56 protein-coding genes and 4 pseudogenes (1 of these 60 running past the window's edge) are annotated in these 55,910 nt (G+C 62.0%); 27 read left to right on the plus strand and 33 right to left on the minus strand.

Translation table 11 applies throughout. The features are described 5' to 3' along the window. Window positions 1-384 (plus strand): zinc-binding dehydrogenase (locus EH240_RS21920; RefSeq protein WP_148101150.1); only part of this gene is annotated, 384 nt, incomplete at its 5' end. Window positions 385-963: 579 nt separating this feature from the next. Here EH240_RS21920 and EH240_RS40125 read toward each other — a convergent pair. Both EH240_RS40125 and EH240_RS38085 read right to left on the minus strand, forming a co-directional pair. Beyond that, window positions 964-1,035: an excalibur calcium-binding domain-containing protein gene (locus EH240_RS40125; protein WP_167484110.1), complete on the minus strand. Its 72-nt coding sequence runs from the start codon at window positions 1,033-1,035 to the stop codon at window positions 964-966. Window positions 1,036-1,188: 153 nt separating this feature from the next. Further along, window positions 1,189-1,524, minus strand: a complete 336-nt coding sequence (locus EH240_RS38085; RefSeq protein WP_206075310.1) for a hypothetical protein — start codon at window positions 1,522-1,524, stop codon at window positions 1,189-1,191. 1,041 nt (window positions 1,525-2,565) lie between these two features. Here EH240_RS38085 and EH240_RS21935 point away from each other — a divergent pair. From EH240_RS21935 to EH240_RS39140, 3 genes are all read left to right on the plus strand, one after another. After that, window positions 2,566-2,910 carry a hypothetical protein gene (locus EH240_RS21935; protein WP_125002511.1) on the plus strand — a complete coding sequence of 115 codons (345 nt, stop codon included), beginning with the start codon at window positions 2,566-2,568 and terminating at the stop codon, window positions 2,908-2,910. A gap of 37 nt (window positions 2,911-2,947) precedes the next feature. Then, window positions 2,948-3,268: a hypothetical protein gene (locus EH240_RS38525; protein WP_206075311.1), complete on the plus strand. Its 321-nt coding sequence runs from the start codon at window positions 2,948-2,950 to the stop codon at window positions 3,266-3,268. 225 nt (window positions 3,269-3,493) lie between these two features. Beyond that, window positions 3,494-3,994 carry a hypothetical protein gene (locus EH240_RS39140; RefSeq protein ID WP_245436278.1) on the plus strand — a complete coding sequence of 167 codons (501 nt, stop codon included), beginning with the start codon at window positions 3,494-3,496 and terminating at the stop codon, window positions 3,992-3,994. A 241-nt stretch (window positions 3,995-4,235) separates the two neighbouring features. Here the strand turns inward: EH240_RS39140 and EH240_RS38095 are convergent, their stop codons facing one another. After that, window positions 4,236-4,583 carry a GNAT family N-acetyltransferase gene (locus EH240_RS38095; protein ID WP_167484106.1) on the minus strand — a complete coding sequence of 116 codons (348 nt, stop codon included), beginning with the start codon at window positions 4,581-4,583 and terminating at the stop codon, window positions 4,236-4,238. A gap of 444 nt (window positions 4,584-5,027) precedes the next feature. Between EH240_RS38095 and EH240_RS39145 the strand changes: the two are divergent. Next, a pseudogene (locus tag EH240_RS39145) lies at window positions 5,028-5,291 on the plus strand (site-specific integrase); the annotation flags it as partial. 228 nt (window positions 5,292-5,519) lie between these two features. Here the strand turns inward: EH240_RS39145 and EH240_RS21960 are convergent. The 4 genes from EH240_RS21960 to EH240_RS21975 form a co-directional block, all read right to left on the minus strand. After that, window positions 5,520-7,034, minus strand: a complete 1,515-nt coding sequence (locus EH240_RS21960; protein ID WP_125002517.1) for an amino acid permease — start codon at window positions 7,032-7,034, stop codon at window positions 5,520-5,522. Window positions 7,035-7,134: 100 nt separating this feature from the next. Further along, window positions 7,135-7,479: a hypothetical protein gene (locus tag EH240_RS21965; RefSeq protein WP_206075312.1), complete on the minus strand. Its 345-nt coding sequence runs from the start codon at window positions 7,477-7,479 to the stop codon at window positions 7,135-7,137. Between the two features lie 400 nt (window positions 7,480-7,879). After that, on the minus strand, window positions 7,880-9,196 hold the full coding sequence (locus EH240_RS21970) for a chloride channel protein (RefSeq protein WP_125002519.1): 1,317 nt from the start codon (window positions 9,194-9,196) through the stop codon (window positions 7,880-7,882). Window positions 9,197-9,448: 252 nt separating this feature from the next. Continuing rightward, the gene (locus tag EH240_RS21975) at window positions 9,449-10,174 is read right to left on the minus strand and encodes a helix-turn-helix domain-containing protein (protein ID WP_167484107.1); all 726 of its coding nucleotides are present in this window, start codon (window positions 10,172-10,174) and stop codon (window positions 9,449-9,451) included. Here EH240_RS21975 and EH240_RS38530 point away from each other — a divergent pair. From EH240_RS38530 to EH240_RS22005, 5 genes are all read left to right on the plus strand, one after another. After that, entirely contained in the window at window positions 10,119-10,253 is a 135-nt protein-coding gene (locus EH240_RS38530) for a DUF680 domain-containing protein (RefSeq protein ID WP_245436280.1), read from the plus strand. The genes EH240_RS21975 and EH240_RS38530 overlap by 56 nt on opposite strands. A 495-nt stretch (window positions 10,254-10,748) precedes the next feature. Continuing rightward, the gene (locus EH240_RS21990; RefSeq protein WP_125002525.1) at window positions 10,749-11,213 is read left to right on the plus strand and encodes an EF-hand domain-containing protein; all 465 of its coding nucleotides are present in this window, start codon (window positions 10,749-10,751) and stop codon (window positions 11,211-11,213) included. 217 nt (window positions 11,214-11,430) lie between these two features. Continuing rightward, complete coding sequence (locus EH240_RS21995; RefSeq protein ID WP_125002527.1) at window positions 11,431-11,784, plus strand: DsrE/DsrF/TusD sulfur relay family protein; 354 nt, start codon at window positions 11,431-11,433, stop codon at window positions 11,782-11,784. Window positions 11,785-11,788: 4 nt separating this feature from the next. Next, on the plus strand, window positions 11,789-12,934 hold the full coding sequence (locus tag EH240_RS22000) for a cysteine desulfurase family protein (RefSeq protein WP_125002529.1): 1,146 nt from the start codon (window positions 11,789-11,791) through the stop codon (window positions 12,932-12,934). Between the two features lie 78 nt (window positions 12,935-13,012). Then, the gene (locus tag EH240_RS22005; protein WP_125002531.1) at window positions 13,013-13,198 is read left to right on the plus strand and encodes a hypothetical protein; all 186 of its coding nucleotides are present in this window, start codon (window positions 13,013-13,015) and stop codon (window positions 13,196-13,198) included. Between the two features lie 91 nt (window positions 13,199-13,289). Here EH240_RS22005 and EH240_RS22010 read toward each other — a convergent pair whose 3' ends face one another. After that, window positions 13,290-13,880 carry a TetR/AcrR family transcriptional regulator gene (locus tag EH240_RS22010; protein WP_125002533.1) on the minus strand — a complete coding sequence of 197 codons (591 nt, stop codon included), beginning with the start codon at window positions 13,878-13,880 and terminating at the stop codon, window positions 13,290-13,292. 160 nt (window positions 13,881-14,040) lie between these two features. On the opposite strand from EH240_RS22010, the pseudogene EH240_RS22015 reads away from it, so the two are divergent. Continuing rightward, window positions 14,041-14,482: pseudogene (locus EH240_RS22015) on the plus strand (tetratricopeptide repeat protein); the annotation flags it as partial. A gap of 239 nt (window positions 14,483-14,721) precedes the next feature. Here EH240_RS22015 and EH240_RS22020 read toward each other — a convergent pair. The 4 genes from EH240_RS22020 to EH240_RS22035 form a co-directional block, all read right to left on the minus strand. Further along, entirely contained in the window at window positions 14,722-18,192 is a 3,471-nt protein-coding gene (locus tag EH240_RS22020; RefSeq protein ID WP_125002535.1) for an ATP-binding protein, read from the minus strand. After that, window positions 18,189-19,448: a metallophosphoesterase family protein gene (locus EH240_RS22025; RefSeq protein ID WP_125002537.1), complete on the minus strand. Its 1,260-nt coding sequence runs from the start codon at window positions 19,446-19,448 to the stop codon at window positions 18,189-18,191. Before EH240_RS22025 ends, EH240_RS22020 begins: the two co-directional genes overlap by 4 nt. A 440-nt stretch (window positions 19,449-19,888) precedes the next feature. Then, on the minus strand, window positions 19,889-20,653 hold the full coding sequence (locus EH240_RS22030) for a nucleotidyl transferase AbiEii/AbiGii toxin family protein (RefSeq protein ID WP_245436284.1): 765 nt from the start codon (window positions 20,651-20,653) through the stop codon (window positions 19,889-19,891). After that, window positions 20,646-21,275 carry a DUF6088 family protein gene (locus tag EH240_RS22035; RefSeq protein WP_425374823.1) on the minus strand — a complete coding sequence of 210 codons (630 nt, stop codon included), beginning with the start codon at window positions 21,273-21,275 and terminating at the stop codon, window positions 20,646-20,648. Before EH240_RS22035 ends, EH240_RS22030 begins: the two co-directional genes overlap by 8 nt. Before the next feature lie 356 nt (window positions 21,276-21,631). Between EH240_RS22035 and EH240_RS22040 the strand changes: the two genes are divergently transcribed. The 5 genes from EH240_RS22040 to EH240_RS22060 all read left to right on the plus strand — a co-directional run bounded on the left by EH240_RS22040 (window position 21,632) and on the right by EH240_RS22060 (window position 26,376). Beyond that, entirely contained in the window at window positions 21,632-22,903 is a 1,272-nt protein-coding gene (locus EH240_RS22040) for an amino acid ABC transporter substrate-binding protein (protein ID WP_125002539.1), read from the plus strand. Window positions 22,904-23,052: 149 nt separating this feature from the next. Next, on the plus strand, window positions 23,053-23,925 hold the full coding sequence (locus EH240_RS22045) for a branched-chain amino acid ABC transporter permease (RefSeq protein WP_125002541.1): 873 nt from the start codon (window positions 23,053-23,055) through the stop codon (window positions 23,923-23,925). 8 nt (window positions 23,926-23,933) lie between these two features. Beyond that, window positions 23,934-24,920 (plus strand): branched-chain amino acid ABC transporter permease, encoded by a 987-nt coding sequence (locus tag EH240_RS22050; RefSeq protein WP_125002543.1) that lies wholly within the window; start codon window positions 23,934-23,936, stop codon window positions 24,918-24,920. A 2-nt stretch (window positions 24,921-24,922) separates the two neighbouring features. Beyond that, the gene (locus EH240_RS22055) at window positions 24,923-25,663 is read left to right on the plus strand and encodes an ABC transporter ATP-binding protein (protein ID WP_125002654.1); all 741 of its coding nucleotides are present in this window, start codon (window positions 24,923-24,925) and stop codon (window positions 25,661-25,663) included. Beyond that, a complete protein-coding gene (locus EH240_RS22060) occupies window positions 25,660-26,376 on the plus strand; it encodes an ABC transporter ATP-binding protein (RefSeq protein ID WP_125002545.1) in 717 nt (238 codons plus the stop codon). The genes EH240_RS22055 and EH240_RS22060 overlap by 4 nt, the downstream gene beginning before the upstream one ends. A gap of 174 nt (window positions 26,377-26,550) precedes the next feature. Here EH240_RS22060 and EH240_RS39150 read toward each other — a convergent pair whose 3' ends face one another. From EH240_RS39150 to EH240_RS22100, 8 genes are all read right to left on the minus strand, one after another. Continuing rightward, complete coding sequence (locus EH240_RS39150) at window positions 26,551-26,718, minus strand: DUF1007 family protein (protein ID WP_245436286.1); 168 nt, start codon at window positions 26,716-26,718, stop codon at window positions 26,551-26,553. Between the two features lie 135 nt (window positions 26,719-26,853). After that, on the minus strand, window positions 26,854-27,828 hold the full coding sequence (locus EH240_RS22070) for an ABC transporter ATP-binding protein (protein ID WP_125002549.1): 975 nt from the start codon (window positions 27,826-27,828) through the stop codon (window positions 26,854-26,856). Then, entirely contained in the window at window positions 27,825-28,832 is a 1,008-nt protein-coding gene (locus tag EH240_RS22075; RefSeq protein ID WP_125002551.1) for an ABC transporter ATP-binding protein, read from the minus strand. The genes EH240_RS22070 and EH240_RS22075 overlap by 4 nt, the downstream gene beginning before the upstream one ends. Before the next feature lie 2 nt (window positions 28,833-28,834). Continuing rightward, the gene (locus EH240_RS22080; protein WP_125002553.1) at window positions 28,835-29,752 is read right to left on the minus strand and encodes a dihydrodipicolinate synthase family protein; all 918 of its coding nucleotides are present in this window, start codon (window positions 29,750-29,752) and stop codon (window positions 28,835-28,837) included. A gap of 11 nt (window positions 29,753-29,763) precedes the next feature. Further along, on the minus strand, window positions 29,764-30,654 hold the full coding sequence (locus EH240_RS22085; RefSeq protein ID WP_125002555.1) for an ABC transporter permease: 891 nt from the start codon (window positions 30,652-30,654) through the stop codon (window positions 29,764-29,766). Further along, the gene (locus EH240_RS22090; RefSeq protein WP_125002656.1) at window positions 30,654-31,613 is read right to left on the minus strand and encodes an ABC transporter permease; all 960 of its coding nucleotides are present in this window, start codon (window positions 31,611-31,613) and stop codon (window positions 30,654-30,656) included. The genes EH240_RS22085 and EH240_RS22090 overlap by 1 nt, the downstream gene beginning before the upstream one ends. 79 nt (window positions 31,614-31,692) lie before the next feature. After that, window positions 31,693-33,267 carry an ABC transporter substrate-binding protein gene (locus tag EH240_RS22095; protein WP_125002557.1) on the minus strand — a complete coding sequence of 525 codons (1,575 nt, stop codon included), beginning with the start codon at window positions 33,265-33,267 and terminating at the stop codon, window positions 31,693-31,695. A gap of 21 nt (window positions 33,268-33,288) precedes the next feature. After that, window positions 33,289-34,002 (minus strand): FadR/GntR family transcriptional regulator, encoded by a 714-nt coding sequence (locus EH240_RS22100; protein WP_125002559.1) that lies wholly within the window; start codon window positions 34,000-34,002, stop codon window positions 33,289-33,291. A 120-nt stretch (window positions 34,003-34,122) separates the two neighbouring features. Between EH240_RS22100 and EH240_RS22105 the strand changes: the two genes are divergently transcribed. From EH240_RS22105 to EH240_RS22120, 4 genes are read left to right on the plus strand one after another with little or no spacing between them, the layout of a single operon-like run. After that, window positions 34,123-35,094 carry a Gfo/Idh/MocA family protein gene (locus EH240_RS22105; protein WP_125002561.1) on the plus strand — a complete coding sequence of 324 codons (972 nt, stop codon included), beginning with the start codon at window positions 34,123-34,125 and terminating at the stop codon, window positions 35,092-35,094. Continuing rightward, window positions 35,091-36,086 carry a Gfo/Idh/MocA family protein gene (locus tag EH240_RS22110; protein WP_125002563.1) on the plus strand — a complete coding sequence of 332 codons (996 nt, stop codon included), beginning with the start codon at window positions 35,091-35,093 and terminating at the stop codon, window positions 36,084-36,086. Before EH240_RS22105 ends, EH240_RS22110 begins: the two co-directional genes overlap by 4 nt. After that, on the plus strand, window positions 36,076-36,825 hold the full coding sequence (locus tag EH240_RS22115) for a hypothetical protein (RefSeq protein WP_125002565.1): 750 nt from the start codon (window positions 36,076-36,078) through the stop codon (window positions 36,823-36,825). The genes EH240_RS22110 and EH240_RS22115 overlap by 11 nt, the downstream gene beginning before the upstream one ends. A gap of 7 nt (window positions 36,826-36,832) precedes the next feature. Continuing rightward, complete coding sequence (locus EH240_RS22120) at window positions 36,833-37,771, plus strand: dihydrodipicolinate synthase family protein (RefSeq protein WP_125002567.1); 939 nt, start codon at window positions 36,833-36,835, stop codon at window positions 37,769-37,771. Here the strand turns inward: EH240_RS22120 and EH240_RS39155 are convergent. Continuing rightward, the gene (locus EH240_RS39155) at window positions 37,768-37,983 is read right to left on the minus strand and encodes a hypothetical protein (RefSeq protein ID WP_425374824.1); all 216 of its coding nucleotides are present in this window, start codon (window positions 37,981-37,983) and stop codon (window positions 37,768-37,770) included. The two genes, EH240_RS22120 and EH240_RS39155, sit on opposite strands and share 4 nt — an antisense overlap. Window positions 37,984-38,612: 629 nt before the next feature. Between EH240_RS39155 and EH240_RS22135 the strand changes: the two are divergent. Together EH240_RS22135 and EH240_RS22140 are read left to right on the plus strand one after the other, a co-directional pair. Continuing rightward, window positions 38,613-39,038 (plus strand): annotated as a pseudogene (locus EH240_RS22135) (site-specific integrase); the annotation flags it as partial. 74 nt (window positions 39,039-39,112) lie between these two features. Continuing rightward, window positions 39,113-40,165 carry an ATP-binding protein gene (locus EH240_RS22140; protein WP_125002569.1) on the plus strand — a complete coding sequence of 351 codons (1,053 nt, stop codon included), beginning with the start codon at window positions 39,113-39,115 and terminating at the stop codon, window positions 40,163-40,165. Between the two features lie 826 nt (window positions 40,166-40,991). Here the strand turns inward: EH240_RS22140 and EH240_RS22145 are convergent. From EH240_RS22145 to EH240_RS22165, 5 genes are all read right to left on the minus strand, one after another. Further along, window positions 40,992-41,246 carry an SEL1-like repeat protein gene (locus tag EH240_RS22145; protein WP_125002571.1) on the minus strand — a complete coding sequence of 85 codons (255 nt, stop codon included), beginning with the start codon at window positions 41,244-41,246 and terminating at the stop codon, window positions 40,992-40,994. A 10-nt stretch (window positions 41,247-41,256) separates the two neighbouring features. Beyond that, a complete protein-coding gene (locus EH240_RS22150) occupies window positions 41,257-41,442 on the minus strand; it encodes a hypothetical protein (RefSeq protein ID WP_125002574.1) in 186 nt (61 codons plus the stop codon). A gap of 262 nt (window positions 41,443-41,704) precedes the next feature. Then, entirely contained in the window at window positions 41,705-42,763 is a 1,059-nt protein-coding gene (locus EH240_RS22155; RefSeq protein WP_125002576.1) for a lipocalin-like domain-containing protein, read from the minus strand. Continuing rightward, window positions 42,753-45,161, minus strand: coding sequence for an ABC transporter permease (locus tag EH240_RS22160; protein ID WP_206075315.1), 2,409 nt, complete (start codon window positions 45,159-45,161; stop codon window positions 42,753-42,755). The genes EH240_RS22155 and EH240_RS22160 overlap by 11 nt, the downstream gene beginning before the upstream one ends. Further along, window positions 45,161-45,817 carry an ABC transporter ATP-binding protein gene (locus tag EH240_RS22165; RefSeq protein ID WP_125002578.1) on the minus strand — a complete coding sequence of 219 codons (657 nt, stop codon included), beginning with the start codon at window positions 45,815-45,817 and terminating at the stop codon, window positions 45,161-45,163. The genes EH240_RS22160 and EH240_RS22165 overlap by 1 nt, the downstream gene beginning before the upstream one ends. 447 nt (window positions 45,818-46,264) lie before the next feature. On the opposite strand from EH240_RS22165, the gene EH240_RS22170 reads away from it, so the two are divergent. After that, on the plus strand, window positions 46,265-46,531 hold the full coding sequence (locus EH240_RS22170; protein ID WP_023680946.1) for a hypothetical protein: 267 nt from the start codon (window positions 46,265-46,267) through the stop codon (window positions 46,529-46,531). Between the two features lie 184 nt (window positions 46,532-46,715). On the opposite strand, the gene EH240_RS22175 is transcribed toward EH240_RS22170, so the two are convergent. The 4 genes from EH240_RS22175 to EH240_RS22185 all read right to left on the minus strand — a co-directional run bounded on the left by EH240_RS22175 (window position 46,716) and on the right by EH240_RS22185 (window position 49,238). Continuing rightward, entirely contained in the window at window positions 46,716-47,327 is a 612-nt protein-coding gene (locus EH240_RS22175) for an RES family NAD+ phosphorylase (RefSeq protein ID WP_342634106.1), read from the minus strand. Further along, the gene (locus EH240_RS22180) at window positions 47,324-47,950 is read right to left on the minus strand and encodes an XRE family transcriptional regulator (RefSeq protein WP_245436288.1); all 627 of its coding nucleotides are present in this window, start codon (window positions 47,948-47,950) and stop codon (window positions 47,324-47,326) included. The genes EH240_RS22175 and EH240_RS22180 overlap by 4 nt, the downstream gene beginning before the upstream one ends. 108 nt (window positions 47,951-48,058) lie before the next feature. Continuing rightward, entirely contained in the window at window positions 48,059-48,250 is a 192-nt protein-coding gene (locus tag EH240_RS39915; protein ID WP_342634103.1) for a helix-turn-helix domain-containing protein, read from the minus strand. A gap of 70 nt (window positions 48,251-48,320) precedes the next feature. Beyond that, window positions 48,321-49,238 (minus strand): RHE_PE00001 family protein, encoded by a 918-nt coding sequence (locus EH240_RS22185; protein ID WP_342634104.1) that lies wholly within the window; start codon window positions 49,236-49,238, stop codon window positions 48,321-48,323. 214 nt (window positions 49,239-49,452) lie between these two features. Between EH240_RS22185 and EH240_RS22190 the strand changes: the two genes are divergently transcribed. From EH240_RS22190 to EH240_RS22205, 4 genes are all read left to right on the plus strand, one after another. Beyond that, window positions 49,453-49,695 (plus strand): type II toxin-antitoxin system Phd/YefM family antitoxin, encoded by a 243-nt coding sequence (locus EH240_RS22190; protein ID WP_125002582.1) that lies wholly within the window; start codon window positions 49,453-49,455, stop codon window positions 49,693-49,695. After that, window positions 49,695-50,111, plus strand: a complete 417-nt coding sequence (locus tag EH240_RS22195) for a type II toxin-antitoxin system VapC family toxin (protein WP_125002583.1) — start codon at window positions 49,695-49,697, stop codon at window positions 50,109-50,111. Before EH240_RS22190 ends, EH240_RS22195 begins: the two co-directional genes overlap by 1 nt. Further along, on the plus strand, window positions 50,101-51,270 hold the full coding sequence (locus EH240_RS22200; RefSeq protein WP_125002585.1) for a site-specific integrase: 1,170 nt from the start codon (window positions 50,101-50,103) through the stop codon (window positions 51,268-51,270). The genes EH240_RS22195 and EH240_RS22200 overlap by 11 nt, the downstream gene beginning before the upstream one ends. A 237-nt stretch (window positions 51,271-51,507) precedes the next feature. Then, window positions 51,508-51,708, plus strand: a complete 201-nt coding sequence (locus EH240_RS22205) for a DUF6494 family protein (protein ID WP_125002587.1) — start codon at window positions 51,508-51,510, stop codon at window positions 51,706-51,708. Window positions 51,709-52,045: 337 nt separating this feature from the next. Here EH240_RS22205 and EH240_RS22210 read toward each other — a convergent pair whose 3' ends face one another. The 3 genes and pseudogenes from EH240_RS22210 to EH240_RS22220 all read right to left on the minus strand — a co-directional run. Next, on the minus strand, window positions 52,046-54,046 hold the full coding sequence (locus EH240_RS22210; protein WP_125002660.1) for a glycosyltransferase: 2,001 nt from the start codon (window positions 54,044-54,046) through the stop codon (window positions 52,046-52,048). Then, window positions 54,028-55,257 carry an HlyD family secretion protein gene (locus tag EH240_RS22215; RefSeq protein WP_125002588.1) on the minus strand — a complete coding sequence of 410 codons (1,230 nt, stop codon included), beginning with the start codon at window positions 55,255-55,257 and terminating at the stop codon, window positions 54,028-54,030. The genes EH240_RS22210 and EH240_RS22215 overlap by 19 nt, the downstream gene beginning before the upstream one ends. Window positions 55,258-55,730: 473 nt before the next feature. Beyond that, window positions 55,731-55,910, minus strand: a pseudogene (locus EH240_RS22220) (plasmid maintenance toxin (PemK-like)) (it continues 251 nt past the right edge of the window).

Consider the following 55,910-nt stretch of genomic DNA (forward strand, 5'->3'; position numbering starts at 1 on the left):
CATCTTTCCGGCGGCGACGCCGAACTCCAGGCACTCGCCGCCGGCGGGTCGCTCGATGTGGCATTCGAGATTTCCGGCACCGCGGCCGGCCTTGCCGCGGCGATCGCCACCGTCCGACGCGGCGGCACTGTGGTCCAGGTGGGTAATCTTCCCGGCGGCCAGATGCCGGTGCCAGCCAATGCGGTGATGGCCAAGGAGCTCGACCTCAAAGGCACCTTCCGCTTTGGCACGGAGTTCGGCCGCGCCGTCGATCTCATCGTTGCGGGGAAGGTGGACGTACTGAAGCTGGTAACCGCGGAGCGCGCGCTTTCTGCCGCCCCCGATGCCTTCCGCCTTGCCGCCGACCGTTCGCAGAGTGTCAAAGTCGTACTGACAACAGGATAGCTCTCAGGCGGCGAGAATGCGCGGCTGAGGAAACCTCGGGTCTCGTTGCAGATAGACAATCTGCTCCACAGCATGGGGTGAAAGCGGAATTCTTATGCTCGTTCTGCGGTGTGCGCTCTTTGACCCATAACGGCCGAACAGGGCACGGCCGCGTCAGGTTCGTACCAAGAAGCGGGCTTTCCGGGCTGCGACACGCATGCCTTTCAACGCGGTAGCCGTTTGCCTGCGCTCTGCGCCGGCATTAAACAGCCCACATTCCGGGCCGCCCCAGTGCCGGCACGCGCCAAGGGACTGACAATTGCTCGAGGAGCTGGAGCAATGCAATGAGCACGAGCCCGCTATGCTGGGGGCGAGACGCTTCAGCGTCTGGATGCCGAGCGCCAAAGCTTGGTCTGTGTCCGTCTTGGCAAAGTTCGACATGTCGGTCAAGAACGCGCCAAACGCGGACTTGATTACGCGTTTTGAGCGACCGACCCAGGTACGCAAGGGCTGCCACATGGAGACGGGAACAGGCATGCGTTCGCTATAGGGGATCTGCGCCTCCGCCGCGGATATCGCAACCAGAATATTGTTCTGGTTTCAGCACAGCGTCTCGCACGCGACGCCGTCGCCGTCCCGATCGAGCTTCCGGCCCCACGAGCAGTTGTGCAGATATCACTGTGCTTCGTCTCACGAGCTAATCTGAGAACAGTAGCGGCGCGGCGCGCACGAATAACTGCCGCTCTGCGCCACCGGCTTACGGCTAACGACGCTGAGAGGCGGGCTCGACGGCACCGCGCCGTCGGCATGGCGACGCGCGCGACTCTAACGGTGCTTGGAAGTTGCCGACCCACAGGCCGACCTTCGCCGCTTCCGCCTTCGCCTGCTGCGGAAGCTGTCCACATCGACGAAGCTCGCCGGACGAACAGCGCTCATGCGTGTGGCGGCGGTGGAAAACCGCAGCGCCTCGTCGGCAAGAACCTCGTCCATCAGGCCCTGCAATGGCGCAATGGCCTTTCCGCGAATTGGCATGCCATCCGCGAAGACAAAGAGCGCGCCGCCTTTTGATGCGGACACATTGGTGATCTGCTCGAGAACAGCGGGCCACTTTTCCGCTATAAACGCAGATTCATAAAGCGCATCGACAATTTCTGTGAGCATTCGCACCCATCTTGCGTAGCCTATTTGTTGTGCTTCAAATGCGTACGCTAGGGCGTGTCTTCAGTTAGGGGATCCTTGGCCTTCAGCTCGCGAATGGTCTCCGCCAGATCGTTCGTGTCGATCTCGTAGAGCACCAGATATCGATAGGGCGTCGCCGCGCTTTGCTCGGGGCTCAGTCGGAAGCGCTGGGCCGAAACCAGTCCCGGTAGCCTTAAAATGTCATGCAGGTGGCGATCATACCAGGATTAAACTCTGCACTGCATCGCGTCCCTCGACACATCAGCCAACCTGTATGTTCATCTCCGCAATCAGTCGCTCGCGACCGGCCAGGGAGTTCAGCACCACGGCTCGGTGTCGCCGAAGCGCTGTCGCAGCTCGATTGGAGCGACGTCATCGTTGCAAGCTTCGCGCCTTATACGCGCAGCATCAAGCAGCGCCAACGAACCCGGCGTGCGCTCGCCAGCAGCCTGGTCGTGCCCTCAGCGAAGCGCCATCCAGCTGTCTCGATCGTTTACGCGGCCTGCATTTTCAGGTGGTCGCTCGGTAATGTTCATCAGCGGCGCCCTGGTGCTGATCGCCGGCGCAGCCGCCAGCCAACGCTTGCGATCATTCTGTCGAGAATCGTGCTGGTTTACGGCAGAGCGATGATCCGTCCGCATGACTGCGGGCGCCCCTGCACCCGAAGTAGTGGTGGCTGGGCTGGTACCTGAACTGCTGCCGCCGTCATCCGCAGTGCACGGAACGCTTCTCGCCGTTATCTACAGGACGCTGGTTGACGCGAGCGGCTTTGACGCTGCGCAACTCTTCACGCAGCCGGGAACACTGTTCCTTCTATGTCGGTCAGCAGCGCGGTGTCCCGATGCAATTTACGGCTGTACCAAGGTCCGATCCGATCCCGGCGCGATAGACGTTCCTGGATTGCGGGCGCGAAATGGGCGTCAAGGTCATCGCGGAGCCGGGCAAGAGCATGGCGGGGTTGGCCGGCATCGCCGGATGGACGTGGGTGGTGGTCGTCGGGCTCAGTTGACAGGGCACGGATAAATGAAAATCGTCAGTGAGCAATTGGTCAATAAGGGGGGTGGGAGTATATTTGGCCAGAATACGCAACAAGAGTTAGCTATGACTAAAGAACCTTATGCTAAAAAATTGCTTCCCGATGAGAATCCAAGAGATTTCGCTCGGAAGGAAGCCAAGGAAAGGATGACGGGAGAAGACTGGAGCGAAAAGCATGATGCTTTCGAGCAGCACCTCGCAATCATAATGGACAAGGCTACCGACGACATCGCCGCCATCCTAAGCGCTGGCGACAAGTTTGTGATCGACATCCGCATAGCGGTCTGGATGTGCTTCGCGGTGCTGTGCGTGATCGCTTGGCGCGTCTGGTGATCAGCGCCAGGCGCTGCTAGCCATCTCGTCCCGGACCATGTTGCCACATATTTGTGCGCAAGTTCATGCCTCGAAAGCCTGCGTCCTGGCGCTCAATAAGTCGGCTTCCAAGGCGGCGCTGTTTTCCGGCAGCTCGGTCACCAAGCTGAAAGGCTGCTCTGTCATGTCGGATTCCACCGCCGCGGACGCCATCAAGCTTCAGGGTTCGGCAGGTTTCGACGCCGATTGCCTGATATCGGCGGGTGGCATGTCGCTGAGCAACCCGGTTACGACTGTCTGCGCGAAACCGATCATCAAGGCCGTGCCCGCTGCCGATCCCTTTGCCGACCTGCCGGCGCCGGCGGCCAGCAACCCCTAAAAACACCAAGCAAGCGACCTTGAGCCCCGGCACATATTGCAACGGGCTCAGCCTCAGCGGCAACGTCACCCTTGCGCCTGGCGTCTATGTCATCCAGAGCGGGGACTTCAAAGTTAACTCGACCGCCGTTATTTCCGGGAACGGCCTCACCATCTCCTTACCCGCTTTTTCGACACACAGCCATTCAAGTCCGCGGAAGCCTTTTCCCAGGCGCACACTCCGGACGTGCCGCCGATCGAATATCTTCCGATTCAACCCGTACCGGCTTTGACCGACTATTACGCCCAAGCCGGCCTCCCGGCAGAATATGCCGGTGCCCCGACTACCGGAATGACTGATTCCGAAAAGAGAATGTCATCACCGGTTAACGGCGCTGAGGTGATGCCGACTGCCGCTGCGATCGCGAAAGCAACAAAGGAGCCCGCAACTCGCACCGTGAATCGCAAAGCCAGCCTGCCGCAACCGAAACGCGCTGAGGCGTCGAGTGGCGGATTTGGAAACGAAGCGGAGGTGACAGCGGACGTAGCGGCTATCGACGCGCGGATTAAGATAGCCGAAGAAAGCCTGAAGCCCAGCGCTGAACGCCTCAAGGAGACGGTTTCTCAGAAAGTCGAAAAGCTCGGCCAAGCATCGCCCACGAAACGGCGGAACTATCTCGACATTTTCGCGACGACGGTTCCCGATCCCATCGAACTCGGCCTGGAGGTCGCCGACGCCCAAGCATAAAATGCCAGTTTGGGTTTTTATGCGTTGCTGTCGAAATTCACAGGTGAAGTGTATCGCTCAGAACAGAAGAAAAGTGCCGTGCCAGCGGCGGAGGGAACGTCGCAGGAGAGTGCACTCGCCGTTCGTCGCGGTGGTGTCGGCTTCGCGAGACCTTCATACCAACGCAAGGTAGGGAGGTCGGCGGCCCAGCCATGATTGACGGACCAAACGTTGGAACTGCAGCCTGCACGACATGCGGCGTTTAAGTGTGTCGCGACGGATCCCGACGCATCATCCAGATGTGCACGCTGCTGCCTGGAACATCCGCCTCTCCAACGACCCGAAAGCCACGGCGTTGGTAGTAGAGCGCGTTTTCTAGTGTCGGCGCTTCAAGGTAGCAGGGGATCCCATCGCGGTCGGCGGCATCGAAAACTGGCTGCATCAAGAGTTCGCCGATGCCTTGGCGCTGCCACTCCGGGTCAACACCAAGCATCGCAAGGTACCAATGAGGGTCTGGTGCATATCGGGGGTGGAAGGCGTCCAAGCACTCGGCCAGTTGCTTGAACCGCATCCAGGGCTCGGCGCCGATCTGACCCGGGATGCCCGACATCCCAGTCGCCGAAAAGTCCTCTTCGGATGGCGGAGACGCCCCGGGCGGAAACCAAAGTGCCACGCCCCGCACCGGCTCCCAAGTACAGTAGGGAGTCCCGGTCCGCACAACGAACTGCACCAGGGTGCGTGCCATTGTCGGCGCGAGCTGCTCACGTGCCACGCGGTCGGGCAGTACGAACAGAAGGCCTGGATCAGCGGCGAATGACCTGACCAACACATCCGCTGCTGGGTCCAGCAGCGAAATTGGAAGTCGTACCACATCAAGCGAGCGCACTTCGGCATTTCCTCTTCGACCAGTGTCCACTAGTGCATGTGACACTACGCAACTAGTGCCTCATGTCCAGCTGTCTCGAACGTCCGCCTCGCGCCGTGTTCGGGACGTTCAGATTGCGATCGGCCGTGCCTGAAAGCTGCAGGCAAGAAGGTTGGCGCGAAATGAGCGCTGAAGCCTCGCCAGATACGTGCCATCCGGTTCTTCCTCGATCGAGAAGTTCGCTTGCGTGATCTGGCGTTCTTGACCTCGCGATCGATAGCAAGCTGCGCGGTTGCGACCTTGTGAAGATCAAGATCGGCAGCCTGGTTGCTAGTCCGGACATTCGAACGCGTGCGATCGTGGGCAGCAGAAGACGGGCGCCCCGTTCAATTCGAACTGATGGCCGACGCCCGAGCGAGCTTGTTGGTGTGGCTCGAGCTACGTGGCGGAACGAATCCGGCCGTCCAACGATAGCCCCGCTGTAGGCCAGCCGCATGAGAGGCGAGAATAATTTGGACAAGACAGAGCACGCAAGTCGCTACAATCATCACCTCCAGTTCGAAGCTCATTCGCTCATTCAACCTCACACCTCGCTGTTAGTCACTCGAATTGCCAGAGCGCGCCGATTAAAGCGTCGCTCCTGCTCTTCAGTGCCTTCGATGCTGATAAGGTCAGTCAAGTCTATATCGAGGCAGTGCCTTCACGCTGCTTGACGGCGAATTCCTCCTCCGGCGAATAGACCAGCGTTCTGCGGCCATAGGCACCGAAATAGACGATCGCCAGTGCATACCAGGCCGCCACCCCGATGATGCCCTGGCGGTAGAGCGGATCTGTGAGTTGGAAGGCGATCGTGATCAACGCGATGATTACCGTCAGCCACGCGCCGGGCACGCCGAAGGGGCTCCTGTAGGGGCGTTCAATGTTCGGGAAACGACGGCGCAGTTGCAGAAACGTCAGCCCCTGCAGAAGATACGAGAACATAGCGCCAAAAACGGCCATGTTCAGGAGCGTGCCGCCGATGTAAGTGCCGGCGGCTCCGCCGCCTTGGGTGAACCAGATCACCACCATCACCAGAAAACCCAGCAGTGATCCCGCGGCAAGCGCCACGTTGGGCGTCTTGTGCTCGCCGTGCGTTACCGAGAGGAAATGCGGGAAATAGCCGGCGCGGCTCAGCGAATATATCTGACGTCCGTATGCGAAAATGATTGCGTGAAAGCTCGCTACAAGTCCGGCGACTGCGAACAGTGCGAGTACCTTCGCCCAGCCCGCTCCGTAGATGACCCTGAAGCCATCAAGGATAGGCTCACCCGACGTTCCGTAGGCAAAGGATCCGTCGGGCAGGGCCGGGTTGATGATCAGGATCAGGAAACCCGTTGCCAGGAGCGTGAACATGCCGAGCATGATGCCTTTGGGCATATCACGCTTGGGATCTACCGATTCTTCGGAGGCAAGTGGCAATTGCTCAATGGCGAGGAACAGCCACACCGCAAAAGGCATCGCCGCGAAAATCCCCCTGAGGCCGAACGGCAGGAATGGCCCGTGCCCGTCCGGCAGCGCGATTGCCGCCCCATCCGGTCCGGCTCCGACATTCATGGCATTCTTGGCGAAGTCGAATTGTCCCGATGCCAGCGCGCTGACGAAGAAGAAGACCAGGATGGCCAGAGCGATGAGCGTGACGACAACGGTAACCCCAAACGAAAGAGCGACACCACGCACGTTCAGCCCGACAAAGATCAGGTAGCCGACAAGCCACCAGACCGGCTGCCATGCGTCCGGGGTGCCTGTGATGGCCGTCATGTAGGTGCCTATGAAATAGACCACGACCGCCGGGGTGAGAACATATTCAATGTTTTCCGCAATGCCGGTGATGAAGCCGCCCCACGGACCGAACGCCGTGCGCGCAAAGGAATAAGCGCCGCCGGTATGTGGCAGCGCCGGGCTCATCTCGGCGATAGAGTAGGTCAGGCCGAGATACATGACGGCGATCAGCACCGTCCCGACGAACATGCCGCCCCAGCCGCCGACGGCGAAGCCGAGGTTCCAACCTGAAAAGTCGCCCGAGATGACGGCGCCGACGCCAAGTGCCCACAACGAGAAGACGCCGGCGTGGCGCTTCAGCACGCGCTTTTCAAAGTATTCGGAACCGGGAATGTGATAGGAGACACCCCCTTCGTGTTTCTTAGGTTCCCCAGCCATCGTTTGTCCCTCTCTGTTGATTTAAGGTTGTTCCAAATGCAAGGCGATCTGCTAAAACGATCCCGTCACCGCCCCCCATATCCATTCGACACCGGGAGTCTCATTGGTTGGACCACCAGCTGTGAAGAGTTGACGCTAAGCTTGCAGATTTACGGTCCCTTCTCTTGAGTCGAAGCAACGCGTCTTCCGATCTATAGATCAATCCTGGCTCGACGATCCATTCACCAGGGGAGAGCGATTCGACATCGTAACGTCCGTCAGGAAGGCGTGCTGCAAGCCCAACATAGCGATAGCGAGTGCCGGAGGAATCTGTGACTGAGCCAAAGATTGGTCGGTCTGCGAGGTAGCCGACGATCGCGCTTTCAGCACCAGATTGCGAAACCGCGGGGCCAGCAATCCTGAGCGTGTAGTATTCGATCGGAACGCTTCTCGTGCCGAGGCGCATCAGCTTATTCCTCGTTAAAGGAACGCATTTCGCAGTATGCTCGCACGGGCTCAATAAATCCATCCGTGTGATGATCCGCGCAGGTAATGCACCTGTTCAAATCGCCAGCTAAAGCCGGATTTTGCGTTTCAAACGGGGTTGTCGTTTGCGTGTTGGTTGCGGAAGGGACGCAGCGCCGCTGGCCAGCATCCAACCGAAGTGCCAGTGCGATCGTCAGTCCTGCCGAGCTTGAGCTGAAGGCTGTTTGAGGCGAAGTCGGCGGATCAACCAAGGCATTGTCAGACCCTGTGCGAAGAGCGAAAAGGCGACAACCGCGAAGGCACAGCCAAGAGACCGTGAGGCAATGGGAGTGAGGAACAACGCCTCGCGAGCACCAAGGAGGCGATCCAATTACACGCGCTCAGAACTTGGCAATCTGCGCCCGGCGCCGCCGGATGGCGTCGGCGATGAAAACGCGCGACAGCGCGTGGTATAGCGGTTCGTGGGAAATCATCCGTGCCGTGCCGTAACCCAGCATCGACGCGCACATAAGGGCGATGACATTGTCGTGGTTGCCCGTCATCTCGAGGATGATGACGAAAGCTGTCATCGGCGCTTGCACGACCCCGGCGAAATAACCGGCCATGCCGAGCAGCGCGGCAGCCCCTGTGCTCGCACTGAAGAGCAGGCCGAGTGAACTGCCGATGCCGGCGCCTACCGCCAGGGACGGCGCGAAGATGCCGCCGGGAATGCCTGATATCATTGACAGCAGCCCGGCTAGGAACTTTTCGGCAAAGAAGAACCAGGGCAGCGGCGTGCCTTCCACGGCGCTACGCGCCTGCACATAACCGGTGCCAAATGTCAGCCCGCTGGAGACGACGCCGATCGCCGCTACCGCCAGCCCGCAGATGGCGGCTACCAGCAGCGCGCGCCGCAACGGCTGCTGCGCGTTCCAGCGCCGGATTCGCCGTGTGGCTTTAAGCGCCAGCAACGAGAACAGCGCGCCGAAGCCGCCACCGATGACGCCGCAGCCAAGCACCAGCGGCCAGTCGGCGGCAAATGAGATCGTCTCCTTCGAGACACCGAAATAGGTGTAGTTGCCGAGCAGCCCGAGCGAGGCGAGACCCGCCAGGATCACCGCCGTCAGCACCAACCCGTTGGTGCGCGCCTCATAGGTGCGGCCCATCTCCTCGATGGCGAAGACGATGCCGGCGAGCGGTGTGTTGAAGGCAGCCGCGATACCGGCGGCCGAACCGGCGAGGATCAGACCGCGCGCCTGCGCCATGCCGCCCCAGCGCGCAACCTGCAGCATCAGCGAGGCGCCGACCTGCACGGTCGGGCCCTCGCGGCCGATCGAGGCGCCGCAGAACAGGCCAGCGACGGTAAGTGCAATCTTGCCCACCACCAGCCGCAGCGAAAGAATATGGCTGCGGTCTTCATCATCGCGCAAATGCCGGGCGGCAATCGCCTGCGGAATGCCGCTGCCTTGCGCGCCCGGAAAGAAGGCATGGGCCAGCCACGCGCAGAGCACGAAACCAAGCGGCGTGACAGCGAGCGGCAGGAAACTCCGCCAACCGCCATCATTGCCGATGATTATGTGAAACAGGCCTTGCGCCTTGTCAGCCAGCACCGCGAACAGGACGCTGATCAGGCCTATGCCGATGGCGCCGGCCCAGAACACCAGGCGCGGCTGCCAGACACGCCGCGAACCCCACATCGCGCGCGAACGACGGATCATTCGGTATTTTGCCAGGTTCACTGAGAAATCCTATTGAGGAACAATCCTCACTAGCATGCATTAAAATGCCGGGCACCACTCCAGGCATGTCCTGAGGCTCAGATTAGAGGAGTGATCGAACACTCCACTGATCCCTTGCCTTGAAGGCGGCTCCCGCTAGTCTTTTTCAACATGATCAACCAAACCGTGCTGATTTCCGGCGCTGGGATTGCAGGGCACGCAGCCTGAGGCGTGAACACTTGCCATTTTTGCCTACTGAACGACGACAGCGGGCGACCTTTGGGCGTCCAGCAAAGCCGAACGCCCCTTACGCCAAGTGCCAGGTGGAACGCCGACGAACTTTTTGAAAGCGCGATTGAAGGCGGCCTCCGACTCATAGCCGACCTCAGCACCAGCTTGCGCGATGCTCACATCGGGCCGTTCGAGCAGGCGTCCCGCCAGCTGCAGACGCCACCGAGCAAGATAGTGCATCGGCGAAATTTCGACATAGTGGGTAAACCGGCCCGCAAAAGCAGTGCGCGAGAGCCCTACGTCGCGGGCGAGACGGTCCAATGTCCATTCTTCCTTGGGGCGTGCGTGAATGAGTCGGAGCGCCTCGCCGACGTGCGGATCGCGAAGGCCTGACAGCCATCCGCGCGAATCGTCTGGAAGGGTTTCAATATGACGGCGGATGACTTCGACAAACATCAATTCGCTCAGCTTGGCGAGGACCGTTTCGCCGGCCAAGTGAAAGAGATCGATGACCCAACGCTCGCCTTGGCGGTGCCCCAGTTGGGCCTCGCTCTGCTCGACGGCGATCTGGAAGCCGAGCGGATCGATCACCGCCAGGACATCGCCGCGCCGGACTTCCTTGTTGAAGTCGGCATCGAGTTCCTTGATCTGGCCGGAAATCTGCGAGCTTACGGAAACCAGCGCGACAGGGGTGACCGCGCCGCCTGCTGGCAAGGTTGACACCACCATCACGGGTTCGATCCGCAAGCCGGTCGTCCACTATGGGGTGAAGATCACGCCCAATGCCGACCAGCCCGAACCAGGCCAGGGCATATGGGGCCACTAAGCGAACCAATTATCGCCAGCAATCCATATCAAGAAGCGGCGGCTTGTCCGCCGCTTCTTCTGTGGCGCCTAATCGCCAGTGGCAGGCACTCGGCGGCCAGGTCCGCAAGAGCGGCGCGGGCACCTGATCGTGTTCTGGAAGATCGCCGATCGGCAAGCAGAGGCGGACGCCGAGGACGGCGACCAGGATGGCGATGAGCCTGCCCGGTGCATGTTCGCCCGGGGCTACACGGTCTTCACGGCTACACGCCGCCCGAGATGCCCGTGATGCGCGATCTCGGTGTTTCGCGTGTGCCTGTCGGGCTAGACCCGTCCTCGAAGCGGGCACGATGACGGTGACAGATCGAGGCTCGAGCGGCAGGACAGTTGATCTCGCGCAAATACGCCACGCTGCCGTCGCCCTATATTGGAATTCCACCGCGACTGGCGGTGTGCCGGCTTCCCGCGTCGAATACACGCCGCGCTCACGGAAGTCGAAAGAGGCAAGGAGGATGTTATGATTTCGACTGCGATGCCACGCGCAACTGCGCTCGCCGCCATCGTTGCCATCGGCGCGACGAGCGGCGCCATTGCCCAAATGGCGGCCTCCGACCCGCATCATGCCCATACGCAGATCACACAGACGACACCACCCGCCGAGCCTGAGGATACGATGGGACAAGACCAGGGCGCACAGCCCGGTCAAGGCGGCATGATGCCTCCGGGAACGATGGGCCAGTGCATGATGGGGCAAGGAATGATGGGAGGTATGATGCAGCCCAGGATGACGAGCGGCATGCCGATGATGGCCATGCATGGCCACATGATGAAGATCATGTTCGCCATCGTCGATGCGAACGGGGACGGTGGAATTTCTTTCGAGGAATTGACGACCGTCGAAAAGCGGATCTTCGACAAAGTGGACGTCAATAAGGACGGCAAAGTGACGCCCGAGGAGGTGCAGACATTCATGCGAGAGTAGCCGGGTAAGCCGATCGGCTGCACGCATAACGGCCGTCCAGTTCTGTCCAGTTCTGCCTGATGATGGAGATCGCCAACGCAAAGGGCCCAACACTGATTTGCACTACGGCGAGTGCCGCCTTGACCCTCGTGCCCAGTGCGGTGTTGGCGCAGGCAGCTCGGATGCCGAAAGGTACGAGAAGGGTATGAATGGGGACCTCATATGATAAAGGACATCCATGCAGATCCTGCTGATCCTGAATGACCCGCCATACGGCACAGAGCGCTGCTACAACGGAGTGCGCCTCGCTCTCACCCTCACCAAGAGCGAGCCAACGACCACTGTTACGGTGTTCCTCATGGCCGATGCGGTGGCGGCTGCGAAGGCCGGCCAGAAAACCCCCAACGGCTACTACAATGTCGAGCGCATGCTGAAGGGGGTCGTTGCCGGCAAGGGCCAGATCTTGCTGTGCGGCACTTGCATGGACGCACGCGGCCTGACTGACGCCGACATCGCGGCTGGCGCAAAGCGCAGTACAATGAACGAACTCGCGGCCGCTACCATCGCCGCAGACAAGGTGCTGGTGTTCTGATCCGATGGCTCAGATCTATCTCGACTACAACGCCAGCACGCCGATCGATCCGGCGGTGACAGCGGCAATGCGCCCGTTCCTCGACGAAGCCTTTGGCAATCCGTCCAGCGGCCATTGGGCGAGCACGCCGGCAAAGGCCGCACTGGAGCTGGCCCGCGGCCAAGTGGCGGCGCTGCTCCGTTCGGCGTCCGACGAGATCGTGTTCACCAGCGGCGGCAGCGAGGCCAACAACCTTGCCATCAAGGGCACGTTCTTTGCGCTCCGGGACAAGGGCGAGCACATTATCACAACCGCCGTCGAGCACCCCGCCGTTCTCGGTCCCTGCCGCTTCTTGGAGCGGTTTGGTGCAACGGTGACCTATCTGCCCGTCGATCGGACGGGCCGGGTCGATCCCGAAGACGTGCGCCGCGCCATCACCCCGCGCACCGTCCTCATCAGCGTCATGCACGCCAACAACGAGGTGGGCACGATCCTGCCGATCGAGGAGATCAGCGCCATTGCCCGGGAGCACGGCATCTGCGTTCATACGGATGCCGCGCAATCTGTCGGTAAGATTCCCACCAGGGTCGATGCGCTCGGCGTCGATCTGCTCACGATTGCCGGTCATAAGCTCTACGCGCCGAAGGGTGTGGGTGCCCTCTATATCCGCCACGGTGTCGAGCTGGAGCCCCTGATCCACGGCGCCGGCCATGAGCAAGGCCGGCGCGCCGGCACCGAAAGCGCACTGCTGGCTGTCGGCCTCGGCGCGGCCTGCATCCTGGCGCAGGACCTCGCGCCAATGGAACGCGTCCAGGCTCTGCGGGATCGCTTCTGGCACGCCCTGCAGGGTCGTTTCGGCGATCGCGTCGTGTTGAACGGCCACCTTGAGCATCGCTTGCCCAATACCCTCAACGTTTCGTTTGTCGGCATGGTCGGTGCCGATGTGCTGGTAGCACTCGACGGGGTCGCGGCATCGACCGGCTCGGCGTGCCATTCGGGTCGCGTCGAACTCTCGCCCGTGCTTGCCGCAATGGGCGTGCCGGAGAAGGTCGGTATGGGTGCTGTGCGCTTCAGTCTCGGCAGGGCAACCACCGAGGCGGAAATCGATACCGTCGTCGATCGGCTTGAGGCAAGCTTGACCGGTACGTTTCGCTCAACAAGACATCGTTGACAACGGCAAGCTGGGGCGCTTGACCTTCCGCCTACTGGAAGCCGTAAGCTGCGTCGCGAGTTGTTGGAGATTCTTCCGATGGCACGTCGCTCCGACAAGGTGGAAAGGGTCACTCTTCAGCTGTTCAAGCTGGCATACAGGCAGAACAGGCTGGATGTCGCCGAGCATCTTCTGCGCGCGCTTGAGACCTTGGAAAGGCATCCCGAAATTCAGGAATCCACACACGTTGCAGGTGCGCCGTGGTGGAGGCCTACGGCGAACTGAACCGCCGACACTGAAGCCCCGCAGCGCGGGCTTCGACATTTTCGGATATAGTGTCGGGCATGGCCAGCTCCGACGAGCACGGCTCATTTGGTCACCGTCCCTGCCAATCCTCAGCCAGCGCCACTGCCGATCTCGCGATACTGCGCAGTCGGTCGCCATCGCCACCTGCCCGTGCCAGCACCCTCAAGGCGATCACCGCTGACAGCATCAGCCTTGCCGTCGCCCGGGCATCTTGCTCATGTTGAGGGCGGGTCCCGGCACAAAGCCGCTCGAGCGCGCGATGGAACCCGTCCTCGATTTCGCGAAGGCTTGCCTGGATCACCGCAGCAAGCTCGGAATCCCACGGCGCAATCTCCATCGCCGAATTGACGAGGAGGCAGCCGCGGCGATCCTTGAGCGAAGCCTCGACGAGATCGTCGAAAAAGGCACGGATTCCGCGGATCGGGTCGCCGCTGGCATCGAGCTCAGCGATGCGCCGCCTTGCGTAAGTGTCCAGGTAGGAGTCCAGGCAGTGCCGGAACAGGGAACGCTTGTCGCCGAAGGCGTTGTAGAGGCTGGCGCCGGTGATCGACATCGCGCTCGCGAGATCCCGAACGGAGGTCGCCTCGTAGCCGCGACGCCAGAACTGATCCATTGCAGCGGCCAGCACTGACGGCTGATCAAAAGTTCGTGGTCGCGCCATTCAGCATCCTCCCAAAAACCTGTTCGGCACCTTCGCCCCTTGAAAAGCCCGTCGAACCGTTTCTATCGATCGATCTAAAATGAAAACACCCTGTCCACGAAGGATGTGCACGATGACTGCTTCCTTTCCTCACCTTATTCCGCGCCAGCCTGTCCCCGTGGCCATCCACGAAGCCGAGCTTGCGATCTCCCTCGCACCAAATCTTGCTGAGGGGCACGAAAGCCTCGGCAATGCGCTGCACTATTCGGGGAGGTCCGAGGAGGCGCTTGCCTGTTTCGATCGGGGAATTGCCTTGAACCCGTATTATCCGGATATATTCCTCCACTTCCAGGCACAAGCGACGTTCCAATTGGGCAGGTACGAAGAGGCAATCAGGATCCTCAAGCGGCGACTTGTTCGTAACCCTGATACCGACATCTCACGCGTGCTGCTGGCGGCAAGCTACGGCCATCTGGGGCGCTGCGAAGAAGCCCGGCATGAGTGGCAGGAATTATTCCGCGTCAACCCTGATTATTCTCTGGAACACCGCCGCAAAGTGTTGCCCTACCCCAGACGATTTCGAGCTAGTGGTGGACGGGCTTCGCAAGGCCGGCCTGGTGTAATTACTGAACCGGGCGAGTGTGCGGTCTCGAACGTTCTGCGCGACCTGCAGAAAGGTCGCCAACAATGTCTGATTTCAGGCAGTGGCAACAGTCACCTCATTGGCCGATATCGGGCGCAAAAATGTCTGATTTCAGGCAGTGGCAACAGTCACCTCATTGGCCGATATCGGGCGCAAACCGGTCGTTGACAACGCGGCTTGCCTCGCGAGAACGGGCCAACGACAACAACGCTGCGTAAATCACCCAAGCTTATGGATCGCGACGTCGGGAATGACCGCCTTGGCGATTTCGCACAGGTGCTGGTGATGCGTCAGGTAAATCACCTGGCCCACGCCGGCCATCTCACCGAACAGGCGGAAAACTTCCTCCGACCTGAGATGGTCGAAGGTTTCCATGATGTCGTCGGCGATGAACGGTACAGCGGGCCTGAGCTTGGCAAACTCATAATATCCGGCCAGACGTAGAGCCAGATAGAGCTGGAAACGCGCGCCTTTCGACAGAGCGTCTGCGATCTTCGATTGGCCATCCCGCTGCGTCGCTATGAGGACCTCGCCGCCCTTTACCGGCTGGGTCGTCAAGCCTGTGTACTGGCCTCGCGTGATCAGTGCGAAGGCGTCGGATGCCTCGCTCATCATTCCAGAGCGGTGACGTTCGCGATAGACCCGAAGCGCGCTTGCCGCCGACATCACCCCAAGCTTCAATTCGATATAGCGGACGGCCTTTTCCTCGATTTCGAGAAGGACGGTGCGGCGCTCGGCATCGATCCGGGCAACTGCGCTGTCGCCACCGATCGCATCGAGCTTGTCGGTCGCCCGGGTACGCCTCACGAGTTGCTGTTGCAGCGATTCATCGAGGTCGGCGAGGCGCCGCTCGATTTCCGCCTTTTCAATTGCGAGCCCATCGAGATCGAGGCCCTCCAGCAACGACTGCGCCTGGGTGAAGTCGTCGAGGGCGAGCTCGCTCGTGAGTCGTTCTTCAAGCTCGGCCACGGCATTCTGCAGGCCGTCTCGCTCGCGAAGCCGTTCATCGCGCTCCACGACCTCCGGCAGAGTTTTCACCCCAAAGGCATCGAGCACTTCCTGCTTTGTTGTTTCGTGTGCCACGACCTCAGCGTTCAGTGCCTCTCGAACGTCCTGCAACTTTTGAACATCAAGGAGGAGATTTGCCCTCGCCTCGCAGGCACGCTCGGCTTGCTCTAGACGCTCAGTCAGCCTGACGCTCACCTGTTCTGGCGCCTCGTCGCTTGCGCGCTCGCCGGCCTGCGCACCAAGGCGGGCCACCTCTTCAGCAAATGCAGTCCTATCCGCCTCCATCTTGCGGATGCGGATGCGCATGGACTCACGATCCTGCAGGGCCTTTGACAGCTCCGACAACTGATCGAGCACGCTGCCAAGCCCGGTTCCGGCGATGCCTTCTTCGAGCCAGGTGCCTTGGAGCGTTTCCTTGACCTCCGCCTGCCATGCACCCTCTCGCCGCTCAGCAATTTCAACAGCGAGCCGCCTGGCGACCAGCTCCTCTTCCTTCACGGCGACGCTTCTCAGCGCTTCCGCTCGTTCCGCGTCGACCTTCGCCTGCCTATCCAGAAAGCGATCTGCGGCAACCACCATTGCCTCCAGGGCCTCACCAGCTTCCGGCTGAATTCCAACGCTTTGAAGAGCCGAGGCCAATCCGAGATGGATCCGCTCTCCCTCGGCTGTTGCGCGTTCAATCCTTGCCCGTGCGAGTAGGATGTCGTCCCAGGCGACAAGCGCGTCGGCGCGTGCGGAAAAGCGCTCCTCAAGAAATCCGATCAGCACGTCGAGCGACTGCGCCTGGCAATCCTCAAGCACGGCGCTGGCCATTCGCTTGATTTCAGCGGACGCCATTTCTGTACGCTTTTCCACCCCGGCAAGTTGACAGCTGATGCGCTCTATGGCGGCTTCCGTCTCGGCAGCCTTTTGCTTGATTGCGCGCAGATCCGCCAGCTCGCCCGCATGGGTCAAGCGAGCCGTGCCGACATCATCATCCTTGGCCAATGCAGCGGCAAAGACATCTGCGGTTTCGGCCTTGAGCTCCGCCCGGTGATTTCGCCAGGCCTCGTCTCTCTCACGTCGTATGGCTGCCGCTGTGTCATCGTCGGCGATATCGACCGAGGCGTGGACAGCAGCCAGGCGTGACGAAGTAGATACCCGGTTTTGCTCATGCTCGGACAGGCGCTCGGATAGGACTGCCTTGTCTCTTTGAAGATCTGCAGCCAGCGTTTTCCACGCAGCCATGTGCGTCGGTGTCGGAACCGATATCTTCGAAAGTTCGTCCGCATCTCCCGACCACGGCTGAAGGCGCCGCATCGCATCCATCAGCCTTGTTTGCCGCTCGTCCTCTAAGGCGCGCGCCTCTCTTATCTCCCGTAGGTGACTGGAAGCTTTCGCTTCCGACACGGCTGCTATCAGCCTGGCTCTTGCGGGCTCGGGCACCGCCCTCTCCTCGCTGACTCGGCCTCGCGCAGCGTTGAGCCCGTCGAGCGCGGCAGCGGCTTCATCGCGGGCCATCCGCAGGCTCGTCGTGATGCCGGAGCGTTGCTCGACCATGTTGCGAAGCGTGCCGATCACGAAGGCAGGCAGGATGAGCCGGGACGGATCCTGTTCGGCCGACCTGCCAAGCGCGGCGAGACAGTTCGCCACCGTCTGGTCAAGCATCTGGACTTCCATCTTGCGGGTCGGCAGATCCATGCCCGCGGACACATAGCGCGCCTTGCGATCGGCAAGTCCGCGCACCTGTTCCGAGATCGCCAGAACAGCCTCATCGACAGCAATTGCTTCGATCTTTGCCTTCGCCCGATCGATCTCATCGGCATTGGCCTGGAGGCGGGTTCTCAAGCGGGCATCATGATCGATCAATTCGGCGACGCTGCCACTCCAGGTCCTGGGAGGAGACGGGATGTCAGGCAGCTCAGCCAGTCTGGTCGCCTTGCGCTTGATTTCCGCAAGGAGCGGCGCGGCACGCGCATATCGGTCGATTGTGGCGAGACGCGCCGACAACGCTGAGCGTTCAGCCAGACTGCGATCATATTTATTTTGGGCTTCCACCCGTTCCGCCTCGAGCGCCTCGAATGTTGAGGCCAGGGTGTCGATCGTCTCCTTGCGCGATTTGAGCTCCGCGAACTGCTTCTTCAGCAGCGCGATTTCGGTGGTTTGGGCCTGCTTTCGATGAAGTCCATCCGCCTCCGTCTCCAATGCGGCCAAGACATCGCTGGCATGACCGAGCCCTGCGCTGGCGGTGAAGAGAAGCTTGCCGAGATCACCGCGCGATTCAAGGATCGCCTTGCCCCCTGCTTCCAGCGTCTCGTCATCAAGCGAGAACATGCTGCTGTAGGCCTCACGGGACAAGCCGGCGAGGTGAGCCGAAATGGCAATCTCGCTGAGGGGCCTGCCTTCGGCGTCTTGCAGTGAGTTGCTGCGGCTTTTGGTGCGTGAAACGGCAAGCGTCTGCGCCTCAAATTCGAGCAGCCCGCCGATGCGCATGGAGCTATATTCGTGCAGGAAATTGTAGCGACTGCGCTCTTCGATGCCGAAGAGCAGGTCGAGATAGGCAGAAAGCGCGGTCGATTTGCCGGCTTCGTTCAAGCCAAACACTATGTGCAGATCAGGCCCTGAACTCGGCTTGGGTCCGAAGTCAATCGCCTTGTCGGTGAACTTGCCGTAACGGGTGAGATCGAGCCGCCGCAATCTCATCGCGTTCCACCTGACTTGAGGCGAGCCGTGACCAGGTCGACGCCACGTGCAAGCACGTCATCGAGGAATGCCTCCAACGCCGCCTCGTCCTGTCCTGCGAAGTCTCGCGCATCCGGCGGCAGGTCCGCGATGGTCTTCAACACCAATTCCCTGGCGTCCGAACGGAATGCGTCCGACGTTGCGTTGGCGCGCATTGACTCGGCTAGTTCCAGGGTCGGATCCGCGACGTCTTCGGACTTCCCAGTTCCGGGAGCAGAGAGATTGAGTTCGACCTTCTCCACCCAAGTGTTGCCCACCTGCTCTGCCGCCTGTTCGGCCTCGGCAAGCACCAAATCCTTATCGCGGATCATCGTCCATGACAGCGCGGAAGCGCCGACCAGGCTGAGGCGGGCGATGAGGTATTGCGATCTGGCGGCAGTCCGGGATTGTTCAAGCGCAGACCGGATGCGGCCGACGGCCTCGGGCAGTTCGGATGTTCCTGCCAGGTCGACGCTCACGCGCTCGAACTGCGCGACGCTGGTCAGCCTCTCCTCAATGTCGACAGACCGATCGTCGTTTATGGTCGCCAGGGTGACCGATTTCTCACCAGCCTCATTGATGTCTCTGCCCTGAGGGATTCCAGGCATCACGAGCGTGCTTGCGCCGGGATAGACCTTGCGAACATGAATGTGGCCAAGCGCCCAATAATCAAAGCCGTGGCCGTGCAGGTCGGCGACACTGCAAGGTGCATAAACGTCATGACCTGGGGAGCCGGCCAGGCTCGTATGCATGATGCCGATGTTCGCAGCTCCCTCTTGCGGGGCGGCATATTTGGGCAGCAGGCTTTCGGGCGCCTTGGGGCTGGCGAAGCTCAGCCCATGGAACGCGACGTCCACCCCAGCGCCAGGCTGGATCACGGATTGGCAGCGGCCGCCAAACGTGGTCACCGTGTCGGGCAATACGAGCTGCTTCGTAATCCGCGACATGGCGTCATGGTTGCCGCGGATCATGTAGACCCTGACACCGGCCTGATGGAGGCGCGTCATCTGGGAAGCCAGAAAGCGTGCCGTCTTCATCGAAGTCTGGTCGCCATCGTAAAGATCGCCGGCAACCACGAGAGCGTCGATACGCTCCACCAGGCAAAGGTCCACTATTGCAGCGAATGCCTGTCGGCTGGCATCACCGACGAGCTCGGCAAGTTCAGAATTTCTGAGTGCGAGAGAGCGCAGCGGCGAATCGAGATGGATGTCGGCCGTATGAACAAATCGAAATGCCATTCGAAGGACTCTCCAGGCCCGAATCGCTCAGGCCAATTCTGTCGACGTCCAAGTCGCCCAAACTTTATGCCAGCGACCAAGTCAAAGCCTCGGTAGCAAAGTCCGACAGCGTTGGGCAACGGGAGGCGAGCGAGATACGGCGGCCCATGATCCTCGGCAAGTCGTGCGCCTACCTGTTGATGGTCTCCTGGAATTTCTCAATCCTGGAAAGAATGTCGTCGAATTTCGGCGGGGTGTCATCGAACATCATCGGCGCCATTGCCCGATAGTCGGCTCTTAGATCGTTAGTCCGGGCCTCGCCTGGCATCAGCCGCAAAGTGCCTGGGCGCGCCGTATCGTAGTTGGCCCAGCCCGAGCGAAAGAACGTCGCCTTGTGCTTGCCACTGTCGCCAGCAGTTCGAGATCAGCGGCGGCGGCCTTACACTCGACGGAGTCGAGCATCATGGCGAGGTCGTAGTAGTGGCGTGAGAAATATTGCGGAGTCCCCTCTCTGCCGGACGATGGGCTTGCGCGTGCAAGGCGGTGGCTTTTTCCCAGAAGGTGCGCCGTGCAGACAGGACCGTGACGGTCCTATCCGGATCTTCGAAGAAATCGGGAAAATCCTCGGCCGCGTAGGGGCGAATGACCTTCTTCTCGGCGGGCCAAGGATCGCCGCGGGCACCGAGCTCAAGCTTAACCCGTGGCGTGATGTAAGCCATGCCTTGATACTCGGCCGTCGGAAGCACGACCGGGTAGTGGAAGTTCAGTGTCTGCGCGTCGGCTTCATCGATCACTAGCGACCACTCGTCGTGCTGCGGTTCGCCGAGCTCTTGGACGATCGCGGCACGAAGGGCGGGAAGCAGCCTGTAGGCGATATGCTTCTCGACATCTCCCACCAGGAAGTCGACGAGTTCAGCTGACTTTTTTCGGCTGATGCCCTCCTTTTCTGGATCGCGATCACCTGTGTAGCCGAGGTCGGCCCGGTCGAAGGACAAATCGATGTCCTCGGAGAAACGGCGGATGATGCCAAAGGCCTTAGAGAGCGACGTTCCGCCCTTGAAGACCAGGCTGGCTGCGGCGTCCTCCGGAAGACCGAACAATCGTTTCAAGGTCCAGCAGACCCAGAAGTCCTTCTCGATGATCGTGTTGGCGACGCCGCGCCCGGCGCCAGTTTCGCCAAAAAGCGCTGCCCGATCACTCGGCGGTAGAAGGGCGACCTTATCCATTCGCTGCGTTCGACGCTGTGTTGCCGATCGAGATCAGTGTCGGACGCATCCAGGCGGGAGCCTGAACCGCGTTGGACGCGAGCAGCCTTTTGTCGCTGGCCGACAGCCGACGCGCGGCGAACTGAGCCACGTCGGCGGCCCGCACCGGCCCGACGTGGCGAAGCGCTTGGACAACGGTTCCGGCAGGACTGCCCGGTGCGATCAGATGCTTGGGCGAAGCGTGACGCAGATCGACCACGCGCTTACCCAACACGATCCGGCGCGAGGGCCCGTCCGTCAAATAAAGGCTCTTTGCGGGAACCTGCGTCGAGAGGCCGAGCGCATTGGCGGCGTGCGCGCCGGCGATCTGCGCCTTTGAACCAGTCTCCCGCGCGAGCGCACGCGCGACATCGTCGGGGGCCGGTGAAAGCTTGCCCAGCTTCGGATGGACCTTCGGATAGTCATAGAGGCCACGCGCCAGGCGGCGCAGCTTTCCACTCTTGACCAAGCGGGAGAGGGCTTGATCGACAGCAGCGCGCCCCGCCACGTCGAGGAAGTCGCTGGGCGTGAAAACACCGCCACGCCCGCCGGCGCGGGCGCGGCGCATGATCCGATCGGGAGCTGATGTCATTGCCGTTTTCATGTGTCAGAAAATAGGCTATCTTTTTCTGACATTCAAGATGCCTGCAAAACGTGCGAAAAAGGGCAGAAAGGGTGTCCCGATAACGCCCACGTGCCTTGCGAACGTCGTCGCGGGCCTCATCCTCCGTGAGAACCTGTCCATCGCCCTGACCTTGCACTGAATACCAACATGATGCGACGGATCGCCATTGCGTACGCCAAACAGATCGACACCAGATCCAGCGAAGACTGCTCGAATCCGTCAAAGCCGTCGTCTGATGAGGCAGGCAATCTTCCTGCCCGCACAACAGCATATTGTGGTATGAACAAGAACATCATCGGTTTCCAATCTGACAGTCGGACAAAGGGAGTTGAATGATGTCCACCAAAAGCAAAGGTTTTTCGCGCCGCCGGATCCTCGGCGGCAGCGCCGTCGCCTTCGCGGCCGGCACGTTGGGGATACCGTTCGTGCGAACGGCACGCGCGCAGGTGGCGACCTTCAAGGCCGGTGTCATCACCTCGCTGTCGGGCGAGAACATTCTCGGTGGCAACCTGACCAAGCGCGGTTACGACCTGTGGGCGGAGGCCATCAACGCCAAGGGCGGCGTCGAGGTCGCCAGTCAGCGTTTCAAGGTCGACATGTTCGACGGTGACGACCAGAGCAACCCGGCGACCGGCGCCGACGCCGCCGAGCGCCTGATCGTGCAAAACGAGGTTGATGTGCTGTTCGGCCCCTACACCAGCGGCTCTACCATCGCCGTGCAGCCGATCTGCCAAAAGTACCAGGTGCCGATGATTTCCGGCTCCGCGGAATCGCCGAACGTCTGGAAGGCCAAGCCGGAATTCAACTTCGGCATCATCCCGGCCGTCGACACCACTGCAGGTAAGTCGCTGGCCGTGCTGGCGAAGCTGTCCAACCCAACGGCCAAGACGATTGCGGTGATCGGCGTCAACGAGCCCTTCTCGAAGGAAACCGGCGAAGGTTTTCGCGACGGGGCCAAGGAGGCCGGCCTGGAAGTCGTCGCCTACGAATTGGTGCCGGCCTCGGGTGACCTTACCCCGGTCATCTCTAAGATCGCAGCGCTCAATCCCGACATCGTCGCCGTCGGCGGCCATGAGGAGCCGCTGATCAACGTCGTCAAGACTTCGAAGTCGCTGAACTTCCGGCCTAAGGCGCTGATAATGCACTATGGCGTCACCGACCCGGCCTTCGCCCAGGCGCTCGCCGCGGACGCCGACGGCACCAGCGGCGTCTCCGTGTGGCTGCCATCGGTGCAGTACAAGGACGACCTCTTCGGCACCGCAAGGGAGTTTGCCGAGATGGCGCAAAAGAAGTCCGGACACGAGCCCGACTATACCGAAGCGGCCTGCGCGGCCAGCGGTCTCGTTTTCGGCGATGCCGTCAAGCGGCTTGGCAAGAAGCCGGCGCTCACGCGCGAAGACAGGGTGGCTCTGAAGGACGCGATAGCCGCGACCGACATCCAGACCTTCTATGGACCGATCAAGTTCGAGAAGGAAGGCAACCACTACCACGACAACGTCCAGCCGGTGCCGGTTCTGATCCAGATTCAAGGCGGCAAGACCGTGGCGGTGGGGCCGAAGGAGGCCGCGGCAGCAGACCTCACCTATCCGCTGCCGGCTTGGAAATAGGCGGTTTTGGACAGGGTGCGGGCGGCCTCCCGGCGGAACGACGACGGGTTGCGCGTGCTCGGAAAATGACGGACCATGCCATTGAGTGTGCTCGCCTTGCCGTGGCATTCCCGCTCTTTCGTTTGCCTGACTGACGGACGGTTTCCGCCTTGGATCTTTTCCTACAGACCTTGCTGAACGGCCTTCTGATCGGCGGCGTCATCGCCACCTTTACGATCGGGTTCCAGCTCGCTTTCGGCGTGCTGCACGTCATCGATTTCGCCGTGGGCGGCTGGGTCGTGCTGGGTGGCTACCTCGGCTACTACATGGCCGCCGGACTGGGCGTCGACGGATTCCTGGCGATCCCGATCGCCTTCGTGCTGTTCGGCGCCATCGGCTATCTGATCGGGCCGATCCTCTACAATGTCCGCAACAGCCGCACGGCGCGGCCGGAATTGATGGCGCTGGCGCTGACCTTCGGCCTGTTCACGCTGCTGCGCGGCGGCATGCTGACCGCCTGGGGCTTCAACACCCACAGCGTTCCGACGGCGTTGAGCGGCGAGAGCCTCGCCGTCGGGCCGTTGACGGTGCCGCTGGTCCGCGTGGCGGCGGCGGTGTTCGCGGTCGCCATCGCCGGCGGACTGTTCGTATTCCTCTACCGCACCCGCTATGGGTTGGCGATCCGAGCGACGGCCGAAAGCCGGCAGAACGCCGCGCTGATGGGCGTCAACATCCGGCGCCTCAGCGCTAATGTTTACGGGCTTTACGCTGGCATCACCGCCATGGCCGGCGTGCTGATGGGTGCAATTTTTTCAGTCAATCCGGAGGTCGGCCTGCGTTATACGCTGTTCGCATTCTTCGTGGCTGTGCTTGCCGGCTTGGGCTCCGTCGGCGGTGCCCTTGTCGCCGCGCTGCTGCTCGGCGTCATCGAAGCCTTCGTCGCGACCTATGTCGGGTCGAGCTATTCGCTGCTGGCGATCTTCGCCACACTGTTCCTCGTCCTGCTCGTATCTCCGCGCGGGATCCTGCGGCACGGCTTGTGAGGCCGGACATGAAACCACGCTGGGCCGGCCTCCTCCTGCTGATCGCGGTGATCGGCGTGCTGGCGCTGCTGCCGATGCTGGTCAACAACTACTGGCTGCGTATCGCCACCGGCGCGCTGATGTGGGCGGGGCTGGCCTGCTCCTGGAACATACTTGGCGGCTATGCCGGCTACATCAATTTCGGCCATTCGGCCTTCTTCGGGCTCGGCGCCTATGTCACCGCGCTGCTGATGGGCGACAAGCTCGCCTGGCCCTTCTTCGCCACCGTCCCGGCCGGTATGGTGGTGACGGCGCTGTTTGCCATCATCATCGGCGCGCCGACGCTGCGCCTGCGCGGCGCCTATTTCGCCATAGCCACCTGGGCCTTCGCCGAGGTGCTCATCCAGTTCGCCTCGGTGATGGACTTCACCGGCGGCATCGGCGGAATTGGACTGCCGCCCTTTCTCGACGAGCGCTTCTTCTACTTCGCCATGTTCGCCGCAGCGGCGCTGACCTACCTAATCACCTGGGCGCTGTTCGAGCGCTCACGTTTTGGGCTGAAGGTCAAGGCGCTGCGCGACCACGAACTGGCGGCCGAGGCAATGGGCATCAACACTTCGCTGGTCAAGCTGCAGACCTTCGTGCTCAGCGCCGTCACCGCCTCGGTGTTCGGCGCGATCTTCGCCTACTGGGTCACTTTTATCAATCCGAAGAGCGTCTTCGGCGGCGACATCACCGACCAGATGGTGGTCATGGTGCTGCTGGGGGGGCTGGGCAGCCTGTGGGGGCCGGCGCTGGGCGGCGTGGGGCTGTTCGTCGTCAACCGGCTGATCTGGATGTATTGGGGCGACACCGCCTTCTATATCGCCATATTGGGAGCGGCCATCGTGCTGGTGGTGCTGTTCATGCCGAACGGCATCGCCAGCCTGTTTTCGAGGCGCGCCGCCAAGTCCGGCGCCGTGCTGGACAAGGCGGTCGGCAAGCTTGTCGGCGATGACCAGGGGGGGCCCAATTGAGCGTGGCCGACGGCAAAACGGCTGGAGCCGGCGACCCTATCCTCGTCGTGCGCGAACTCTACCGCCATTTCGGCGGCATCAAGGCCGTCAACGGTGTCTCCCTGGACGTCGATCGGCGCGAGATCGCCGGCCTGATCGGGCCTAACGGGTCGGGCAAGTCGACACTGTTCAACCTGGTATCGGGCGCGGTGACGCCGGATCGTGGCCAGATCCGCTTCGACGGTCACGAAATCGGCGGCCGAAAGGCTCACGCGATCGCGCGGCTGGGGCTTGCCCGCACCTTCCAGATTCCGGCCATGTTCGACAATATGAGCGTCACCGAAAACCTACTGGCGGCAGCGGCCGAGGGCCATTGGCAGGGCGCGCGTGAACGGGCGGCCGAAACACTGGCGCTGCTCAAGCTGGACCATGTCGCCGACAACCGCGCCTCCGACCTTTCGGGCGGCCAGCAGAAACTGCTGGAGTTCGGGCGCGTCATCATGCGCCAGGCCTCGCTCATTCTGCTCGACGAGGTGACGGCGGGCGTGCATCCCAACATCCGCAAGATTATCCTGGAGGCCATCGCGCGGCTGCGCGAGCGTGGCATCACCTTCCTGGTCATCGAGCACGACATGGAGATGGTGCGCAATGTATGCGACCGCATCATTGTCATGGATGCAGGCCGTGTCGTGGCCAGCGGCTCTTTCAACGACATCGTTCGCAATTCGGAAGTCATGCAGACATATCTAGGGCGGCCGCAATGAGCCCCACGCTCACCGCCGAAAACATCGTCACCGGCTACGGCAAGCAGGAGATCGTCCATGGCGTTTCGCTTAGTGCGGAGGCTGGCAAGATCACCTGCATCTTCGGGCCGAACGGCTGTGGCAAGTCGACCCTGCTCAAGGCCATTGCCGGCGCGCTGCCGGTGTGGAGCGGCAGGGCGAGCCTGGGCGATGCAACGCTCTCCAACCTTGCCGTCCATGAGGTGGTGCGCCAGGGGCTGGTGCTGATGCCGCAAGGCGGCGGCGTGTTCCCGCGCCTGACAGTGATGGAGAATTTGCGTATGGGTGGCTACGCCATCGCGGACCGCCGGCTAGTCGAGCAGCGCATCGAGGCGCTGATCGAGCAATATCCCTCTTTGGCGCGGCGGCGGCGCACCGCGGCCGGTTCGCTTTCAGGCGGCGAGCAGGCAATGCTTGCGCTGGCGCGTGCGCTGGTCTCGCAACCGCGCTTCATTCTGCTCGACGAGCCTTCCGCCGGATTATCGCCGGCCATGGTCATCGAGACGCTCGAACGCATTACCACCCTAACCGCGCATGGCATCGGCATCGTGATGGTGGAGCAGAACATCCGCGAGGCCATGCCGATCGCAGACAAGCTTTACATCCTGGCGGCCGGCGAAAGGCGCTTCGAGGGAAGGCCTCGGGACGTGCGCGACGACCGGCAGATCATGGATATCTATATGGGCGGAGCGTGAGAGGTCATTCGCAGTTCTGCTCTTGCGGTCGACGATTAATATCCCTGACCTGCCACTGAACTGTCATCCAGTGGCGATTAGAGCCTTGGCCGTTTCTGTTACGCCTCTTGGCGCGGGCAAGCGCCAGGTAGATCGTGCGCTGGAATTCGACCAGCGTCTGAAACAGCGGTTGCATCAGGCACAGGTCAATTCAAGTCGCGTCGCGAAAATCTTGCCGAGATTGGTTCCGGACGGATCGGTGAAGAAGGCCTCCGTCGGTCTCTTGTGGTTCTGCGCGGTCGCGGTTTCCGCATCCGGGCGCACCACGGCGCGAGAACAACCCTGCGGCAAGCCGATGGTCAATAGATGATCTTTGCGAGAAGATGGACGCCGTAGCGCCCAAGCTGGGCAAGCGCGGCCCCCGCAGCGCGTAGGCTTTTTCGCCTGCCGCGGCTGGCGCTCGAGCGAACGCGTCGAGATAGGCAAAGATGAAGATCTTCATGCCGGGATGTCGTCGCGGATGCAGGCCTTAAGGTGTCCCGCTTCGGTCTCGCGCAATCCAGGCACCACGCCGGCGCAGGCCTCGATCGCATGGGGGCAGCGGGTGCGGAACACGCAGCCCGACGGCGGGTTGGCGGGGCTTGGAATATCGCCCTTCAGTATTTGGCGCTTCGAGCGCTTCCTCGGATCCGGCGAAGGAATCGCCGACAGCAGCGCCTGCGTATAGGGGTGTTGCGGGCGGGCATAGAGGCTCGCCGCCGGTGCGATCTCCATGATGCGCCCGAGATAGAGCACGATGACGGTGTCGCAGATATATTCGACCACCGCCAGATCATGCGAGATGAACAACATCGTCAGGCCGAGCTGCAGCTGCAGGTCGCGCAAAAGATTGATCACCTGTGCCTGGATAGACACGTCGAGTGCCGACACGGGCTCGTCGGCGACGATGAATTCGGGTTCCAGCGTGAGGGCTCGCGCGATGCCGATGCGCTGGCGCTGGCCGCCCGAAAACTCGTGCGCGTAGCGATCATAAGCGTCGACCGGCAGTTCGACGGCGGCGAGCGCCTTTTCGGCGCGGGCGCGGCGCTCGGCGCGGTTGCCGATCCTCTGTATATCCAGCCCCTCGGTGAGGATCTGGCCGATCGTCATGCGCGGCGACAGGCTGGCGAAGGGGTCCTGGAAAATATACTGCATGTTGCGGCGTTGGCGGCGAAGATCCCCTGCCCCCAGCGTGAGGATGTCCTTGCCGTCGAAGCGTATCTCGCCGGAGGTCGGTTCGATCAGCCGCAGCACGGAACGGCCAATGGTCGTCTTGCCGGAACCGGATTCGCCGACCAGCCCGACCACCTGGCCGCGTGGGATATTGAAGGAAATATCCTGCAGCGCCTTGACCACAGGCCCGCGCGAGAACGCAGTTGGCGCGAAATGCTTGGTCAGGTTGCGAACAGAGAGATAGGGATCCGGCGCGTTCATAGCTCCTCCCAGCGAATGCAGCGGCTCGCCTGCGTCGGCGACACCTGGAACAACGGCGGCACGACGGCACGACAGGCGTCGATCGCCATCGGACACCTCGGAGCGAAGGAACAACCCTTGGGCAGCATGGCCAGTGAGGGGACGTTGCCCGCGATCGTCGGCAGTGGCGTGCCGGCCGCCTTCAGCGCCGTTGCCTGGCCAAGCCGTGGCACCGAGCGCATCAGGCCGATCGTGTAAGGATGGCGCGGACGGGCGAAGACTTCGCTCACCGGACCAGTCTCGACGATACGCCCAGCATACATGACCGCCACGCGGTCGGCGATTTCGGCAACCACGCCAAGATTGTGGGTGACGAAGAGGATGCCCATGCCGCGTTCGGCCTGAAGGTCGGCAAGCAGATCGAGGATCTGCGCCTGGATCGTCACGTCAAGCGCGGTGGTCGGTTCGTCGGCGATCAGCAATGTCGGGTTGCATGCGAGCGCCATGGCAATGGTGGCGCGCTGGCGCATGCCGCCCGAGAGTTCATGCGGGTATTGCTGCGCGCGCCGCTTCGGGTCCGGAATGCCGACCTGCGTCAGCAGACGCACCGCCTCGGCTGCCGCCTCGCGATGCGATTTGCCGAGATGGATGCGGATCGGCTCGGCGATCTGCTCGCCGATCGTGTAGACCGGGTTGAGGCTGGTCATCGGCTCCTGAAAGACCATGCCAATGTCGTTGCCGCGCACGCGGCGAAGCTGCTCCGCGTCGAGGCCCGTCAGCTCGGTGACGGACCCGTCGCGTCGCCTGATCGAGATGTGGCCATCAGCAATATGGCCGATCTTCTTCGCCAGCAGCCCCATGATGGAGAGGCTGGTAACGGATTTACCCGAACCGGACTCTCCGACCAGCGCCACGGTCTCGCCGGAGCCGATCTCCAGATCGATATCCTGCACGGCAGCGATGTCGCGCCCCGCAATGCGGAACACGGCACGCAATCCGGCAATTCGCAGGATCGGCGCTTCCATTGTCAGCCGAGCAGGCCGACGTCGCGCAGGATGGCGTCAACCTTAGCGGTTTCCTCGGCATTGAGGTCGCGCTGCGGGCGGGCCATCCTGTTGGTGGTGATGATACCAAGACTGCGCATAGCCGTCTTGAACGAGCCGACGCCGGCCGAGCCGGCGCTGGTGCGGCCGAGCGCGATCCAGACGATCTCGAACAGCTTCAACAGCCGCTCCTGCTCAACCCGGGCCTCGGCATGCTTGCCGGCCTGCATCAGGTTCCACATCTTGACGTAGCCGTGCGGATCGACATTGGCGATGCCCGGCACGACGCCGTGCGCGCCCATGGCAAGCGCCGTGTCGACCATGATCTCGGAGCCGGTCATGCCGAAGAAGTTGGCGTCGCCGGCCATGTCCCTCAACACATAGCGCAGATTGCCGTCATCGCCGCTGGAGTCCTTCAGGCCGGCGACGATGCCTTCCCTGGCAAGCGTCACGGTCGTCTTGCGCTCGAGCTTGATATGGACACAAACCGGGATGTCGTAGGCGATGATCGGGATGTCGATCGCATCCTTGATGTAGCGGAAATGATCGATGATCTCCGGCTGGCTCGTGCGTGCGTAAAAGGGCGCGGTGACGACGATAGCATCCGCGCCGGCCGCCTTGGCGATCTTCGAATGGTTGATGACGCGGTCGGTGGTCGGGTCGATGACACCGACAAAGATCGGCACGCGGCCATTGTTGACCTTCACCGCGTGCTCGATGATCGCCTTGCGCTCGGCTTCGTCGTGGAAGACCACCTCGCTGGTCGATCCGAGCACGAACAGTCCGTGGACGCCTCCGTCGAGTAGGTTCTCCAGTGTTCGCGTGAACGATGGAAAGTCGATGCTGTAATCGGCATTGAGGGGGGTAACGACGGGCGGCACGACGCCGGTAAAAAGCGGCATTTTGAGAACCTTCAGTTGAGATCGGATCGAGGATCGAAAGCATCACGCAGGCCGTCGCCAATGAAATTGATGGCAAGAACCGTGAGCACGAGGGCGGCACCGGGAAACATCCACTGCCAAGGGTATTGTTCGAGGACGACGGTGGAGCGGGCGAGATTGAGCATGTTGCCCCAGCTCGCTTCGGGCGGCGCGATGCCGAGGCCGAGGAACGAGAGGCCAGCTTCCAGCAGGATGGCGTTGGCGATCTGCAAGGTTGCGTAGACGACGAGAATGTCTATGCAATTGGGCAGGCCGTGGCGGAACAGGAGATGCGGCAGCCCTGCCCCCATGCCGCGCGCCGCGACGACGAAATCGCGCTCGCGCAGTTCGAGCAGGCGGGCCCGCACCATGCGCGACAGAACCGGCCAGGACAGCAGCGAGATGACGAGGATTGTCGGGGCGATGCCGGTGCCGGCTATCGAGGCAAGCACCAGTAGGAAGATGACCGGCGGCAAAGTCATGGCGAGATCGACGAAGCGCATCGCAGTCGCATCGACGACGCGGCCGCCGAAGCTGGCGATGGCGCCGACGAGAAAGCCGATGACGATGGAGATCGCGACGGAGCAGACAGCGACCACAAGCGAGATGCGACCACCTTGCAGAAGCCGCGCGAAGACGTCGCGGCCGACGCCATCGCTGCCGAGCCAATGGGTGGCGGACGGTCCCTTGTTCATGGCCTTCAGATCGATGGCGTTGGGCGCGTATGGCCACCACCAGTGATAGGTTACGACCGCTATCACCACCGGGATCACGATGAACAGGCCGGCCCGTGCGGCGCGGTTCTCGATGAAGCGGTCGAGCGCACGGCGCAGCGGACCTTTGGTGCGCTGTATGGCTGGTGGCTCGATTGCAGCTCCCGTCATCACGCCACCTGGATGCGCGGGTCGACGAAGGCGTAGGCGACGTCGGTGAGAATGTTGACCAGAATGACGCAGACACCGATGACTAGCGTGGCGCCCATGATGACGGGATAATCACGCGTGCCGACGGCGTTGACCAGCAGCAGGCCCATGCCCGGCCAGTTGAAGACGCTCTCCAGGAAGATCGCACCGCCGACCGCAATGCCCACGGTCGAGCCGATCAGCGTGATGACTGGTAAGAGCGCGTTGCGGGTGGCATGCTTGATGATCACCCAGAATTCGCGCACGCCCTTGGCGCGGGCGGTGCGGACATAATCCTGGTTGAGCACTTCGAGCAGCGAAGCACGCATGTAGCGCATGATCAGCGCCGCGTGGCCGATCGACAGCAGGCACGCCGGAAGTATGAGATGCGCAAGCACGTCGGCGATAGAGAATGGCGCACCGGCGGTCTGCATGCCGCCGGATGGCGCCCAGTGCAGCAGCACCGAGAAGAAATAGAGGCCGAGCAGCGCGGTCAGGAAAGCCGGGCTCGATATGCCGATGAAGGACAGCACCGACATCGCAATGTCGGGCCAGGCGTTGCGGCGCACGGCGCTGTAGATGCCGGCGGCGATGCCGATGATGATGGCGATCGCCAGACCCATGCCCATCAGCAGAGCCGTGGGTCCAATGCGCTCCATCACCAGCGGCAGCACCCGCACCCCGCTGCGCTGGATCGAATAGCCGAAATCACCAGACAGGGCCGCGCGCAGCCAGCCGAAATACTGAAGCGGCAGCGGCTGATCGAGGCCGAGGCGGTCGCGCAGCGTCTCGAGATCGGAGGCCGACATTGGCATCGAAGGATTGATATAGGCGTCGATCGGATCGCCGGGCGCCAGGCGCAGCAGGACGAAGATGAGGAGGCTCAGGGCGACCAGCATCAACAGTCCTGTGGCGCAGCGGCGGGCGATGAAGCTCAGCATCGGCTTTCCGGAAGTGGATGGCATGGGCCGGCATCGCAAAAGAGGCCGGCCCTAGTGGCGGGGCAGGAGACCCGCCTGTCTACTGGATGTCCCAGGTCTCGGGATGAGCGGCATAGGGACCGCCGCCAGGCGCAGGCGTCCAGACGAAGTCCTTCAGCTTGTTGGAGGCAACGCCGTAGCGATTGGCCACCCATAGCGTTGCCCAGGGAAGATCCTTGTTCATCACCTTGCAAACATCCTGCCAGGCGGCATCAAGTTTCGACGCATCGGTTTCAGCGAGCGCCTTGTCGAAAGCCGCGCTCAGATCGTCGAATTTGATGCGCATGGTGTTGAAGCCGGCGGGCGGAATCTGCGACTTGTTGAGGCCCGGATTGATGCCGGCCGGATTTGGGCCGTTCTGCAGGCCGGCATAGACCATGGGGAATGCGCTCCAGTCCGGCGTGCCTTCCTTGTAGACGATGCCATTGTAGGTCGGTGTGTCGACGACGCGCGGCACGACGTTGATGCCGACCTGGGCCAGCATGGACTGAATGGCGGCCATGACGTTGGCAGCTTGCGGCGAGCCGTAATAGGTCAGCAAGGTGATGGGCTTGTCGCCATTGATCTTGTCCCAGCCGGCCTCAGTCAGCAGTGCCTTGGCCTTGGCCGGATCGTAAGCGTAGGCTTCCAGTCCTTCGGGAACCAGTTGCGGCGCGACATAGCCGCAATTGGCCGGCTTGGCTGCGCCGCCATAGAGGCTCTCGATGATGGCGTTGCGGTCGATGGCGTACATGATCGCCTGGCGAACCTTGAGGTCCTTGAACAGGTCGACCTTCTGATTGAGGCCAATATAGTTGACCACGTAGGAGCCGCCCTCGATCACCTTGAAGCTGGCGTCGGTTTTGAACGATGCCGCATCGTCGGGCTCGACATAGGTGAACTGGATCTCGCCCGCTCGTAGCGCCGCGACTGCCGCAGCAGGGCTCTCGAAATAGCGGTTGATCAGCACGTCGACCTTCGGCTTGCCGCCACGATAGTCGTCGTCCGCGGCCAGTTCGACATATTGGTCGGTGACGTACTTTTTGAATTTGAACGGACCCGTGCCGACCGGACTGGTCGACCACCAGGTGCTGGTCGCCAGCGATTCCGGCGGCATCCCGGCAAGGGCATGCTCCGGCAGGATCAGCACCTGCGAAAGAATGGACAGGAAGGAGCCGTTCGGCTTTGACAGCTTGATGATCACGGTGCTGTCGTCGGGCGCCTCGACCGAGGCGACATCGCCGAGGCGTGCCGCCAGAAGGCTGCCGGAAGCCTTGTTCTTGGCAAGCTCGATGGTGAATTTGACGTCCTTGGACGTGAACGGCTTGCCGTCGTGCCAGCTCTCCTTGACCAGCTTGAACGTGTAGGTCATCTGGTCGCTGCTCATCGTGTAGTTCTTGGCCAGGTCGCCTTCGAGTTCGGTCAGCCCCGCGTTCCAGATGACCAGCGGTTCAAAATAGGTGCTGAGCCAGGTGAAGCCACCGGTCGCGACCAGCGGGTTGAAGTTCTTTGGGAAACCACCGGGACCGACGTCGAAACCGCCGGCAATGGTCTTTGGACTTTGTGCCTGCACGATGGTCGGCAGGCCAGCGCCGAGCAGCAGCGCGGCGGCAATGGATATCGTCTTAATGCGCATGGTTTCCTCCCTTGGCATTTTTCAGGTTGTGCGATTTTTGGCGATGACTTGCTCAATACCTCTGTAGTGATCGTCGAGCCGGCTGCGTGCCCGATCGACATCCTTGGCGGCGACCGCCTCGACGATTTCATGATGATCGCGCCAGGTGGCGAGCGGCGTCGGATTGTCGAGATTGGTGAAGTCGGAAGCCTTGTTGAACGCCACCCAGAAGATGTCGATGAGAGCGCTCAGCATGTGGTTGTTCTGGCAGCGGAACAGCATCTGGTGGAACTGCTGGTCCTCCTCGGCAAAGCTCTCGCTGCGCTCGGCCCGCTGGCGCATGCTTTCAGTCAGCCGGCGAAGCTCGTCGATGTCCTCGGTGCTGATCATCTCGATGGTCTTGGCAATCAGTCCGGTCTCGAGCACGCGGCGGATCTCGCGCAGCTCCTCGACGTCGCGCAGCGAGTCCTGCAGGCCGTAAGCCAGATTGTCGAGCAGTGGCTTGAATGAGAATTCCTTGACGAACACGCCGATGCCGCGGCGCGTCTCCAATATGCCGATCGATTCCAGCGCCTTGATCGCTTCGCGAACCGAGTTGCGGCCAACGCCGAGCTGCTGGGCCAGGAACGTCTCCGGCGGCAGCGGATCGCCCGCCTTCAGTCTGTTCGCCTCGATATATTTGCGCAAGCTCTCCTGCACGCTCACATGCAGAAGCGGTGGTCGGCTGAGCGGCTCAATCGACTTTAATTCCGCCATAGTTGCTCCCTGCTCCCACTGTTGTCCGACGCCGAATAACCACATCGCGCGGGAGGTTGACGACTTGTCCTATAACGACTTGTAGGATATCCTGCAAGCCATCGGAGGAAATATCGGGATATGAAGATCGTTTTGGCCGGCACGAGCCATTGGCACGCCGACATGCACCTCGATGCGGCGCGCACTGCCGGAGCTGAAATCATCGGCGTGTGGGACGAGGACGAGGCGCATGCAAGGGGTTTTGCGGCGCGAAATTCACTGAGCGCGATTGCTGCATTCGAAGGCGTCCTGGCAGCACCAGCCGATCTGATTCTGCTGATGGGACATCCTTCGACCGTACCCGCCAGGGCGCGCGGCGTGATCGAGGCTGATATCCCGCTTATCCTTGAGAAGCCGGCAGCGAGCAGCACAGCGCCGCTGATCCAGTTGCGAGACCTCGCCCACGAGCGAAAAGCCTTCGTCAGCGTGCCTTTGCCCAACCGCTTCGGCCCGGCAGTGATCGCCTTTGAAAGACTGCGCCAAGAAGGTGGCGCCGGCCAACTCGCGCACTGCCATTTCCGCGTCGTCAACGGGCCGCCCGAGCGCTATGCCGCCGACGGCGTTGCCTGGGTGGTGGACCCCGCGATTGGCGGTGGCGGCGCATTGCGCAACCTGGGCATTCACGGTGTCAATGCTGCGCTGAGCCTCGCCAGCGGAGAGCTCCGTCTCAAGTCTGTATCGGTGGACAACCGCATCCACAGGTCTCCGGTTGAGGACTATGCGCTGCTGGTGCTGAAGGACGAGGCCGGCGCGCTGTTTACCGTTGAGGCGGGTTACACATTCGCCTCAATGCAGCCCGGCGGCGATTTCGAATGGCGTATCGTCAGCGCCAACGCCACGCTCATCGACCGTGGCGACAGGGCGATCTGCGCGACGCGCCACGACGCTGCACTTGTCGAGCTGCCGGTCGAGCTGCCGGCTACACGTTACCGGCTCAGCATGCGCGACACGTTCGAACGGTTGCAGCGCAAGGCTGCGCCCGCAATCTCCATAGACGACTATGTGGCGGCGATGTCGCTAATCGACGCCGCGTACCAGAAGGCAGGACGATGATTGGAATAGGCATTATCGGCGCGGGCGATTTTGGCGCCGTGCATGCGCGCGCGATCAGGGAGGTCGATGACATACGCCTCGTCGCGGCCTGCCGTGGAGACGCGACGGCGCTGGCCGCCTTCACGGCCGAACATGGCGGCATGGGCTACCCCGACTGGCGCGACCTTCTCGAAGACAGCAACGTCGATGCCGTCGTCATCGCTGCCCCGCACGCATTGCATGCCGAAATGGCGATCGCCGCGGCCAAGGCCGGCAAGCACATTCTGCTTGAAAAGCCGATGGCGCGAACGGTGGCCGAATGCGATGCGATCAATGCGGCGGTGACGGAGAATGGCGTCAAGCTGATGGTCGCCCATCTGCTGCATTTCTCGAAACCCTGCATGGCAGCAAAGAAGATCATCGATGCGGGTGAGATCGGACGGCCGCTGATCGCGTCGAGCTGGATGATCAAGCTCTGGATGGAGCATAACCGACGCGACTGGCACCTGCGCAACGCCACCGGTGGCGGCATGCTGATGACCGCCGGCATTCACGCGCTCGACCGTCTCATCTGGCTGATGGACGACGGAGTCAAGTCGGTGAGCGCCATGCTCGGCGCGAAGTTTCACGAACAGGAAGCGGATGACACGTCGATGCTGGCGCTGCGTTTCAAAGGCGGCGGCCTGGGTCAAGTACAAAGCGTCGGCTATCGCAATGGCGCGGTCGGCTTTGCGATGGACCTCATCTGCGAGCGCGGCACGCTGCACATCGACATGGATCGCGGCACGATGATTGGCCAGGATACGGTGTGGACCGAGGTGCCGGATTCGTTCGAGCCCGCCTGGATGCACAATGCGGTGAAACGCGAATGGGCAGCGCTGCGTGACGCCATCGTTCGGGACAAGCCGGTACCGGTGACCGGCGCCTATGGGCGCAAGCTCATCGGCGTCATCGAGGCAGCCTACGCTTCGGACAAATCCCGCCGCGAGGAGATGATCGCCGATGCTGGCTGATATCGATGCAATTGCCAAGGCGATCGCCGAGGCTTACAGGAATCCGGGCCAACGCGTACCGGCATCGCGTTTCATCGACTTGACGCGCAATGAAGCACTGGCGATCCAGGGCGAAGTCATGAAGCTGCTTGGCGAAAGCGCGCCCGTTGCCAAGGTAGCGATGCCGCCCGATGGAATTGCGACGGGTGCGCCTATTCCCGCCGGAATGGTAATCGACGACGGCGGAACGATCGAACTTGGCGAACGCGATCTCGCCGGGCTTGAGATCGAAATGGCTGTGCGACTTGGCGCCGACCTGACGCCCGAGATCGCCAAAGCTGGCCACTCGGCCGTGTTGCAGACCATCGAGCATTTCGTCCTCGGCATCGAGCTCATCGGCTCCCGCATCGACGACCGGACCAAAGCCGGCCCTTTCGGCCCACTGGCCGACAATATGGTCACCGGCGGCTATGTCATCGGGACGCAGGTACTGGCGCAAGAGCCGAAGGTCGAGGGCCTGGCGATCACGCTTTCCAGCGACGGGGCGATCCTCCAGCGTGAGACCACGAAATACCCGTTCGGCGACGCCATCTCTCCCGTCATTGCTTTCGCCGGGATGGCCGACGATCATTTCGGCGGTTTTAGAAAAGGCATGGTGATCACCACCGGATCACTGTCGCCGCTGCTGATCGTTCCAAGGAAGGGTCGCATCAAGATCAGCCTTGGCGACTTTGCGCCGCTCTCCTTCACGCTTCGCTAGTCCAACCATGAGCTATCATCTCTCCGCCCTCCCCGCACATGCGCCGCGCGGCATCTGGGGCGCCGTAATGCTGGCGGTGGGCCTGGATGGCAATATCGACTGGAGCGCCACGCAAGAGACCGTCGCGCAGCTCTGCGCATCGGGCGTTCACGGCATCTATTCCAACGGCACGGCATGCGAGTTCCATTGCCAGACGGAAGCCGAATTCAACCGTCTGAGCGAGATGGTGGCACAAGTCGCAGGCGCTGCGAAAACCCCTTTCCAGGTCGGCATCAGCCAGTCCAATCCGCGCGTTGCACGCGAGCGGCTGAAGCGCGTTGCCGGGCTGACCCCCTCGGCAGTGCAATTCACATTGCCGGACTGGTGGCCACCAAGCGATGAGGAAATGCTGCGTTTCGTCTCGGGTTTGGCCGAGGCAGCGCCGGATACTCCTCTGGTGCTCTACAACCCGCCGCATGCCAAGCGGCGGCTGACGATTGAGGGCATCATCGCGATGCGCGCTAAAGTGCCGACATTGGTCGGCGCCAAGCTGCCAGGCGGCGACGCCAGCTGGTATGCCGACATGCGGCGCGAAGTGCCCGGCTTTTCGGTTTTCGTACCCGGCCACATGCTTGCGACCGGCTATGCCCACGGCGCGCATGGCAGCTACTCCAACGTCGCCTGTCTCAGCCCCAAGGGTGCATTGCAATGGTGGGCTCAGATAGTTGCCGAAGAACATGCCGCCGTCGAGATGCAGGTTCGCATCCAGGCGTTCATCACCGACCATGTCCTGCCGTTTAGGGCGCGTTACGCCGTCAGCGACGCTGCCCTCGACAAAGCGATGGCCGCAGCCGGCGGCTGGGGTACGCTCGGGCCGCGGTTACTATGGCCCTATTCATCGGTTCCGGGTGAAGACATACCGGCATTGGCGAAGGCCGCTCGCGCGGCCTTCCCCGAATGGTTCTAGCGGTCAGGCGCGCTTCGTCTCGCCGCCGATGCCGCGGGTGACCACGTCGTCGATTTCGGCTGCGCCATAGCCATATTCGGCAAGGATTCGGGTGTGTGTTCGCCAACGAGCGGCGCAGGACGTACGATCGCCGCCGGCGTCTCCGACAGTTTCACCATCGGCGCCACCACCTTCACTTCGCCAGCCGTCGGGTGCTTGTAGGAATTGATTATGCCATGTGCTGGACCTGTGGGTCGCGCTCCACCTGAAGATGGATCTTGACCTCGCTCATCAGATGTAGACGGCGAGCATCGCGCTCAGAAGATCGGGCCCAAACGCGACTGGTCAAGAAGCCTTCGGAAGGACACACGGTAGCGGCCGTAGCCCGCCTTCACGAGCAGTCCCTCGCCTCGGCGGCCTACGTCCGACCGACGCCCTCTGCGAAGGTCGGATTGGCGATGTCATCGAAGCGGCGCAATCCAATAGCGAACTCTGCGCGGCCTGAAGGTCAGACCACCTTCAACGCAGCGGCGCGATACCGCTCATAGCCGACCGTCACGAGCAGCCCTTCCTCACATCCGGGAGAGATAGTACCGTGGGATGCCGATGTCGGCGAGATCAAGGATCCGCGAGTAATACCGCCTCGTATTCGGGGCGCGACGATTCGAAATGAAGGTCGAGCCAGCCGGCATCGCTCGCTTCGTGACCGGTGGACGTTTCGTTTCTGGCAGACAAATGACTACCCCCCGTTATGCGCGTCACAGATACAAGCGTACCAAACGGCATCACGCAATGGCGGTGCGAACCTACGTGGAACCGAACGCCGGTCATTGCTCTCGTCGTTTGAAGGTTAGATGGACAGATGACATTGCGCGGAAAAACCGGCTGGCGCGAGATCGAGGTCGGCTGCGGCTCGTCCGACGCCACCTGCCCGGTCGTGGCGCTGGAGACTTGGCTCAAACTCGCCCGGATCGCGCATGGGCCGCTCTTCCGGCGTGTCCCCGGCCAGGGCAAGGCAGCTGGCGCCGACCGGCTCAATGACCAGGAGGTTGCGCGCCTCGTCAAGCGCACAGCCCTCACGGCCGGCGTACGCGGCGATCTGCCGGAAGGCGAGCGCGTGGAAAAGTTCGCGGGCCATTCGCTGCGCGCTGGCCTCGCCTCCTCGGCCGAGGTCGATGAGCGCTATGTGCAAAAGCACCTTGGTCAAGTCTCCGCGGAAATGACCCGTCGTTACCAGCGCCGTCGCGACCGCTTCCGCGTCAATCTCACCAGGGCGAGCGGTCTCTAAGCCTGTCTCTACGAGCTTGGGACGCCGGTACTTCCTTGCAAAATTGGAACTGTACTCCATAATTGCAAGGATGATTGCTCGGGCCCCGTCAGGTCGGCAAAACCACCCTTGCGCTCAGCATTGCCGAACGGCGTCCTTCGATCTATCTCGACCTCGAATCCGACGCCGACCGCGCCCGACTTGCCGAGCCGGAGCTTTATCTGGCCGACCATCAGGACAAACTGGTCATCCTGGACGAGGTCCACCGGCTGCCAAACCTGTTCCAGAACCTGCGCGGGCTGATCGACCGAGGCCGCCGCAGCAGCCGAAAAGCCGGCCGTTTCCTGCTGCTGGGATCGGCGTCCATGGATTTGCTGAAGCAGTCAGGCGAGACCCTTGCCGGCCGCATTGCCTATCTTGAAATGGATCCGATCGACGGTCTCGAGGTCGGCGCAGCCGATCTTGGTCCGCTTTGGGTGCGCGGCGGCTTCCCCGACAGCTTTCTGGCCACCAGCGACCGCGCCAGTCAGCGGTGGCGGCAGGACTTCATGCGCACCTATCTGGAGCGCGACATTCCCCTTCTCGGCCCACGGATCCCGGCCGAGACACTGCGGCGTTTCTGGACCATGCTGGCGCACCACCAGGCCGGCCTGCTCAATGCTGCCGAGTTCGCCCGTGCACTTGGCGTGGACGGCAAGACCGTCGCGTCCTATCTCGACCTGCTCGTCGATCTCTTGCTGGTTCGCCGGCTGGAACCGTGGCATGCCAATGTCGGCAAACGTCTGGTCAAATCCCCGCGGGTCTATGTTCGCGACAGCGTCACCCATGCACTGCTCGGTCTCGTCACGCAGGAAGACGTGCTTGGACATCCAGTGGCCGGCGCCTCCTGGGAAGGCTTTGTGATCGAGACCCTCACTGCGACCGCCCCCACCGGCACGCAAAGCAATTTCTACCGAACAGCCGCGGGCGCGGAAATCGACCTGCTGCTCACGTTACCGGGCCAGCGCCTCTGGGCCATCGAAATCAAGCGAAGCCTGACTCCGAAGCTAGAAAAAGGCTACCATCAGGCCTGCCAGGACCTTAACCCGGAGCGGCGCATCGTCGTCTTTCCGGGATCGGAGCGTTTTCCGCTCCAGCATGGCAAATAGGCCCGCGCTCATAAATAAGGCGACCGTCTGACGACTTTTTGAACTCGTCCTGCCAAAGGGTAATGGCAACGGTCTTGGTTCCCTCATTTCGAGCCGACCAACTCCACTGCGCGTTAACCGGAGCTGTACCGAAATGCGCAAAGGCCGCAGTGTGCGTGTATTTCTTCGGCATGTGTCTCTCCCATCGTCATCGGAAGGTAAGCACCATCGCTCAGGCCCCCACAAGCCCCCAGTCCGCCGCCCACCAGGCATAGGCGACAGGAAGCATCGCCAAGCACCTCTCTACCCTACAGTCATCACAGTCATCGCTAAGGCTCGCCTCGACGCCAACGCGGCCCCTACAGGCGTCAATGGGCTTACCGGCGGCCCGACCAACATTGTCAACTGCTGAGATCGAGAAGCGCCTGAAGGCACTCGGGTTAGGGATCGAGTTCAAGAGCTGTCGTCAGTACGGCAGGACAGTTGACTATCACTGCCAGAAGAGGATACCTGCAGGATGGACGCCACGCGTCCAAATCGGACCTCAGAACGATCTCGGATCTTTAGGTTTATTCGACAACAAGTTCGCCATACTTATCACACCCCACATAAACAATGGTATTCCCTTGATTCTCCCATAGAAGCCGTAATCACCACGGAGCATTTTTCTCACCAGATCTCGCTTCGCGTATACGTGACCGCCGTCCAGAGCTTTCTTAAAGTACTCCTCTGCGTCTTTTTGCGATATATGCGTATTTCCATCCCTTCCGATCCTACTTAGCGCGTAAGCCGCAGAAATATCTCCGAGTTCTGCAGAAGACCTGTAGCTTTTGATCGCTTCGTTAATCTATCCCATTTGCTCAAGTAAGGCGCCGGCATAAAACCAAGCCCTGGGTACGCCATTGTTTCCTAAGCTTCTATATCGCGAAAGCGCAGCGCCAATGTCTTTAGCAACGCCCAATCCTTCTTGGTACATATAAGCCAAGCAAAATGTCGCCTCCAGCGATCCCTGACGCTCCATATCTAATAAGGGCTGATAGGCTTCGGTATACCGATTTGAACGGTATAGGCTAAACGCATCTTGGTTTTGATTGTAAGCCATCTGAATAAACTCAGTGGCATTCCTCCACGATTTGCTGAATCTTCGAGAAGCGGTTCTCGCCCGCGTCGTCAGATTCGGTCGCGCACCGCGCACGGAATCCTGACCGGATCACAGTAAAAACTATCGCGTGGAATAGGGGCTCAAATTCGGCATCGAAGGCACAGTTGATGAACACATTGCGCGGATGCGCAGCCATCAATAATTCTTACTGTTCGATAAGCGGCCGTCGCTCCCCTTCACTTCTTTAATCGTGCCGCGTATCTCACTTTGCGTGAAATGCGTCGGCTTGGTGGCAGGCTTCAGGATCACAACCCCGTCACTGGTCCGTCCAACCGAATTGGCGCCCTTCGTCGTGACAAACTGGCCTGATGACGCCGAGCGCCGAGCGGTAGTTGCTGTTTCGCCATCGTCCAGATATGGCGCAAGCAGCGTGCGGGCGCAAGGTCTTGCGGTAACTGTCACTCATAGCCTGTCATCTCGAGATAGCCGCGCCCGGCATGGGTGCCCTCAAATCGGATCGGGCCTTCCCAATAGGGAAAGCGTGTGTCCATCCAGGCTTCTGGGTTTAGCGTCCGGATGGTCACATCCACCCCTTTTTCCGGCAATTGCACCCTCCAGCGGATCGGCACGCTACGTCCCGCGACCGCCGCCGTTTCGAGCGGCGTCACCCTTAGCGCGCCGGGGGCCTGCGGCTGCGGCCTGCCGTCGGCCTTGATCCATGTGGCCGATGTAAAGCCCGCGCCTCCGTCGCGCAGGCGAAAGCCCATCATCTTTTCGCCGCTGTCGAAATGCAGCGAGAACCAGTCCCACCCGGTTTGATCCTCAGCCAGCGGCTGCGAGGACCATTCGTGGTCCAACCACGCCTGACCGGTCACCGCAATCGCGCCTGCCGGAAGGGTCAGCGTGCCGGTCACGTGGTAGAATGGTTGCGAGTAATAATAGCTCGCCTGCCCCTTCTCGGATTTCACCGAATAGCCTTGCACTCCCTGCGGCACCAGAGGGCCTTTGGCGTCCAGCGCCAGTTCGTAGGAAAACGCCCGTCCCGCCGCACGCAGATCGAGCGCCGACAGCGCATCCGCCTCTGGCAGGGCCCGGCCTGCCATCTGCCAGTTGTCAATCCACGCCGCAAAGGGCGCAGCCGTAACCCCCGCCTGGCCGATGCCGCCCCGTGCGCTCCGTTCGGCCACGAATTGGTGCGTTTGCGTCGTCAGCCCCGCATGGCCCATCCAAAGCTGCGGACTGGACCAGCCGGACCGCTCCACCGGGGCCAGGGCGGATCGGAAAAGAGTCCATTGCACGCCATAGTCCGCTCCATCCGCAGCTTGCAGGTTGGCGGTCAAATACCACCATTCGATCCGGTAGCCGGGGTGCGGGCCGTGGTCTGCCGGGAAGTTGAATGCAGTCCCCGGCTGCGGCACTGAAAACCCGTCAGCCTCTGTGCCAAGACCAGCAAAACCCTGGCCAAAGGCGGGTGCGGCGGCCAAGCACATGTAGATCAGCAATGCTCTAACGCTCATGTGCAAATACCTTCAGCAAATCCGATGGCGAAAGACGCGCCAGCCGCCAGGCAGGCGCGGCGGCTGCAAGTCCGGCCGCCAGCAGCGCGAGCGCCGCCAGCCGCGCCCAGTCGCCGGGAAAAAGGTGCATCGGCAGACGCCAGCCAAAAGCCTCCACATTCACCACCGCCAGTAGAACAAAGGCGAGCGCAATACCTACAGGCACAGCGGCCAGCATGGTCAAGGCTGCCAACAGCAAGCCGCGCGAAAGCTCTAACCATGCGAGGTGGCGGCGGGTCAGACCCATGGCCCAGACCGGCGCCAGTTGCGGCAGACGCATCCCCGACAGGGTCATGAGGCTCGCAAACATCGCCAGCCCCGCGACTCCCAGCGTCAGCACATTCAGCGCGGCTGTCACTCTGAATGTGCGCTCAAACACTTTGAGCGAAAAGACCTTGATCCCGGCCTGGTCAATCACGTTCTGCGCGGGCAGCCCGAATTGCGCACGCAAACCCGCAGCCAGTGCTTCGGCCTTGCCGGGGGCAATCCGAATGGCATAGCGCAGGCGGGAGACGTCAGGATAGTGCTGGACCAGTGTGTCGATCCCGATGATCACTTGGCCGATCGGGTTGCCATAGTCGCTATAGACTCCGACGATGCTGGCCCTCCAGCCACCGGGCAGCGTGATCTGGTCCCCCAGGCCCAACTCCTGGCGCCGCGCCAGTTGTTCGTTGATCAGGGCGCCGTCGCCTGCGGCGATCCGGTCCCACACCTCCGGCACTGCAGAGAGGATCGGCCAGTTGTCGCGATAGGTGGCATGATCGGCCACGCCGTATATTGCCGCGGGCTGGCCTGCGACCCGGCCCTCAACGCTCCAGATCGGCAAGACCGCGTCGCTGCGCTGGGCCAGCCAGTCGTGTATCGCCGTGGCCTCTGCTTCAGTGCGGGCGGTCACGTAAAGCTCAGCGGCGAGACGCTGATCGAGCCAGCCGGTGAAGGTCAGCCGAAAGCTCGACACCATCGTGCTGACGCCCACATTGGCGGCCAGCGCAAGCAGCAGTGCCATTAGCGCCAATGACAGGCCGGGAAGCTGTTGACGCGTGTCGGCCCAAAACCATTCGGCCAGTGGTCCACGCACCAAGCGGCCGCCAAGCTGCAATATCCCCGTCAGCACGAGCGGCAGCGCCAGTGCCGCCCCCAACAGCAGTGCCGCCAGAAGCGCAAAGCCCGCCTCGAGGCCGGATCCGAACTGTGCAATTCCCGCCGCCGTCAACAGGAGCACCATCGCCGCCACGCCTTGCGCGCGCAGTGCCCGCTCCGAAGCCCGCGCCCAGGCCCGAGGCTGGGCCGCTGCAAGCAGTGGCAGGTGCCATAGCCGCCAGAGGCTCTGTGCGGCCGCCACCAGCGTGCCGATTACCGCGATGGCCAGCCCCGCTGCCCACACTGCGGGGCGGATCGACAGCGTTCCCGGCACATCGGCCCCGTAAAGCCCGCGCAGGGTGGCGGCAACGTCGGGCAAAAGGGCCGAGGCGACTACATAGCCAAGTGCCACGCCCACCAGCCCCGCGAGGAGGGCGAAGATCAGCAGCTCGGCGATCAGCAAAAGGACGAGCACGCGGGCCGGCAAGCCCAGTGCGCGCAGCGTGCGAAATACCTGGCGGCGCTGTTCAAAAGCCAGACCGATGGCGGAATGCACGATGAAGAGCCCCACCGCAAAGGCAAGAAAACCGAAAGCCGTCAGGTTCAGGTGAAAACTGTCGGTCAGCCTGGCAAGATCCCCCGTTTCGCTCGGCTGGCGCAGGGTCAGGCCAGGGGCTGTCACCTTTAGAGGGGCACGGCCAATCGGTTGGTCCGGCCAGAGCAAAAGACGAGAGATCTTGTCCTTGGCCCCAAGCAGGACCTGCGCTTGCCCAATGTCGGTGAGGACTGTGCCAGGCGGCAAACCCTCGGCCACGCGCACGGGAGGTGTTGCTTGCTCGGTTAGTCGTGTCGCGGTTTCCGGGGCTGCATAGAGCACACCGGGCGCCGTGATGAACGGCAATAGCTCATCACCCACCGCAACATTCACCTGCTGCGCCTGCGGCGGCAAAGTCAGTGGGTCAATGCCAAGGACGCGCAACCGCACATCCCCAAACCGCATTTCACCTTCAATCACCGGCGAAACCAGCCAGCCTGCTCGCCGCAGTCTCACAAACACCTGTTGATCCATTCGGGCCCCGTCCTCACGCACCAGTTGCGCAAGCCGGTCCTGCCCAAGGATCGCCGCTGCACGGTCATAGCTCGCCCGCGCCTCACCGTTGATCGCCTGAACCGCTGACCACAGCGCCGTTGCCAGCGATAGCCCCAAAAGCAGCATCGCCAATTGGACAGGCCGCCTGCGCCAGTGAGACAAGAGCGCTGTCAGCCCGGTCCACACCATCACACCAGCCGGCCTGCGTGCAGGTGAACGCGGGCGTTCAGCCGGTTTGCCAGACGGTTGGAATGGGTGACCATTAACAGGGCGGCACCCGTTTCAGCCACCAGCGACAGCATAAGATCGAGTACAGCGTCGCCTGTTGCCTCATCGAGATTGCCCGTGGGCTCATCGGCCAAAACCAGCCGGGGCCGGGCGGCTAGGGTGCGGCCGATCGCCACCCGCTGTTGCTGGCCGGCCGACAGTTGTTCAGGGTAGCGCGTGAGGACTTGGGCGAGGCCCAGCCGTTTGGCAAGGACTTTCAACCATGCCGGATCAGGGCGGCCAGCAAGCCGAGCCTGAAAGGCAAGGTTGGCCGCCACATCAAGCGAAGGGATCAGGTTGAACTGCTGGAACACAAGTCCGACAGTTGCCCGCCGCAGGGCGGCAAGGGCTGTATCGTTCAGCCCCACAATATTGGTACCGCCAAGGTGGATTTCTCCCGCATCAGGGCTGTCGAGCCCTGCAACGAGGTGCAAAAGCGTGCTCTTGCCGCTGCCAGACTCGCCGGTCAGCGCAAGGCTCTTGCCCGCCTCCAGCGAAAGATCGATCCCGTTCAGAACATGCAACGGCCCCTCGCCAGTGGGGTAGAATTTGTCGATCTGGTGCAGCCTCAGCAGCATGTTACTCCCCGGAGGTCCGCGTGCATCTGACACGGCATGCATCACATTTCTTGACATTCCAGCCGCTTCTCCGAAACGGACCTTCGCTGTGCGACCGCAGTCGACCCGAAGACGACCTTGGCCCGCCGGGTCATGACAGGCAGCCCTACGCCCGCAACTGCCCTTTCCGACCCCAGCGCCGGATCCCGATATCTGCCACGCGAGTCCTTGCAGTTATTGTCCGGCTGTTTGCGCTTGTCACATGTCAATAGCCACAGCCGCGTGAGCGCGATCCTGGTTCATTGAGGTCGAACCGTCCGGAAGAAACGCCCTCTCCGAATCGTCTTCCGCGCGCCCTTAACGAAATAATTGACAGTCCAACCAAAACGGCGCTCCGTGGCTCGACGGGGATGGATCTTGGCACTCTTGGTTGATGCCGGCCTTCGCCGTCACGATAGGGAGGATGCAATGCCGACAGTCATTGGCCACCATAACATCACAAAGGGAGCGAAGCACTGGCTCGACTCGCCGAAGCGCAAAGAGCTTTTTGGTCCGCTCGGCGTGACCAACATACGAACATTTGTAGATCCACAAAATCCGACTCGGGTGGCCGTTCTTATGGACGTTCCGGACATGGACGCCATGATGAAAGCTATGCAGAGCAAGGAAGCCGCGGATGCGATGGCCTTCGATGGAGTGGTGCCAGAGTCTTTGGTGATCCTGGTCGAATCGTAAAGGTGATTGCTCCGCTGGCCAAGATTAGAAGGGGTCAGCGATTGCGGCCCCGATGCGGCTATCCCAGACTTGTGCCCGACTGGCCGCTCCCGGCCCCGTTGTGGTCGTTCCAGAACACACGTCGGACTGGCCCGCTCCTGGCGCCCAGCGACCTTCACCAACGAGGCGCGTACGAGCTGCTTCCTTACGCCAAGCCGACCCGGAAATCCTCCAAAACCTGAGCCAACCCTGGCGCGCCGAGAAGCGCCACAACGCGCTTCGGCTGAAGCTTTGCAATCGAACGATCGTAGATGGCGAGATTGGTCGCGCCGTTGAGGCGAGAGGGGTAGATGATCCCGTCGGGCCGAGACGAGTGCTCGTGAAACGCCAGCGACCACCGGCGTGCCAGGTTCTGGCGCTGTGCCCGAACGACGTCGGTAGGCACACCCATCCTGACCACGTTGTCGCCCCGGAGGTCGACCACGCGAAGGTCCGCCGTGGTCGTGATCTCCGCAAAGCGCCGTTGTGTCAGCTCCACCTCATCTATCGGAAGGTCGTCGACCATTCCCTCCCGCCGGTCACGGAGCACAGCTTCGAGGAAGCACACCTTCAGGGAATCCCCGAGGTAAAGAACGCCAAAACGGTTTGCATCGACACGGCGCCGCGGATCGCTGAAACGGCTCGCCGACTTCCCGTATCCCAGCGGATCAGGATAGGTGCTCCAGTAGATCCGACCGAATGTCCGCCCGGCAGTATGGTCTCGATTTCGAGCTTTGCGCGCCCAAAATCGGGTGGAGGTGGAACGCCGGGCATTCAGTCGAAGTCGCCTCTGGCCATACCTTCCGCAACGGCTAACACCAAGGCGTCGTTGCCTTGCTGAAGAGCCCGAAGACCTGTGCGGCCATCGAGCGCGCCATGGCGCGACACCAGAAATCGGTAGACCGCCCAGGCACTATTGCCCAACGTCGCATGGAGCGCCGGCAATGCCCCGAACGGCCGGCCGTCCTTGTCGAGCTGCCATACGGGAAAGCGAAAACCGCGCTTGGCGCCATCGATCCCGAGCACCTGCCCGCTCTGCCGCTTGGCGTTGACCGTCACCCGCGACGTGCCGAGCAGCTTGGCAAAGGCTTCCGCACTTATCATGTCCTCGCCGGCGACGATTTCGGCGACACGCTTGCGGCCACGCGCGCGCGCTTCGGCAAGCGCCGCTTCAAGTTCAGCGTCGGGCTTTCCCGTGTCTTCGACGGGAAGCGCATTATCGGAAGCAAGCGGCTGTTCCTCGACGGGTGTGATTGTTTGCGCCCCGGCGGCCGGGTCAACCTCTACTCGAAACGAGACGCGATGGCCTATCTTGCGGCTGCGGGCGATCGCTTCCTGATAGCGTTCGAGCAGCACCTTCTTGAAGTCCGACTGCGAAGGCAGCTTCGTGCTAAATGCCATTGTGGTTACTCCCGCATGCGATGCGGTCCCGCTATGATTGCTACGCTTTGGAGCGGCCATGACGACAACATCCTGTTTCCACTAGAGTGGGCACAAAAGGCAAGTTCGTCAAGTTCGATAATTTTGTAAAGTTCGTAGTCCTTTCAGCCAACTGCCGTAATCACACAATCCCCACGCCCGAAACCTCCCCCTACCCGTCATTTCGCGCAGGCCGAGCTCGCCGACCAGGTTGAGCGCGCCCTGTTTTGTCACCTTTAGCCTATCCTGGATCATGCCAGTCGAGACGAGTGGCCGCGACATCACGAGCTTTGGGAGAGTTTCGAGCTGGCGCGGCGCTGCTTGAGACGCCGTTCCATCTGGCTCTTCGCCATCACCGGTCGTGCTCCTTCAACCCGGCCAGAGCGGCGTCGTGGATCGCATCGAGCCAGGCCAGCAGCCGGTCGTTTTTCGTCCGCGCGCGCCTACGCTCCCGCGGGATGTTTTTGGCCCCAAGATGCAGGGACGCAAGAAGGTGCGGCCCAAACCCCTCTTGCCGCAGCAGCGCGGCGCAAAACAGAGGGCCGAGCCAGGTGGCATGCTGCAGCACCTCGATGTCGGACCAGGCCCCGAGCAGGATCGCGGCGCGCAGAACGACCGGCAGATCGCGTGTCTCAAAAATCACATCCTGCCATTCGGCCAGCCGTTCTTCTTCATTCCAGTCGAGATCGTAGATCAGGCCGTTTTGCGGCTCCGGCCGGTCACGTCGTGACGTTTCCTCCTTTCGACCAGGTCCGTCTGCGCCGCTCAGAATCTTCGACGAGCGGGCCAGAACGGCATCGATCTCGGCAAATTCTTCGGCCAACAGATCGTCCTCAGCGTCATCCCGACCGTCGGGTTCGACAAAGGCAGTTTCAGCCCCCTCCGCTTCCCGGTTTTTTTGTCCCGCCGCCGCCGGCATGGCGGCACTGCGGCTGGTCAGCGCCAAAAAACCGTCGCGGCTGAGCGCCCAGTCCGGCTTCTGCGAAAAAATTCGCCGGCGGGTTCGCAGCACCGCATGCGCGCGGGTGAGTTCGTGGGTCGGGGTGCGGATGTCCATGTGGGCGTCGTGCAGGACAAGGTCCTCGAGGTGGACGAGCTCGCCCTCGAGCCAGAGCACGGCGGCCGCATCGGCAAAATGCTGGCGCTCGACGAAGCCGTCGCGGACGGGCGAGCGGGCCAGGCGCTCGTCGAGCCGCGCCAAAGCCTCGGTCGCCTTCGCGACAGGCGCGATGAGGATGTCGAGGGACAAAAGACCGATATCGTAAGCCATTGTTTTCATGATGGCTGGTTCGCGTTAGTCAAGCTATCGGGCATTTAAGTTGACTTGCAGGGGATTTTCTCTGGCAATGACCTCTTATCGATAGTGATGTGGTTCACTGGTTGACCAACTCCGCTTTTGGCTCTACCGTTGCCCAAAATGCCGATCGCCGGGCCAGGCCACGCTGCGCTCGACCACAGAGCCCAATCTTCCGGAGCGCGCCGTCATGACCATCACCGTCAAGGTTGCCGAAGCCAAAACCCACCTGTCGGAACTCCTGGCCAAGGTCGAAGCCGGCGAGGAGGTGATCATTTCGCGCGGCAACGATCCGATTGCCAAACTTAGCAGGATCCGCAAGGACACCGACCTCACCGCCTTGATCGAAGAGGTCCGCGCCGCCCGGGCCCGCGCCAAGCCTGTCACCACCGAGGAGATTCTGGCTTGGAAGCACGAGGGGCACCGTTACTGATGTCTTTGATCCTCGATGCGTCCATCGCGGCGGCCTGGCTGCTGCCGGAAGAGCACAGTCAGGCCGCCGAGGCGCTGGTAGGGGGACTTGGCGGCGCTTGCCCCGTCCCATCCTTATTCTGGCACGAAATCCGCAGCATCCTGCTTGTCGCCCGGCGACGCGGGCGCATCGACGGCGGTGACGCGCTCGCCGCGCTCGGCCGGCTGCGGCGCCTGCCACTGGAAGATGCCGGTCCGGGCGCGGATGCCAGCGTCATGGCGCTCGCCGAGGCGCATGGGCTGAGCGCCTACGATGCAGTCTATCTGGCGCTGGCGCTGGAGCAGTCTCTGCCGCTCGCCACGCTGGACCGCAAGCTAGCCGCTGCCGCGCACGGCGAAGGCGTTGTCGTCCTGGGACCATTCGCCAATGACGGCTGAATTTGGCGATCTGGCAAACCGCGGCGTTGTTCAGCGCGCCGAAGCCCTTGACGCGCTGGATTCGGTGCTGCCCTTCGATCGCCGCGACTTTTTGGCCGAGCTCCTCACCGACGACGATGTCGCCACACTTCGGCACCTCGCCAAGGAAGGCATCGGCGAGAATTCGCTGCGCGCGCTCGCCTCCGACCTCGGCTATCTGGAAGCCTGGTCGCTGGCCGCCACCGGACAGCCTCTCCCCTGGCCGGCGCCTGAGGCACTGCTGATCAAGTTCGTCGCCCACCACCTCTGGGACCCGGCCAGGCGCGAAACCGATCTGGCGCACGGCATGCCGCAAGACGTGGCAGTTGCGCTGAAGAAGCAAGGCCTGCTGCGCAGCGACGGTCCGCATGCGCCCTCGACGGTGCGCCGGCGGCTCTCTAGCTGGTCGACGCTGACGAAATGGCGGGGGCTCAAGGGAAGATTCAACGCGCCGGGGCTCCAGAGTGCCATCAAGCTCGCGTCTCGCGCCAGCGCCCGGCCGCGCGGCCGCAAGAGCCGCAAGGCAGTGACCGCCGATATTCTCGCCACCCTGCTGAAGGCCTGCGCGGGCGAAAAGCTGGTCGACGTCCGCGACCGCGCCCTGCTGCTCACCGCCTTTGCCTCCGGCGGCCGCCGCCGCAGCGAGGTCGCTGCCCTCCGTGCCGAGCAGCTCAGGGACGAAGATCCGGTACCCGTCGACCCGAAGGATCCGGACAGCGAGAGACTGCCGTGCCTGTCGATCCACCTCGGTCGCACCAAGACGACCCAAGCCGATACCGACGCCTTCGTTCTGCTCATCGGCCGACCGGTTTCGGCCTTGAAGGACTGGCTCGAGCAAGCCGGGATCACCGAAGGCGCAGTATTCCGCGGCATCGACCGCTGGGGCAATCTCGAAAGGCGGGCGCTGACCCCGCAGGCCGTCAACATGATCCTGAAGCGCCGCGCCGCCGCGGCCGGCCTCGATACGCAACTGTTTTCCGCGCACGGCCTGCGCGCCGGCTACCTCACCGAAACCGCCCGCCGTGGCATCCCCCTCGTCGAAGCCATGCAGCAGTCGCAGCACCGATCTGTCCAGCAGGCTTCGCGCTACTACAACGACGCGGAACGGCAGTTGGGACGCGCGGCAAGGCTGATTGTCTGACGCGTCCCCAGCCGTTCTGTCGGGAACACTGCTGCCCGCACAAAGACGGCCCTTGTTCACGGTAGCGGCTTGGCAGTAAGCGCCCACTCTTCCTGCTTCCAAAGGCCGATCAAGCCCAAGGGCCCGACGCCTCCTTCCGGCTCGGGATCTGTTTCTATGGGACCGAGCGTCACCGTCCTGCTTCCTTGATCCCTTGCCTTCCCTTACAATCTCTTCCGGACACAGAGGAGTTCCGCCATGAGCGAAGACGCCTTCAACATGTCGATCCGCAAGTTCCTAAAGGAAGTCGGCGTCACCTCCCAGCGCAAGATCGAGGAGACGGTGCGCGAAGGGCAAATCGGCGGCGAGAAGAAGAAGAAGTTGAACGTCCGCATGACGCTGACGGCGGAAGGCACCGGCCTCAACCACGTGGTGGACGGCGAGATCGAACTTCCATAAGCCAGGCGAAACGTCCGACGCGGCCGAAAGCGTCGAGACGGATTAGCAGTGACGCCAGCAAAGACGGGTTCACCCGCTTGGCATCGCCACCGGCTGGCACTGTATGGGCCGGCGCGCCTTCTTTCCAGAGCGTCCAGCCGCGGCCGGGCCGCTCGATCAACTCGTGGCCTTGCAGACGCGTGCGGTGCATGAGCTATGTTGGAAGTTGCGGCTGGAGCTTATTCTTCGAGCATCGGCAGATTGCAAACTTGCAACTGATTGCGCTGCTAATGCTCAGAACCATTGTGAGCTTTTCCCTCGCCCGTGGCCCTGCGCCCGATTGTCAGAAAGATTTTGGCTATGCGCGTTGATAGGCCGGCCCGAACGTCCGTGAGAACAGGCCGGCGGCCACGGTCCGCCGTCGAAGCTCCTCGATATCCTGCGAGTAGTCGCCGGTGTAGAGCTTAATGATCATCTGGTCGCGCGCCGCTCCAGTCAGATCGTAATGGAGATGGCCATATTTGAGCGCGCCGGTATCCCGGCGCCTCCCCTGTGTGCGCCTGGTGACGACCCTGAGTTCCGCTTCGAAGGGCTCGACGCCGTGCAGCGTTACTTCGACGACCTTGCCGGTCTCGACGTCGGTTCCGATGGGGATTTCGACCACGGCTTTGCCGAGCGTCAGGCTGACAGCCCGCCCGGCGATGCCGCCGAACCGCGCCGGCTCATCCGCACGGAGGCTCTCGGAGGCGGGATTCGTCTTCTCGAAACAGATCAGCGCCGCAATCATGAGCACCACAACATTCACCAGTGCCCAATAGATTGCGACTGGCGAGAATTCCCCCGGAGGAATGCGCGCCCATTCCGGAATGATGTTGATCACAAGTCCGAGCGCAGTGGCCGCGATCAATATTGCCAGGCAGGCAAAGGTGTAGCCGTCGAATTTGTTGTCGACATTCGAGCTTCCCTTGGGTGTCACCCGAAACGGCCGCCCAAATGGCCGGATCAGGCTCGAAATCACAGTCGGCAGCATCCGGAAGGTGGAGAAGGCGCCGACAGCGCTCGAAACCACCGGCAGATAGCGTGTCGGCGTGATCCAGTGCATCAGCAGGAAATAGGCGACGAGAACAGGCAGCTGGTGGCTGACCAAATCGGCTACTTCCGTGAAGAAGAGCGGAGGATACCCCGTCCAGAAATACACTGCAGGGACGATGAGGATCGCCAAGCGCACGAAATACTGCACGAGCCAGCTCACGGGCAGGAACATGATGCGCTGGAACAGGCTGAGACCCGGACCGCGAAGGGGTCCGTTGTGCACGAAAAGCGTCTGGATGCCGCCCTGGCACCAGCGTTGCCGCTGCACGAAATAGCCCTTCAGGTTTTCCGCGGCGAGCCCGATGGAAAGCCGCTCGTTGAGGTATCGCGTCTTGTATCCCCTGTTCAGCATCGTCAGGGTCGTCAGCAGATCCTCGGTGATCGACTCCGTCGGAAAGCCGCCGATTGCCTCCAGTGCCGCGCGACGCGTGATCGAGCACGAACCACAACAGAAGCTTATGTCCCAGGCATCCCTGCTGGCCGCCATCTCGTCGAAAAAAAGGCGCTGTTCATCAGGCCAGGACCGCTCCAGTCCGAGATTGATCTGGACGGGATCCCTGTTGAAGAAATGTTGCGGCGTCTGCACGATGCCGATGCCGGGATCGGTGAAGAAAGGCAGTGTGCGTCGAAGAAAGTTCCGGTGTGCCACGAAATCCGCGTCGAACACCGCAATGAACTCGCCATCGCTCACCGTAAGCCCGTTGTTCATGTTACCGGCCTTGGCGTGGGCATTATCCGGTCGGGTAACGTGGATTGCGCCCTTTTCTTCGCAGAACCGCCGAAGCCAATCCCGGCGCTGGTCGTCTAGCACGTATACCTTCAGCTTTTCCCCGGGATAGTGGAGGCCGAGCGCACCAATGATGGTTCGCTCGAGCACGTCCAACGGTTCGTTGTAGGTCGGGATGAAGACGTCGACTGTCGGAAGCTCTTGCCGAGGCCGGCGGAAGAAATCGCTTGCGAGCGCATCCGCTTGGGCGCTGCGGTCGACATACCGGCTCATGATGATGAGGAAGAGCGTTATGTCGAAGAATGCGAGCAGTTCGATGCCATAGAGAAACCACACCCAGTAGAAATCGAGGCCATCACCGGGATAGGGCAGCACGGTATCGGTGAGACGCCACCACAGATAGCGGACAGCGACCGCGAAAACGATTGCGCAGGTGACGGTGCGCGTCCAGGTCTGGTACCGCGACCAGCCTTGGACGAAGATGAGGAAGAAAGCCGCGACCAGAAAGGTCGGGGCCAGCACTACCAGATACTGAACCATAGCCTCGTCAGCCACTGGGCCATTGTGAAGCTGCGCGTGTGGAAGCGGACCTGGACCGACCGCCCGACATGGCAGAAATTGCTGTAGTCGGTATTGAGAGACGAGTTTGCGAGCGCCACCCTGATCCGGGCGTTGCGCCCTCTGCCGCTTGGAGGCATCGCCGCGAGTGTCGGCTCCTCTACCACCGCGGAATTGCCACGAACCGAAATGACCTCACCGTCAATGACATTATCAGTCCCGAGGATGCGGACCTCCGCGGCGCGGCGCGGATAGATCTGGTCGAAATCGACTTCGGGAACCAGAATATCCACGAAGAGGTCGCGGCAGTCGAGCACGCGCAGCAGTTCGTTTCCGGCGACGACGTTGGCTCCCGCAACGACGTTGTTACGCCAGATTACGCCGTTGAAGGGCATTGTCATGACCGCGCGTTCGAGACTGTCGACCCGTCGCGCCTCCTCTGCCAGCTGGTTAGAAATCTGTCCCAGGCGGGTGCGGCTTTCTGCGGCACGCGCATCGAGATCGGCGATCTGGATCGCCAACTCGTCCTGCCGCTGGTGCGAGTAAGGAACGTCGTTTTGCCCGTCCTCGAGAAAAACGCCTTGCCGCATCGCCTCCAACTGCCGCTCCAGCCGTTTCAGGGTCAGATTTTCGACTTCGACCTCCGCCGAGGCCCCGATCTCTGTCGCTTCCGCCTCGTCGACACTGCTCTGCGAAACGACGCCCCTCGCCATCAGCGTGGAATTGCGCCGGAGTTCCGCCGCACTCGCCGATCGTCGGGCAGCCAGCATCGTGATGCGTTGACGTGAAATCGCAATCTGCTGTTCGATGCTGTTGATCATCGCCTTGCTATAGGCATCGAAGCGTCGGCCCAATCTGGCACGCAGCGCCTCCAACTCGCTGCGCTGATTTTCGAGCGCCCGCACCCGGTTCCGCGTGGTCTCCAGTTCCGCGACCAGCGATGTTTCCACGGCGCGATTCACCCGCTCGTTGCGGATGGTCAGCAGTGCTGCATCTTCCCGCAGGTGCGTGCCGGTTTTTGGCGGCGTCTGCAGCACGGTGCCCTCAATCGGGGCCGAGATCTCGGCGAAACGCGCATTGATGGTGCCGTCGAGGCTGGTGTAGCCCGTGAGTCCAGGCAAGAGAGCAAGAACTGCGGCGGCCAGCAGCATGACTCCTACCGCAATTCGGACAAAGCGTTTGTTCCAGAACATGGGCGCCTACAAAGCGATTTACCATCGTTGTTGGTGACGGCACCCCACGCCCGATCGCTACCTTAGCGCGCGACCGTTAACAATAACACACCCGTTCATTGAGGGATCAGGGAGGGTTGGCCTATGCAGATGACCCTTTTCGATGCGCCCTTGCGGACATCAGAGCGGTGTTGTTTCCGGACCACCTTCGGGAGTGGTTACGATCTGTGAGGTTGGAGCGGCAACCTCGACGTTTCGAGTGCTCAACGGTGCTGGCGGCCGGCGCCACTGGCAGGTGGGGTGACAAGGCGCGGATCGTTACGGTGGAACAAGAGACCCCCCGCGCCCTTAGAGCGGTTCACGGCTTGATGGAATCGAAGGGGATTCGGCGCAAAGCACGGCCGCGAAGGTCGCAGAAACCCGCCTGGAAGACGCGCTTGATGGAGACTGCCCCTGCCCTGATGCCGCCCGGCATGCCGCAGCGCCAGCCGACGTCACGCCGTGCGCGACGTGCTGGTATGCGCTTGGCCTGTCGCGATGGCGACAAACCGGCGCTTGACCGCGGCAAAAACGCCGGCGGCAGCGGCCCGTAATAACCGCTCTCCGTCTCCACCGGCCGGATGTCGGGCCCCGGCCAGGCGAACCGGTTGCTTTCAGTCAAAACGATCCACGAC

This window comes from Mesorhizobium tamadayense (genome assembly GCF_003863365.1).
GTDB classification, from domain to species: domain Bacteria; phylum Pseudomonadota; class Alphaproteobacteria; order Rhizobiales; family Rhizobiaceae; genus Mesorhizobium; species Mesorhizobium tamadayense.

Coding starts and splice junctions, on each gene's coding strand:
- EH240_RS38085 (WP_206075310.1), bottom strand. CDS start 1,524: ATGCTCACAGAAATTGTCGATGCGCTTTATGAATCTGCGTTTATAGCG.
- EH240_RS21935 (WP_125002511.1), top strand. CDS start 2,566: ATGAAAATCGTCAGTGAGCAATTGGTCAATAAGGGGGGTGGGAGTATA.
- EH240_RS38525 (WP_206075311.1), top strand. CDS start 2,948: ATGTTGCCACATATTTGTGCGCAAGTTCATGCCTCGAAAGCCTGCGTC.
- EH240_RS38095 (WP_167484106.1), bottom strand. CDS start 4,583: ATGTCGGGCATCCCGGGTCAGATCGGCGCCGAGCCCTGGATGCGGTTC.
- EH240_RS21960 (WP_125002517.1), bottom strand. CDS start 7,034: ATGGCTGGGGAACCTAAGAAACACGAAGGGGGTGTCTCCTATCACATT.
- EH240_RS21965 (WP_206075312.1), bottom strand. CDS start 7,479: ATGCGCCTCGGCACGAGAAGCGTTCCGATCGAATACTACACGCTCAGG.
- EH240_RS21970 (WP_125002519.1), bottom strand. CDS start 9,196: ATGATCCGTCGTTCGCGCGCGATGTGGGGTTCGCGGCGTGTCTGGCAG.
- EH240_RS21990 (WP_125002525.1), top strand. CDS start 10,749: ATGATTTCGACTGCGATGCCACGCGCAACTGCGCTCGCCGCCATCGTT.
- EH240_RS21995 (WP_125002527.1), top strand. CDS start 11,431: ATGCAGATCCTGCTGATCCTGAATGACCCGCCATACGGCACAGAGCGC.
- EH240_RS22000 (WP_125002529.1), top strand. CDS start 11,789: ATGGCTCAGATCTATCTCGACTACAACGCCAGCACGCCGATCGATCCG.
- EH240_RS22005 (WP_125002531.1), top strand. CDS start 13,013: ATGGCACGTCGCTCCGACAAGGTGGAAAGGGTCACTCTTCAGCTGTTC.
- EH240_RS22010 (WP_125002533.1), bottom strand. CDS start 13,880: ATGGCGCGACCACGAACTTTTGATCAGCCGTCAGTGCTGGCCGCTGCA.
- EH240_RS22020 (WP_125002535.1), bottom strand. CDS start 18,192: ATGAGATTGCGGCGGCTCGATCTCACCCGTTACGGCAAGTTCACCGAC.
- EH240_RS22025 (WP_125002537.1), bottom strand. CDS start 19,448: ATGGCATTTCGATTTGTTCATACGGCCGACATCCATCTCGATTCGCCG.
- EH240_RS22030 (WP_245436284.1), bottom strand. CDS start 20,653: ATGGATAAGGTCGCCCTTCTACCGCCGAGTGATCGGGCAGCGCTTTTT.
- EH240_RS22035 (WP_425374823.1), bottom strand. CDS start 21,275: ATGAAAACGGCAATGACATCAGCTCCCGATCGGATCATGCGCCGCGCC.
- EH240_RS22040 (WP_125002539.1), top strand. CDS start 21,632: ATGTCCACCAAAAGCAAAGGTTTTTCGCGCCGCCGGATCCTCGGCGGC.
- EH240_RS22050 (WP_125002543.1), top strand. CDS start 23,934: ATGAAACCACGCTGGGCCGGCCTCCTCCTGCTGATCGCGGTGATCGGC.
- EH240_RS22060 (WP_125002545.1), top strand. CDS start 25,660: ATGAGCCCCACGCTCACCGCCGAAAACATCGTCACCGGCTACGGCAAG.
- EH240_RS22070 (WP_125002549.1), bottom strand. CDS start 27,828: ATGAACGCGCCGGATCCCTATCTCTCTGTTCGCAACCTGACCAAGCAT.
- EH240_RS22075 (WP_125002551.1), bottom strand. CDS start 28,832: ATGGAAGCGCCGATCCTGCGAATTGCCGGATTGCGTGCCGTGTTCCGC.
- EH240_RS22080 (WP_125002553.1), bottom strand. CDS start 29,752: ATGCCGCTTTTTACCGGCGTCGTGCCGCCCGTCGTTACCCCCCTCAAT.
- EH240_RS22085 (WP_125002555.1), bottom strand. CDS start 30,654: ATGACGGGAGCTGCAATCGAGCCACCAGCCATACAGCGCACCAAAGGT.
- EH240_RS22090 (WP_125002656.1), bottom strand. CDS start 31,613: ATGCTGAGCTTCATCGCCCGCCGCTGCGCCACAGGACTGTTGATGCTG.
- EH240_RS22095 (WP_125002557.1), bottom strand. CDS start 33,267: ATGCGCATTAAGACGATATCCATTGCCGCCGCGCTGCTGCTCGGCGCT.
- EH240_RS22100 (WP_125002559.1), bottom strand. CDS start 34,002: ATGGCGGAATTAAAGTCGATTGAGCCGCTCAGCCGACCACCGCTTCTG.
- EH240_RS22105 (WP_125002561.1), top strand. CDS start 34,123: ATGAAGATCGTTTTGGCCGGCACGAGCCATTGGCACGCCGACATGCAC.
- EH240_RS22110 (WP_125002563.1), top strand. CDS start 35,091: ATGATTGGAATAGGCATTATCGGCGCGGGCGATTTTGGCGCCGTGCAT.
- EH240_RS22115 (WP_125002565.1), top strand. CDS start 36,076: ATGCTGGCTGATATCGATGCAATTGCCAAGGCGATCGCCGAGGCTTAC.
- EH240_RS22120 (WP_125002567.1), top strand. CDS start 36,833: ATGAGCTATCATCTCTCCGCCCTCCCCGCACATGCGCCGCGCGGCATC.
- EH240_RS22145 (WP_125002571.1), bottom strand. CDS start 41,246: ATGGCTTACAATCAAAACCAAGATGCGTTTAGCCTATACCGTTCAAAT.
- EH240_RS22150 (WP_125002574.1), bottom strand. CDS start 41,442: ATGGCTGCGCATCCGCGCAATGTGTTCATCAACTGTGCCTTCGATGCC.
- EH240_RS22155 (WP_125002576.1), bottom strand. CDS start 42,763: ATGAGCGTTAGAGCATTGCTGATCTACATGTGCTTGGCCGCCGCACCC.
- EH240_RS22160 (WP_206075315.1), bottom strand. CDS start 45,161: ATGGTGTGGACCGGGCTGACAGCGCTCTTGTCTCACTGGCGCAGGCGG.
- EH240_RS22165 (WP_125002578.1), bottom strand. CDS start 45,817: ATGCTGCTGAGGCTGCACCAGATCGACAAATTCTACCCCACTGGCGAG.
- EH240_RS22170 (WP_023680946.1), top strand. CDS start 46,265: ATGCCGACAGTCATTGGCCACCATAACATCACAAAGGGAGCGAAGCAC.
- EH240_RS22180 (WP_245436288.1), bottom strand. CDS start 47,950: ATGGCATTTAGCACGAAGCTGCCTTCGCAGTCGGACTTCAAGAAGGTG.
- EH240_RS39915 (WP_342634103.1), bottom strand. CDS start 48,250: ATGTCGCGGCCACTCGTCTCGACTGGCATGATCCAGGATAGGCTAAAG.
- EH240_RS22185 (WP_342634104.1), bottom strand. CDS start 49,238: ATGGCTTACGATATCGGTCTTTTGTCCCTCGACATCCTCATCGCGCCT.
- EH240_RS22190 (WP_125002582.1), top strand. CDS start 49,453: ATGACCATCACCGTCAAGGTTGCCGAAGCCAAAACCCACCTGTCGGAA.
- EH240_RS22195 (WP_125002583.1), top strand. CDS start 49,695: ATGTCTTTGATCCTCGATGCGTCCATCGCGGCGGCCTGGCTGCTGCCG.
- EH240_RS22200 (WP_125002585.1), top strand. CDS start 50,101: ATGACGGCTGAATTTGGCGATCTGGCAAACCGCGGCGTTGTTCAGCGC.
- EH240_RS22205 (WP_125002587.1), top strand. CDS start 51,508: ATGAGCGAAGACGCCTTCAACATGTCGATCCGCAAGTTCCTAAAGGAA.
- EH240_RS22210 (WP_125002660.1), bottom strand. CDS start 54,046: ATGGTTCAGTATCTGGTAGTGCTGGCCCCGACCTTTCTGGTCGCGGCT.
- EH240_RS22215 (WP_125002588.1), bottom strand. CDS start 55,257: ATGTTCTGGAACAAACGCTTTGTCCGAATTGCGGTAGGAGTCATGCTG.